The sequence below is a fragment of the Mesorhizobium sp. WSM4849 genome (assembly GCF_055811385.1).
Window position 1 is genome coordinate 56209 of sequence record NZ_JBVVPW010000008.1, and the last position, 54946, is coordinate 111154.

Here is a 54946-nt window from a genome sequence, read left to right on the forward strand (position 1 = left end):
AAATGATCAATTGGTGTTACTGTCTGTAACAAAACTAAAAGAGGTTTGGGCGGGATTGTGATTCGGGTCGGTAGACCAGAGCGACATTCAATATCGGAAAAATGGCTCCGCGGTGCCGCAAGGCCGCCGCTCCTGACACCGGTTTCCTCGATGCGCAGCTTCTGGGGACTGATGCGGGCCTACTGGTTCTCGGACCGCTGGGTGGAGGCCTGGACGCTGACGCTGGTCATCGCGCTGTTTACCGCGCTCTCCAGCAAAGCCGGCGTCTGGTTCGCCGAAGCATCCGGGGAACTGGTCAACTCGATCGCCTTTTACCACGATGCCGCGAACACCACGCCGCTCGCATCGCTGCTCACCAATGCCGGCATGCTCATCCTTCTGGTCGTGCTCAAGGACGCGGGCTTTACCGGCATCCGCACCTTTGTTTCCGCAACGCTGCATCGCAAATGGCGCGGTTGGCTGGACAGCCGTTTCAACGAAGCGCTTCTCGACACCAATCACACGCACTTCCATGCCCAGCATGGTTCCTCCGGCACTGCTGCTCCCGACAACATCGACCAGCGCGTCCAGGAATCGATCAAGGACATGACCGGCGGAGCCATCGGCCTCGCCATGGGGGTCATGGCTGTCGCCACATCGCTTTATTTCGTCGGCCGGAAACTGCTTGAAACCTCGGCGGAGGTGAAAGGGCTGGAGTTCCTCGGCAGCTATGGCAGCGCGGTCCTGGCTTTCCTGGCGGTCGCCATATACGTGCCGCTGAACACCTGGATCGCGGTGAAGCTCGGCAGACTGCTGGAGCGGCTCAACATCCGGATGCAGCAGTCCGAAGGCAGTTATCGCGGCGAGTTGACGACGTTCCTGCGTCGCAGTTTCCACGTCGCCGCCTCACAGGGCGAGAATGTGCAAAAGACGATGCACGACCGGCTTTATGTCGACATCGACCGCACCTGGGCAAGGCTGAACATCGTCAACACCAGCTACCGTTCTTTCGAGCTGGTCTACAATTTCATCGGCGCCAAGATTGTCGCCTACGGACCGGGCCTCGTGCCCTACATCCACAACCGTTTCGATCTCAAGGGCTACATAACCGGCTCCGAGATGGTCAACTCGCTGATCAGTCAGTGTTCGTGGTTCATCCACGTCATGCCTTCCATTGCGGCTCTGCGGGCCAACAGCCAACGCGTGACCGAACTCGCCAACGCGATCGAAAATGTCCAGCACCCGCAGGAATTCTACAGTCTCACCGGCTGCTCCGATTTCCGCTATGATCGCCAGAACCCGGTTTTCGGCTTGACCATCCAGAAGCTCGAGCTGACCCATCAGGGCGAGGACGCCACGCCGTTCCTGAGTGCTGCGAATTTGCGCTTCCGACGCGGTGAGTGGACGTTCCTGAAGGGCGAATCGGGTTGCGGCAAGACATCGCTGATCAAGGCAATCAACGGTCTGTGGCCCTATGGCCGCGGTACCATCGTCTTCCCGGAAGGGGTCGAAAGTTTCTATGCCGCACAGGAGGTCAAGCTGCAGCAGGTCTCGCTGAAGCAACTGGTCTGCCTGCCCGGCTCAGAGCGCGATTACACCGACACACAGGTTGCATCGGCTTTGCACAGAGCGGGCCTTGGCGATTTTATCGAACACATGGCCGATGAAAGCCGCGAGGGCATGAACTGGGATCAGGTGCTTTCGGGCGGCCAGAAACAGAAGCTGGTTGTCGCTCGTATCGTGCTGCAGCAGCCCGGGCTGCTGTTCCTCGACGAAGCGACCGGCGCGCTCGACCCCGAAGGGAAGATCGCCTTCCATCAAGCGATCAAGGACAATTGTCCAGACGTCACGGTGATCTCGATCATGCACGAGGCCGTGCCGCCAAGGTCGCTTTCAGGCGCCGAATTCTACCACAGCATCGTTGCCATCGCGGACGGCGTCGCGACCAAAAAGCCGCTGGCGCCGAGCCTGCCGGTCGAGCTCACCACCATCCTCGAGCACCCAAGGCCGGTCGAGGAAAGATGGCTGCGCTTCCCTCGCCGCATGAGGCAGAAATAGCGGCGACACAACATCGCTGCCCAGTGTCGGCGGCTGTTCCGTCCGGGCGAAAGCAAAACGTCAGACGCGCTCGCCGTCCTTCACCCGGTAGGTCGGCTTGTACATGGTGACGAGTTCTTCCGCTGCGGTCGGATGCACGGCCATCGTGCGATCGAAATCATCCTTGGTCAGCCCCGCCTTCAGCGGAATGCCGAGAAGCTGCGCCATCTCGCCGGCATCCGGCCCAAGGATATGGGCGCCGAGCACTTTTTTCGAGGCGCCGTCGACCACCAGCTTCATCAGCATTTTTTCGTCGCGGCCCGACAGCGTGTGCCGCATCGGCCGGAAGGTGGCGCGGTAGATCTCAATATCGGAAAAACGTTTTATCGCCTCGTCTTCCGACAGGCCGACCGTGCCGATCTCGGGCTGCGAAAAGACCGCGGTGGCGATTGTATCATGGTCGGGCGCGGTCGGGTTGCCCTTGAAGGCGGTCTCGATGAAGCACATCGCCTCGTGGATCGCCACCGGCGTCAATTGCATGCGGTTGGTGACGTCGCCGATCGCCCAGATGTTGTCGATGTTGGTGCGCGAATATTGGTCGACATTGATAGCGCCGGTCTTGGTCATCTCGATGCCGACGCCCTCAAGACCCATGTTTTCGGTGTTGGGAAGACGCCCGATGGCGAGCATGACCTGATCGACCGTCAGTATCTTGCCGCCGGTGACGACAGCATCGAGGCGACCGTCCGGGCGCTTCCTGATCCATTCGGATACGGCATGGCAGAGGATTTTTATCCCCTTCTTTTCCATCGTCTCGTGCAGCATGCGCCTGAGATCCATGTCGAAGCGCGAGAGAATCTCCTTGCCGCGATAGACCAGCGTTGTGTCGACGCCGAGGCCGTGAAAGATGTTGGCGAATTCGACGGCAATATAGCCGCCGCCCTCGATCATGATCGCGTTCGGTAATTCCTTGAGGTCGAAGGCCTCGTTGGAAAAGATGCAGTGCTCGTGGCCGGGCAGAGCCGGGTGCGGCGCTGGGCGGCCGCCGGTGGCGATGAGAATCTGGTCGGCGGTGACGGTGCGGTCGTCGCCGAGAAGATGCACCACATGCGGATCGACCAGCATGGCGCGCGACTGAAACGTCTCGCCGCCGGCACCTTGGACATTCTTCCTGTAGATGGCTTCCAGCCGGCTGATCTCGCGATCCTTGTTGGCAACCAATGTCTGCCAATCGAAGCTCGCCTGCGGCACGGTCCAGCCATAACCTGCGGCGTCGGCAAAATGTTCGGGAAATTGCGAGGCATAGACATAGAGCTTCTTCGGCACGCAGCCGCGAATGACGCAGGTGCCGCCAAAACGGTATTCCTCGGCAATGCCGACGCGCTTGCCGAGTGCCGCCGCCATGCGCGCCGCCCTCACCCCGCCGGAGCCGCCGCCGATGACGAAAAGATCGTAGTCGTAACCGGCCATGGTGCGGCTCCTTGCCCTTCAAAATGTTTGAGACAGGTAGGCTGCAAACCACCGAAAGAAAAGCCCGGACCACCACGCTGCGCATGCTGTCGGACGCGCAACGGACGCCGGGCTTTCCGGTCCAGCAGCGATAACGCCGCCGGGAAATATGCTCAGTTCTTCGGTGCTTCCGGCTCCGTACCAGCCGCAGGAGCCGCGGCGTTCGCCGGTGCGGCCGGCGCGGCGGCCTTCGCTGCCGCGGCCAGCGTTTCGCCGACCTGCTGGGCGAGATCGCGAGCGACGCCGTTCTGCCAGATGTCGGCCGCCTTGAGTAGGTCACGTGTCACGGCCGGGCCGCTGTCGAGCAGCTTCTTGCCGGAATCGGAATTGTAGAAAGCGGCGATTTCGGTAAGCTCTTTTTCGGAAAATACCTTGGCGTAGGCCATGGCTGCTTCCTTCTCCAGATCGGCGCGGCGCGAGGCCAGCGCCAGAGCCTTTTCGCTAACCGTTCTGCCGATCAGCTCCTGCATGTCCGGGTTCTTTTGGATAAGCTGCTGCTGAAGCGCGGCGGCGGCTTGCGGCAGGATGTTGTCGAACGGGTCCGTCGCGTGGATCGCCGCGACGGCGGCGCGGGCCGCCTTCAGATGCCCGTCGGTGACGTCCTGCGAGAACGCCGGCGATGAAAACGCAAAGACGGCTGAAGCTGCCAGAATGGCAGAAAAACGGCGAACCCGGTTATGCAACGTCATGATCGATAGAACTCCCTGGTTTTCGGGCGGCATGGACGGTTTGGATGCCGTCGCCGGCTATGATGGCCGCTGATGCCAGCCCGATGAAAAGACCATGCTCGACCACGCCCGGAATGGCATGGAGAGCATTCGAAAGCGCTCTTGTATCCGGAATGCGGCCAAAAGATGCATCGAGGATAAAGTGGCCGCCGTCTGTAACAAAAGGCTGCCCCCCCGTCATCCTCAATGTGACGGGACCGGAAAGGCCGAGCCTTTCGGCCGCCGCGGCGACCGCGATTTCCGTGGCACGCAGGCCGAACGGGTTGACCTCGATGGGCAGTGGAAAACGGCCGAGCGTCTCGACCATCTTCGAACGGTCGGCAATGACGATCATCCGAGCGGAAGCCGCCGCTACGATCTTTTCGCGTAGCAGCGCACCGCCGCCGCCCTTGATCAATGTCAGCGCCGGATCGATCTCGTCGGCGCCATCGATGGTAAGGTCGAGTTCGGGCGTTTTTTCCAGCGTCGACAGCGGCACGCCAAGCTCGCCGCAAAGGATGGCGGTGCGCTCCGAGGTCGGCACGCCGATAATGGTGAGGCCGGTGGCGACCTTTTCGGCGAGCAGCCGGACGAACTCTTCGGCCGTCGAGCCGGTGCCGATGCCGAGCCGCATGCCGTCGCTCACATGGGCGAGCGCTGCCCGTGCGGCTTCGACCTTCAATTGTCTCGCATCCATGTCGCGCCCCAAAATTTGTATCGGCGCTCCTAGCATCTTTGCCCGTCCGGTCAAAGACTTTGCCCTGTGGATTGACCAAGCACTGCTTGCCTGGATGGGCTGAAGCGGCTATCGCCTGCCGGCAGCGCAATCGTCACAGGACAGGCCATGACCCGACCGATCATCGTGTTCGACCTCGACGGGACGCTGATCGATACAGCGCCAGACCTGCTCGACAGCCTCAACCACAGCCTTGCCGCCAGCGAACTGGTAGCCGTCGACGAGGCCGGCTTCAAGCGTTTCGTCGGCCATGGCGGGCGGGTGATGATCGAGCGCGCGCATGCCGCGCAGCAAAGATCGCTGGCAGTGGAGGAACACGACCGATTGCTAAAGCTGTTCCTTGATCACTACACCGACAACATCCCGGGCAAATCGCGCCCCTACCCCGGCGTCGTCGAGACGATCGCCCGATTCGAAGCAGCCGGCTATCTCCTGGCCGTCTGCACGAACAAGTACGAAGCCAACTCGGTGGCGCTGATCGAGGCGCTCGGCCTGGCGAAGCATTTCGCGGCGATTTGCGGTCAGGACACGTTTTCGTTCCGCAAGCCCGACCCGCGCCATCTGACCGAAACCATCGTGCTGGCCGGCGGCGATCCGCACCGCGCGCTGATGGTGGGTGATTCGCAGACCGACATCGATACGGCGAAAGCCGCGGGCATTCCCGTGGTGGCGGTCGATTTCGGCTACACCGACCGCCATGTGCGCGAATTCGAACCATCGGCGGTGATCTCGCATTTCGATGCGCTGACGCTTGGTCTGGCCGAACGCCTGATTGCCGCTGCGGGGCACTGAACGACGGCGACCGGGTCGCTCCCGGCGGAGTTGCATTCGGTCTTCGTCGGAACGCCCGGACATCGCCTTGACTTCCCCGGCCGGCCTCCCTTATATCGCGGCGCGCTTGGCCTTCGGGCAACGAGCGGGCGATTAGCTCAGCGGGAGAGCACACCCTTCACACGGGTGGGGTCGCAGGTTCAATCCCTGCATCGCCCACCAATACCCGCTTCCGGTACAAAGCTACCATCCGCTTCGCAGCCGCCTACGCTTCGAACTTCCGCCTCATGGCCAGGTTTGCCATGACCCGGTTCATGCGATTCGCCAGGCAGCTGGGTACACATCACTAAGCGCTGTCTACCCTTGGAATCGCTCGAGCTGCACATTGAACGCGGCCGGGAGAAAGTTGACGGACGATAAAATCGTCCTAGGTGAACTGCTATCTCAGTGGCCCGCGAACTGACGAGGGGAATCGCCGTCGACCTCCTGCTCCGACCAGATGAAACTGCGCAATTGCAAATGCGTCCGGCTTCCGCGAACATTGCTGGACCCCATCAAGGGCCCGTAGCGGCCGACCCGAAACTGAGCCCTGGCTTCCCAGCCCGCTGTCACGGCGGCCTCGGGGATGACCCTGGATCCAGCCAGCGACCTTAAAGTCAAAAGGGAGGAATAACCGATGAACCTGACAAAACACCTTGCCGGTGTGGTGATCGCGTCGACCTGTCTGTGTGTGCCGGCGCTGGCGCAGACCAAGTTGACCATGTGGTATCACGGCGCCGGCAATGAGGTGGAGTCGCGAATCCTCAACCAGATCATCTCCGACTTCAACACCAGCCAGTCCGACTGGACGGTGACCATCGAGAGCTTCCCCGAGAAGAGCTACAACGATTCCGTTGCGGCGGCGGCCCTGGCGGGCAACCTGCCCGATATCCTGGATGTGGACGGGCCCGTCATGCCCAATTGGGCCTGGGCCGGCTATCTGCAGCCGCTGCCGATCGACGAGAGCGAGTTCGCCGACTTCCTGCCCGGCACCAAAGGCGTGTGGGATGGCAAGCTCTATTCGGTCGGTCTGTGGGAGGCGGCGGTGGCGCTTTTTGCACGCCAATCGACGCTGGATGAATTGGGCTTGCGCACCCCGACCCTCGACAAGCCCTGGTCGAGAGAGGAATTCATGGCCGCGCTCGATGCCGCCAAGGCCTCCGGCAAATATGAATTCGCCCTTGATCTCGGCATGAACGACCAGGCCGAGTGGTACTCCTATGCCTTCTCGCCGTTCCTGCAGAGCTTCGGCGGCGACATTGTCGACCGTTCGACCTACAAGACCGCGGAAGGCGCGCTGAACGGCGAGGCTGCGCAGGCCTTTGGCAAGTGGTGGCAATCATTATTCACCGGAGGCTATGCGCCGGGCACCAGTGAGGACCCGGCCGATCAGCAGACCGGTTTCATCGGCGGCAAGTTCGCCTTCCAGTGGAACGGCAATTGGCGCGCGGTGGCAACGATGGAAGCCGTGGATGACGTTGTCTTCCTTCCAGCCCCCGATTTCGGCGCCGGCAACAAGATCGGCGCGGGATCCTGGCAATTCGGCCTCTCGGCCAAGTCCAAGCATCCGGAAGGCTCTGCCGAGTTCATCAAGTTCGCCGCGCAGGACAAGTACCTGGCCGCCTTCTCCGACGGCATCGGCCTGATCCCGCCGACGCCCTCGGCGGCGCAGATGACGAAGAACTACAAGGATGGCGGCCCGCTCGCGGTGTTCTTCGACCTCTCCAAAGCACAAGCTCTGGTGCGCCCGGTCACCCCGGGCTACGTGGTCCAGGCCAAGGTCTTCACCAAGTCATTGGCCGATATCGCCAATGGTGCCGACGTGGCCGACACGCTTGACGCGGCGGTCGACGAGATCGACGCCGACATCGAAAGCAATGGTGGCTACGGCCACCGCTAGATCTGTCGCGCCGGGGTCCTCGCCAGCCGCGGACTCCACCCTCTTTGGCTTGCTGGGCGGATACGGCAAATGGCGTCGAAACTAACCCTGTCGAACCGGGCGGGCTGGACATTCGCCCTGCCGGGCTTCGCACTCATCTTTACATTCATCGTCCTGCCGTTTTTCTTCGCGATCGGTCTGTCATTGACAAATCAGCGGCTGCTGTCGCCGAACCCCACCCAGTTCGTCGGGGTGGAAAACTATCAGCAGCTCCTGGGCCTTGCGGTGGTGACCCTTGAGCCAGAGCGCAACGATGCTGGCGAAATGATCCGAAACGAGGCCGGCGAAATCCAGTATCCGCGCCTGCGTGCGATCACCCGTAGCGACGACTATCCTCAGTATCGCGGCATGCGCGAGTGGTTTCGCTGGCAGTCCGGCGAGAACGTCATGATCGTCATCGCCAGCGACGTTGTGTTCATGAAGGCGCTGGTAAACACCGTCCTGTTCGTCCTGGTCGTGGCGCCGGTGCAGGGCAGCCTCGCGCTGATGCTTGCTTTGCTGATCAACCACAAGGTCAGGGGCATCAACCTGTTCCGGACCATCTACTTCATGCCGGTGGTGGTCTCCATCGTCGTGGTCTCGCTCCTTTGGCGGTTCATCTATGACGGCCAGAACGGGCTGTTGAACAGCATCCTCCAGGCCCTCACCTTCGGCCTCTTCCCGCCCGTCGACTGGCTCGGCAATCCCTCGACCGCGCTGCCCGCAGTCATGGCCATGTCGATCTGGCAGGCCGTCGGCTTCCATATGGTCATCTGGCTGGCCGGGTTGCAGACGATCAGCCCGACGCTCTACGAGGCCGCCGCCATCGAGGGGGCTTCGATATGGCAGACCTTCCGCTATGTCACCTGGCCGGGCCTGCGCAACACCGCCGTGCTTGTCCTTGTCGTGATCACCATGCAGGGCTTCGCGCTTTTCGCCCAGGTCGACGTGATGACCAATGGCGGTCCGCTCGACAGCACCCAGACCCTCGTCTTCCAGGCGGTCGAGCGCGGCTACGGCAAGCAGGACATCTCCGGCGGCTCGACCATCTCGGTCATCCTGTTCGCGATCGTGCTGGCGATCTCACTCACTCAGCGCTGGCTGACACGGGAGCGTTAATATGGCCTTCAATCCTGACAATTACGGCCTGAGGCTGTTCGTCCGCTATCTGGTGCTGTGCCTGATTGCCTTGATCTTCATCTTTCCGCTCGTGTTCATGATCAACTCGAGCTTCAAGCCCGACAGTCAGCTCCTCGCGGACACCTCCAGCCTGCGTGCTTTCCTGCCCGTCGGGGACATCAGCCTCAACAACTATTTCGGAGCGTTCCGGCGGGCGCCTGTCGGCCTGTTCGTCCTAAACTCGGTTCTGGTCACCGGGGCGACCGTCCTTCTCTCATTGTTGATCTGTTCGCTGGCCGCATTCTCCTTCGCTTTCCTGCGGTGGAAGGGGCGCGACGTGGTGCTCTCGATCGTCATCGCCACGCTGATCATCCCTTTCGAGACCATCGCTATCCCGCTCCTGCTCCTGGTCTCGAAACTGCCCTGGATCGGGCTTGATGGGCTGCACTGGGGCTGGCTCAACACCTACAGGGTACAGATCATCCCCTGGATCGCCGATGGGCTGACGATCTTCCTGTTCGTGCAGTATTTCAAAGGACTGCCGGGCGAGCTGATCGAGGCAAGCCGGGTGGAGGGCGCGAGCTGGTGGCAGGTCTACTGTCGCGTTGTCATGCCGCTTTCAGGGCCGGTTCTGGCGACTGCCGCCATCCTGAAGTTCCTCGTGATGTACAACCAATATCTCTGGCCGCTCATCGTCGTGCAGCAGGAAAACTACCGCCCGGTCATGGTCGGTCTCGGCTACTTCTTTCAACTCAACGTCGCCTGGGGCGAAGTCATGGCCTATCTCACCCTTATCACCGTCCCGGTGCTGATCTTCTATCTCTTCCTGCAGCGCGCCTTCATCGCATCGATCGCCTCGACCGGTGTGAAGGGCTGAATGCATGGTTCTCGCGCTCAAACGCCAGTGGATCTGGGACGACTGGTACGCCCATGACGGCAAGCGCGGGCACGGCTATTTCCTCAAGGCCGACCAATCGATCGGTGATCCCGGATTGCCGCACATGAACCAGGGAGCCATTGCTTATGGCTGAGGTCTCGCTCAAGGCCGTCAAGAAATCCTATGGTCGCGTCGACGTCATCAAAGGCGTCGATATCCACATCAACGATGGCGAGTTCGTCGTCTTTGTCGGACCGTCAGGTTGCGGGAAGTCCACCTTGCTGCGGGTGATCGCCGGACTCGAGGACATAACCGAAGGCATCCTCGAGATCGGAGACCGGGTGGTCAACGAACTCCCACCCAAGGAACGCGGTGTTGCGATGGTGTTCCAGAACTATGCCATCTTTCCGCACATGACGGTGCGCGAGAATATCGCGTTCGGCCTTACGATCGCGGGCGCTTCCAAGCAGGAAAAGGAGCAGAAGGTGGCCGAGGCCGCACGCATCCTGCAAATGGAACATCTGCTCGACCGCCGCCCAAGTCAACTTTCGGGCGGCCAGCGCCAGCGAGTCGCTATCGGGCGCGCAATCACCCGGAAACCGTCCGTATTCCTGTTTGACGAGCCGCTCTCCAACCTCGATGCCGCGCTGCGCATGGACATGCGTATGGAAATCGGCCGGCTGCGCAGGCAACTGGGCACAACGATGATCTATGTCACCCATGACCAGGTCGAGGCGATGACGCTGGCTGACAGGATCGTCGTCCTCAAGGACGGTCAAGTCATGCAGATCGGAGCGCCGATGGAACTCTATCACGAGCCGGCCAACAGGTTCGTAGCCGGCTTTCTAGGAGCCCCGTCGATGAATTTCCTGAAGGTCGACGTCCTCGACCTCGATGGCGAAGCGGCAACGGTTGGCAATCAATCCCTGGAGCCGATCAGGGTAGCGACCAGAAGGCGCTCCTTCCGGAAAGACGGCAAGGCCATCCTGGGTATCCGTCCGCAGTACCTCCGGGCGGCTCAGCCTGGAGAAGGCATGCTGCATGGCGTCGTGGCACATACCGAGCGGTTGGGCAGCGAGACGGTCGTGGACCTGACACTTCGCGACGATCACGAGCTCATTGCCGCCTTCGATGAAGACAAGATCTTTGAACCGGGTGACGCCCTGGAGCTCACGTTCGACACGGCCTTAGCCCATCTCTTCCCCGACGAGGCGTGAGTTGCAGACGTGAGCAACGACAACGCGATGCGGCGGCGCGATTCGCGAGTGTCCATTCCAGAACCCCGGAACAAACCTGCATGGCCGCGAGTTTCTACTCCTTGAAGAGTGAGGGAAAGCCATGTCCAGACGTGTTTTGGCGACAGGTGTCGTAGTCCTCCTTCTCGGCGGACCGGCCCTTGCCGCAGACGGAACCCAGCTGCCGCCGCAGAATGCCAGGAAACTGTCGGAAATAATCGCCAAGGTCGAGCAGCGCGACGACTTTCGCTACGTCGACGAGGTCGGCTGGGACAGCGGCGCCTACACCGTCACCTATTACACGACCGACAAGGCGAAGGTCGAAATCACCTACGATCCGGTGACAGCCGAGCCGAAATAGATCGCGGCCACCCTTCCTCCAGGCGATACGTGCGGCCGGCTTTCTCTTAAAGGACCGGGAACAATTCCGGCAACCAGGTTACAGCGCAGCCTGGCGACGATCCCTCGGAAGCGGGCGGCGGCGTGGCTTCACCAAGAGCGGTGGCCTGCACGCTTTACGGCATCCCCTTGCGCCGATGCGCCTTTGATGGCTGACTGCGGCGTGATCATTGAGCCGCACGGGGGTGGGCATGGCGACGGCAAAGCATGTAGCGAAACGCGTTCTGATGATGCTCGCCGGCTATTTCGTTGCGGTGCTGGTCGGACTGTTTGCAGTAGTAACGATCTATGGTGCATTGAGTTCGCTGCCTGATGCACCGGCGTATTTCGATCTCATGGGGGTCTCCCCCATCGCGGCGCTGGTCGTGCCGCCGCTCGGCATGTTGATCTATTTCCTGACGATCATGCTGACCGGTCTGCAGACGCTGATCTTCGCGCTGATCGCCGAATTGTTTTCGCTGCGCAGTTTTTGGCTGCATATGGTCTTCGGCGCCGCAGCAGCGGCTGCCGGCTTCGTCCTGATCTGGCCGAGCGCGCCGGAGGACCTGAGCCCCGAGCGCTGGGCCGATATCGGCATCATCGCCGCCGCCGGCCTGGTTGCCGGACTGGCTTACTGGCTGATTGCCGGGCGCGAGGCCGGCTTCCGGCGCCCGCTCTCCCTACGCTAATGTATGTCGCGCAAAAGCATGCCCTCGAGCCTGACCCTGGGCCTGACCCGAGGGTGTGCAGCGGTTTTGCGATAACGACATGCATAAAGCGCGTCGCATGAGGCCGGTCAAACGCGACGCGCTTTAGAATCCTCAGCTTGCCGGCGAGCGCACCGCTTCCGTGCTGTCGAGTGCCTGCTGCAGCCGCGTGTCGCGGTCATAGATGTCGCTGAAATATTCGACTTTGCCGGACATATCAGGCCAGGCGGTGAAATAGGCGACATAGATCGGGATCGTGCGCGCCACCTTTTCGGTCGAATGTCCGTGCTTCAGCTTCTCCGCAATGTAGTCGACCGAGGTGCCGAGCACGGCCGCCGCCATACCGCGCGGATCCTGCAGACGAACGCAGCCATGGCTGAGCGCGCGCATGTCACGCTGGAAAAACGACTTTTGCGGCGTATCGTGCATGTAGATTGCGTGCTTGTTGGGGAACAGGATCTTCAGTTCGCCCAGCGCATTGGCCTCGCTCGGCAGCTGGCGCACGCCATAAGGTACTTTCGCGCCATAGGCACCCCAGTTGACCGAGGAGGAGGGAATGCGCTTGCCGCGCGCGTTGACCACTTCGTAGCCGGCGCGGTCGAGATAGCCGGGATCCCTGCGCAGCCGGGGCAGCATCTCGTTGACGAGGATCGATTGCGGCACGCCCCAATAGGGATGGAAGTCGACCTGCTCGACCTGATCGTAAAAGAAGGAAGTCTGGTTGGTGGTCTTGCCGATGACGGCGCGGGTCTTCAGCTTCTCCTCGCCATTTTCGATGTAGCTCGCCGTAAAGGCCGGCTGGTTGATGAAGACGCGCGGACTGCCGAGATCGGATGGCAGCCAGCGCAACTCTTCCAGCGCGACCTGCACCTTTTGAATCTTGTCGGCCTTGGACGTCCCGACCAGCGCCGCGACGGTGCGCGGACCGATGACGCTGTCGCCCTTCATGCCAGCCTTCTTCTGCACTGCCTTGATAACCGGCACCAGTTCCGGATCATAGACCTCGCTGGTGGCGAGCGTGGCCAATATCTCGCCATAGGCGCCGCCCATCTCGTCGTCTAGATTGCGCGCGATCTTCGCCAGAAGCTTCGGCAGTTCGGGGCTGGTCTGCCCAGGTTTCAGCAACAGCTTGGGGTCAACGACGATCTCGTCTTCGGCGCTGGCCTGAAGTGATTCCAGTTCGACGCGCAGCGCCTGGTATTCCGCATTCTGCGGATGCCGTGATTCGAGATAGGTGCGCACTTGCTGGGTGCGCACCAGCGTTTTCAGCACGCCTTCGATGTCGAGCGGCTTGGCCGGGAAATCATAGTAGCCGGTGATGCGATTGGGATCGACGCGGCCGCTTTGCGCGTCGTGGACATAGCGCAAGACGCGCGCCGACAGCGCCATCTCGAAGCGGACGAGTTCCTGCAGCCGCGCATCGGCCCCGCCGGTCGATGCGCCGGCGGCGGGCACTTCAACCGAATAGTCGGCCGGCGTCAGGCCATAGCTCGTCGCCTCGCCAAGCACCCGCACCGCATCCTGCGCGCGACCGTTTGGGCCGGTCCCGGTCACCCAGATGAAATCCGGATTGGCCGAGTAATAAGCGATCAACGCCTTGGCAATGTCAGGTTCCGCATAGAGCTCGTAGTCGCCGAGCCCGGCAATCGCTTCGCGAAAGGCGTCGCTGGTGAGCGACGGTACAAAGGCAGCGTCCTGTGGTGCCACCGGCTGTGGTGCTGCCATCAATGTCGCAAAATCGACACGCACCAGCCGGTCGGCCTTATAGGTATAGTAGGACGGGCTGTTGATCCTGCTGCCACCACCAGCGAATTCTCTCGGCCTCGGTCTGTGCCTCGGCGGCGGAGGGAAATCACCGTGGGGCGCGCGCCTGATACCACCGCCGAAAAGCCTCTCGAAAAGCCCTTGCGCGTCCGCCTGCGGCATGCCGAAGGCCAGCATTAACGTGACAACCGCAAGCGGCATCACGGCTGCATTGTTTCCGAGGAATTTCATGGATCACCCGCTCCGGCTGCAACCGGTTCCCGTTCCGCATCGCTTGACGGTCTCGCCCACCGCACGGCGGGATGTAAGACGCGACCACACCGATTCATACCGATTTCGTTAAGCTTCCATAAATTTCGGCTATCCTGTTGCAGAACAGTTTCACAACGCCGTGACAACTAAAGCGAATTGGGCCCGCTCCGGTTCCCGAAAATAGTGCATGGGTCAGGCGTTGGCGTCAGCTACTACCTGCAACAACGCGGCTGCGCGCACGATGTTCTGGAGCGAGGCCGTATCGGAGAGAGATGGCGAACGCAGCGCTGGGACTCCTTCCGGCTGAACTCGACGAACATACGCACCACGCTGCCCGGCGATTCCTACGACGGCGCCGATCCGGGGGGGCGATAACCCACCATGAATTCGTCGCCTATCTGGAAGGCTATGTTGACCGGCACCGATTGCCGGTGCGCACCGGAGTGGCGGTTGAGCAGCTGAATCGAGAGGACGGAGCCTACCGAGTCACGACTGATCACGAGACGCCGCTATCGCGGCGGCGACTCGTTCAACTGGCTCACTGTATCCGGCTTTGCCGACGTCCCGCGCCGGGAGCTCATCCTGGAAAACGGCACTGCCGCCGCGCCCGCTGCTCGGGGCAACCCACACGATCAGCCTGCGCTGAGCGCGCAAGGGGTGGTGCTGCTCGGCCGTTTCAGGGGCGTTGTAAACGGCAACCTCACCTTCGGCGACGAGGTCGGCGACCATATGCGCTTCGCAGACGAGGCGTACCAGGCGACCAGTGCGGCTCGTCGCCAGAAACACCCGACGTCCAGCATGCACCGGATCCTCCGCAATCTGGCCGCCCGACTGGCCACTCCCGACTACCAGCACTGCGCCGTCAGCGAGCTCGGCCGGGTCGCGATAGGCAGAGGAATCGACCTGGAGAACTGCCGTCGGCAAGTCGGACGACCAAGGCTCTCGAACGCGCCTGATCCGAGTTTCATTTCCCGAGGTCCTCAGGCGACCCGAAGCCCAAGGATCGCTTTCTTCGCCAATTCTCGACATTTGTAGTAAGTCTGCTCAACGTCCGGGTTGGTCAAAAGCAGCCAGTCATGGACAACCCATTCATTCGGCGCATCCCGCCCTTCCGTTAAGACCAGCTAACTTCCTTGGCGATATTTCGGCCGGCTCTTCGGCACGGCGCGACCCTGCCGCCCTCCCCCCAAACCACAACAAGGCCCGCGCGGGGCCTTGCCATGCCAACCCTTGTGTTCGGCGCGATCTTCCGTCAGTTACCCATCATCTGCTTGGCATTCTCGGCCGTAATCGCAATCGTGTCGACCGTCACCGTCGGCTCCACCGACGAAGCGCAGTCTAGCAGGATCGACTTCGCCATTTCGATCGCCTCCTTGCCGCCGGTCGGATAGGTGAAGGTCGCCGCCCAGTCGCCCTTGGCCACGGCCTCGATACCCCCGGCCGGGCCCGGCAGGCCGTCGGTGCCGATGATCTTGACTTCTTTACCAGCGCCCTTAGCGGCGAGCAGTGCGCCGGCCGCCATCATGTCGTTGCTGGCATAGAGCACCTTGATGTCGGGATGCGCCTGCAGCATGGCGGAGAAGGCGGTCTGCGCCTTGTCCGGCAGCCAGTCGGCGGCCTGCTCGGCCACTACCTGGATCTTCGAATTCTCCTTCACCCCGTCCTTGAAGCCGTTCAGCCGCTCGACGGCGGGCGTCGAGCTCGGCAGGCCTTCCAGAACCGCCGCCTCGCCGCCATCCGGCAGCAGGGTCTTGGCAGTGTATTTGCCGGCCTCCATGGCGATCTTGTAATTGTCGCCGCCGATAAAGGCCGTGTAGTCCTTGCCGGGATCGCCGACCGTCTTGCGGTCGAGTTCGATCACCGGGATGCCGGCATCCATGGCGCGCTTCACCGCGGGCGTCAGCGGTGCCGCCTCGAAGGGCGAGATCAGCAGAAGATCCACCTTCTGGGTGATGAAGTTGTCGACCTGCGAAGTCTGCGTGTTGACGTTGCCGGCGCCGTCGGCGATCTGCAACGTGAACTGCGGCACGGCCTTCACCGCCGCGGTCAGCTCGTCATTGACATGCTGGCGATAGGGCTCGGCATTGTTCGCCTGCGAAAAGCCGATGATGAACTGGCCGTCCTTGGCGCAGGCCTTGACCATCGGGTCGGCGGCATCTGCGGTGCCTGCCATGCACAGGCACGTACCGGTGAGTAGTCCAAGCTGCCAGGCACGCCTTGATCCTCGTTCTATGGTTCTCATGCTCACTCTCCTCCTCGTCGGACCGCAGCGGCCAGACCTTGGTTTCTAACGCCTTCCACTTGCCTGCCGCCTGGCTGCTACCTGCCCAAACCCTCGCGGCGGCGAACGAGGGATTGAAGCACTGCCGCCAGCACGATGATCGCGGCGGTCGCGAGCAACTGCATGGCTGGCGTGATGTTGTTGAGCTGAAGGATGTTGGCCAGCGCGCCGAGCATGATGGTGCCGGCCACGGTGCCGACCATCGAGCCTGCGCCGCCGAACAGGCTGGTGCCGCCGATGACCACGGCTGCGATTGCCGTCAGCTCATAGCCCATGCCGTCATTGGCGCTGCCGAAGTTGAACTGGCCGGCATGGACGATGCCAGCAAGTGCGGAGGCAAAGCCGGTGATGGCATAGACTGATATCTTGACCATCGAGACCGGCACGCCGGAAATGCGCGCGGCACGCTCGTTGCCGCCGACGGCAAAGACGTATCGACCGAAGCGCGTGGTATTCAGCACCACGGTGGCGATCGCGGCGAAGGCGATGAACACGATGGTGGCCACCGGCACGGTGTTGTTGAACAGACGCTCGCCCAGCACCGCGAAGACCGGCGGCGCCAGACCTGGCCCATCGCCATAGGAGATGTTGATGTACTGATTGCCCGAAACAACCAGCGCCAGGCCGCGCGCCGCCTGCAGGCCGGCCAGCGTGACGATGAACGGCTCCAGCCGGAAGCGGCTGGAGATGGTGCCCTGGATCATGCCGAAGGCGGTGCCCATCATCAGCACGGCAAGGATGGTGGGAATAAGCCCGAAGCCGCCGGAGATCATCATCGTCGCGGTGACGACGCTGGAAAGGCCAAGCACGGCGCCGACCGAAAGATCGATGCCCGCGGTTATGATGACGAAGGTCATGCCGATGGCGATGATGCCGGTCTCGGACACGGCGCGAACGATGTTGGCGATGTTGTCGGGCGCAAGGAACAGGATCTCGCCATGGCGCCTCGGCGAGAAGATGATGCCGCCGATCGCCACCAGCACCAGGCCGATCAGGCTCTGGAAGCGCACGATCAAAGCGAGCGGATCCCGATGCACGAGTGCTGCCGCCGCTACCGGTCGGCCTGCAACCGAAGTCGATTCTTCAGACATCAGGCCTCCCTGCCGTTTGCCGCGGCCAGCACCGTGTGCTCGTCGACGCTGCCGATGAATTCCGCCACATTGCGCCCCTGGCGCAGCACCACGATCCGGTCGCAAAGGCCGATCAGCTCCGGCATTTCGCTGGAGGCGACCAGAATGCCGAGGCCTTGGGCGGCCAGTTGCCTCAGCCGCGTATAGATCTCGCCCTTGGCGCCGACATCGACACCGCGCGTCGGTTCGTCGAGCAACAGCAGACGCGGATTGCTAAGGATTTCCTTGGCCAGCACCACCTTCTGCTGGTTGCCACCCGAAAGCGCGCCGACGGCGATGTCGGGATTCTTCGGCCTGATGTCGAACTGGCCGAAGGATTGTCTCACCGCGTCGGCCTGCCGGCGCGGCGACATCAGGCCGGCCGGCGAGATGCGGCGGATCACCGACATGACCAGATTGAGGCCGACCGCCATCCTCAGCATCAGGCCGCTGCCGCGACGGTCGTCCGTGACGAAGGCGATGCCGGCCGCGCGCGCCGCCCTGATCGAATTGAGCTTCACCGGACGGCCGCCGATGGCGACGTCGCCCTCCCAGTGGCCGGAGAGGCCGGTGCCGTAAAGCGCGCCGAGAAGCTCGGACCGCCCGGCCCCCATGATGCCGGCCAGCCCGACGATCTCGCCTTCATGCACGTCGAGCGAAAGCCCTTTCGGGGCCTGCCAGCCGGCACTGTCGCGCGCCAGCCGGAAGCTGGCGTCGCGCAGGCTGAGCAGCGCCTTGCCGGCGCTCCTGGCGCGCTTGGGGTAGAGTTCGTCCAGCGGCCGGCCGACCAGCAGCCGTACCAGCTCGGCCTGCGGCGCGTGCGGCTCGGTGATGCCGGCGACGCGCCCGTCGCGCATCACCGTCACCCGGTCGGCGATCTCGGTCACTTCCTCCAGGCGATGTGAGATATAGACGATGCCGACGCCGCTGGTGGCGAGCTTGCGCATGACCTCGAACAGCCTTTCGACCTCGCCCACCGTCAGGGCCGCTGTCGGCTCATCCATGATCAGCATCCGCGAGGCGTAGGACAGCGCCTTGACGATGGCCACGACCTGGCGCTGGCCGATCGAGAGATCGGCGACCAGTCGTGCCGGGTCGATGGCGAGTTCGATCGCTTCCAGCCGCCTGCGGGCCTCGCGGCGCATCGCCGGCGCGTCGAGGAAACCGCCCGGGCGCATCAGTTCGCGGCCGAGGAAGAGGTTCGACGCCACATCGAGCGTCGGGACGAGATCGAGCTCCTGGAAGATGGTCGCAATGCCGGCCGCCTGCGCTTCGCGCGGATTGCTGAAGCGCACCGGCTTGCCGTCGATCTCTATCGTGCCTTCGTCCGCCGCGTAGACGCCCGACAACAGGTTCATCAATGTCGACTTGCCGGCGCCGTTCTCACCGAGAAGGGCGTGGATTTCGCCTGCCTTGAGGTCGAAGTCGACGCCACGCAGCGCCTGGACGCCGCCGAAACGCTTGACTGCGCCGGTGACCGACAGAAGCGGCGCGCTCATCTTGGGCTCCCGCAAGATGCGCGGGCATGGAGCGTGGCGTGGAGCCGCACGGCGCGTGGCTCGGCGGCGGTAGATGCAATACGAGCGCTGAGCAAGGCGGCCGCCTGCCGGCCGATCTCGGCGCAAGGCTGGGCCACCAGCGTCAGCCGAGGCTCGAAACAGTCAGCCCATTCGAAGTCGTCGAAGCCGGCGAGTGAGAGATCGCCCGGTATCGCCAGGCCAATTTCGCGGATCGCGCGGACTGCTCCGATCGTCGTCATGTTGTTGCCGGTTACCAAGGCCGTGGGCGGCGAAGGCAACGAGAGTATGGCGTGGGTCGATGCCGTCGCGGCCGCAGTGTCGACGTTCCCGGCAGACAAATAGCGCGGCAGGCAGTCAAGTCCGTTAGCGGCCATGGCCGACCGGAATGCCTCAATGCGCTCGCGGGTCGTCGCCAGCCCCGGCTGGCCGGCGACGAAGCCGATGCGCTTGTGGCCGAAGGAGGCGACGTGATCGATAAGCGCCCGCATCGCCGAATGGTTCTCGACGCCGATCTGGTCGAAGCGCTCGTCGGCGAAGCGGTCGATCAAGACGCAAGGCAGCTTCTTCTCGGCCAGATAGTCGATCGCCCGCTGCGGCGCGCCCGATGGCGCCAGGATGACGCCGTCGACCCGCCGCTGATGGAAGGCTTGAACCACCGAAAGCTCGCGATCGGGGTCGTCCTGGGTGTCGGACAGGAAAACCATGAGGCCAAGACGCGCGCATTCGGCCTCGACCGCGCAGATGATGTCGGTGAAATAGGGATTGGAAATTGCCGAGATTGCCAGGCCGACGCTGTTAGTCGTCGAGACCTTGAGCGACCGCGCCAGTTCATTGGGCAGATAGCCCATCGCCGAAATCGCATCATTGATGAGCTTCGCCTTCTCGGGCGATACGAAACGGGTGCGGTTGACGACATGCGACACGGTCGAAACCGACACACCCGCGCGGCGCGCCACTTCAGCCATTGTCGGCATTGCTGCTCAAACGGAGTGCCCGCAAGCATTCCTCCCTATCTACGTTTCCCGTCCGCTCTGTTCTGATTTGGCGGATTTTGCGAGACCATAACCGCATCGAAACGTTTGCGCAATCGTTTCGATGCGGTTTTTCAGCATGCTGGACAACTTCGGTCAGCAGCCGTTTTTGCCAGTTGGACGGTCGGGGCGATCAAGGTCAGCATAAGGTCAAAAACCCGACAATCACGGCTGACAGCTTTGCGGACAGGAGCGGTCATTCAACTGATTGAATGACCGTGTTGACTGCTTTTAGCCGAAGTCAACGAAACCATGCAGGCATAGCAATTCGGATCTCTGATCGGGTTGGTGATGATCCAGGGCCGAATCTGGAGCGAGTCGCTCCAGGAGCCGGCCTGTCACGACGCCGAACACGGCTGCGACCTTTTATGCGACTGTGCAGCACGGCATGTCGATCCAGGCGCGCGACGGCGCATCGCGCGCCGCCCTTCTGGCGACGGTGTCTGGGGCCATGGCGGCGTGGAAGGTGATGGCCGGCACGGACGCGGCATGACAACCGCGACCGCTATGGCGGCTGGACTCCGGGTTGGGCCGGAAAAGCAAGATGTTCAGGTCAATGCAGCAGCGACGGTTCCCGGTGTTCGGCAACGAAACCGATCGCGCGCTCGACCACGCCCCTATCGGCGAGAATGCGGCGATGGCCGAGCCCATCGGCCCAGTAAAGCCTGATATGGTCGCCGGCGCCGGCATAGAGCCTTGCATGGTCGGCGGACACTTCGCGGTCGTCTGGCGCATGGATGACCAGCGTTGGCACCGGCGTGCTGGCAAGTTGGCGGTCGCCGGTGAATTCGTGCAGCGGTCGGCCGGCGATGCGTTCGACCCGGTCGGCCATAGCGGCCTGCGAGCGTGGGCCGACACTGAGCATGCGGCTGAAATCATTGAAAATCGCCGGCAGGGAGCTCGGCGCCGCGATCAGCACCAGCCGCTCGGCCGCCAGCGGCGGAATGTTCTTGACCGAACCGACAACGGCATTGGCGGCGACGGCACCGCCGAAGGAATGGCCGACGACCGCCACGAACGGACCGAACCATTCGCCGGTCAGCCGTGCGGCTTCGACAGCGCTGACCAGTGTCAGCCGGCGGCCCTGCGATTGGCCGTGGCCCGGCAGGTCGAGCGAGACAACCTTGTAACCGGCGTCACGATAGGCTTCGATCAGCGCGCGCATATATTCGGTGCGCGAACGCCAGCCATGGATGACGAGCACCGTGCCGGCGGCCCGCCTGCCCGGCTCTGGCCTGAATTCATGCACCATGACGCAGCCGTTTTTGGTCTTCAGCCGATGATGGCGCGCCTCGGCCATGAAGCCGGCGGCGCGGTCGACGGCGCGTCGCTCGCCGCCGCTGAGAACCTTGGCGTTCGGCGTGCGGCAGAACAGTTCGAACGCCAAGCGCCCTGTAAGGCGGGGAGCCACGTGTTCGGCGGCAGCAAACACGCCCCGGATGACCTTCAATCCAAATGATGCCATAGTGGCGATCCATCCATTCGTTCAAGCATGAACATAATAGTTCAAACATGAACATTAAACAAGAGCTACCCTGGGACAACCCGCGTTTTCGCAACTGGGTCGCGGTGGCGCGCGCCTGCCATGTGCTGGAGCGCACGCTGGCGGTGAAGCTCGCGCCGCTGGACCTGAAGCCGGCGCAACTCGACGTGCTGATGAACCTGTACCGCCATCCCGGCATGTCGCAGCACGATCTCGCCCGCCGGCTGCTGGTGGGCCGCTCCAACGTCACCATGCTTTTGCCGCAACTCGAGACACGCGGCCTGCTGCGCCGCGAAGGCGATCGGAAAGACAAGCGGGTGCTGCGGCTGACCTTGACCGAAGCCGGCACGGAACTGCTGATGCAGGCGCTGAAGGTCCATATGGCGCTGATCGAGAAAGCGATGAGCCAGTCGACGCCGGAGCAATGCGACATGATCGGCGAGCAGATGCGCAAGATTGCCGACGTGCTCAAGGAAGCGTGACCCGCTCACCACATCGACTTTTTCGCGCGCTCCGGCCATTCCCTGTCGTAAGCCTCGCCGTCGATGGCATTCCGGCTGGTGATTTCCAGGATTTTTCCGGGTGTCGGCAGCGACTTCGGGTCGACATGCCTCGCCGGGTTCCACAATTCCGACCGGACAATGGCGCGGGCGCACTGGAAATAGACCGAATCGACATCGATGACCGTGACCGAACGCGCCGGTCGGCCGTCGACGCTGAACGAGGCACACAGCGCGGCATCAGTGGTGATGTGGGCGCGGCCGCTGACGCGCAGCGTCGTGCCGCAGCCTGGGACCAGGAACAACAGGCCGACGCGCGGATCGCGAATGATGTTTCTTAGCGAATCAGCACGGTTGTTGCCGCGCCGGTCCGGCATCATCAGGGTTTTCGGATCGTGGATGCGGACGAAGCCGGCGAGATCGCCGCGCGGCGAGCAATCCAGCCCTTCCGGCCCGCTGGTCGCGAGCGCGGCAAAAGGCGAGGCCTCGATGAAGGCGGCGTACTCGGGGATCACATGGTCGAGTTCCTTGACCAGCGAAGTCTCGCCGGGCTGACCATAGAGCGCTTCGAGCTGTTCGACCGTGGTAATGACGGACATGTTTTCGTCTCCGAACCTTTGCCGGCGCTACTCCAAATCCGTGACGTTTTGACGACACCTGCTGCACGTCAGTTCGGCCGTCTGGAAACGGGTGTCGAACCAGCAATATTAAGGGCAAGCCGCGTTGATAGCACGATACTGATCGTGCTGCCGAACACGGAGAACCAAAAATGGATAAACCTCAAGGACGACGCGTCGCCATGGAACTTCTTGAAAATATGTTCGAGGCTGAAATGCGCTTCCTGCAATCAGGGTCGGAGAGCCTCGATATGCTTGCCAGCGCATTTCACGCGGAAGTTGTCGTGCATGAGCCGCAGTCCCTGCCCTATGCCGGTGACTGGAATGGCCTCGACGGCGTTGGCGCCCTTTTCCGCAAGATGCGGGAAATCTGGAGCGACGTGACCGTAGAGAACCTTCAGGCCGCCCAAAACGATGACATGGTATTCATGAGCTGCACACTTTCGCTGACGTCGCGGGCCAATGGTGCAACCATGAAACAGCCATTTGCCGAAGTCTTGCGCTTCAAGGATGACCGGCTGATCGAAGGCACGCCGTTTATTACGACACCAGCGAAATACTGGCGATCCTGCGTTGACCGAGCGTCCCGCGGAAACCATTCAACGATCGCGGCTTAGCCCCTTCTCTTCCAGCTCGGCGAGATAGGCGGCCCAGCGTGCGTCCTTCTCATGACCCAGCGTATGCAGGTAATTCCAGGTGAAGATGCCGGTATCATGAAAATCGTCGAAGGTGATGCGGACGGCATAGTTGCCGACCGGTTCGACATTCAGGATCGCAACGTTGCGCTTGCCGGGAACGGTCACGCGCTGTTCGGGCGAATGGCCCTGCACTTCGGCCGATGGCGAGGCCACCCGCAGCAGCTCCGCCGGCAGTTCGAATGGCTGATGGTCCGGGAATGTCACGGTAAGCAGCCTGCGGTCCTTCGAGACCCTGAGTTCCTTCGGCGCCGTCATGGTGATAAGTTCCGCATCATCTATCCTTTCCCTACGCCGCTTCGCGCAGCGGGAAAAGGCCGCTTCGAAACTTCCGACACGATCTGTCGGCGGCGCGATGTTGCCTAGGATCGAAACTTCTTATCTTGAATGGCAGGTTGGATCGTATCACATAGCCATATATAACGAAGCCGTTCGCAGCCACGGGAAACGCACCAGCATGGACATGATCGATCCTTTTGGTCGCACGATCAGCTATCTGCGCGTGTCGGTCACCGACCGCTGCGACTTCCGCTGTACCTATTGCATGGCCGAGGACATGGCGTTCCTTCCCAAGAAGGATCTGCTGTCGCTGGAAGAGCTCGACCGGCTATGCACGGTTTTCATCGAAAAGGGCGTCAGGAAACTGCGTCTTACCGGCGGCGAGCCGCTGGTGCGCAAGAACATCATGCATCTGGTGCGTCAGATTTCGCGTCATCTCGAGAGCGGCGCTCTGGAAGAACTGACGCTGACCACCAACGGCTCGCAGCTTTCGCGCTTTGCCGCTGAGCTCGCCGATTGCGGGGTCAAGCGCATCAACGTTTCACTGGACACGCTGGACCCGGAAAAATTCCGCCGGATCACCCGCTGGGGCAATCTCGACAAGGTCATGGACGGCATCGACGCTGCGCAGGCAGCGGGGCTGAAGGTGAAGCTCAATGCGGTGGCGCTGAAGGATTTCAACGACGCCGAGCTGCCCGAGATGCTGCGCTGGGCGCACGGCCGCGGCATGGAGTTGACGGTCATCGAAACCATGCCGATGGGCGAGATCGACGCCGACCGTACCGACCAGTATCTGCCGCTGTCGCTGCTGCGCGCAGCACTTGAGCGGCAGTTTACGCTGACCGATATCCCCTACAAGACCGGTGGTCCGGCCCGCTACGTCCACGTCGCCGAGACTGGTGGCAGGCTCGGCTTCATCACGCCGATGACGCATAATTTCTGCGAAAGCTGCAACCGCGTCCGGCTGACCTGCACCGGCACGCTCTATATGTGCCTCGGCCAGGAGGATGCCGCCGATCTGCGCACGCCGTTGCGTGCATCCGAAGGCAATGAACTGGTCGCCGACGCCATCGATGAAGCCATTGGCCGCAAGCCCAAGGGCCATGATTTCATCATCGACCGCCGTACCAACCGTCCCTCGGTGTCGCGGCACATGAGCGTCACCGGCGGCTGATCTTCTCGGTCACAACGCCGAAACACATCCTGCCGCTCTTGCGAGAAGGATGTAAGGGGCGGCCGAAAGGCTGTGGCCCAACCCTTTGACGTTGCTATCTTATGACCGGCTGCTACAGGCTTGATGCAAAGCCACAACCGGTAACGCCTTTGCTTCTTTCCCCAAATCTTCGCGGCGCGCTGTTCATGGTGGTGGCCATGATTGGTTTCACCCTCAACGATGCGATCACCAAAGTCTCGTCGGAATCCATGAACATGGCGCAGGTCATGCTGATCCGCGGCGCCTTCGCCTCGCTGTTCGTGGGCCTGCTTGCCTGGCAACGCGGTGCGCTTGCCCTGCCCGGCTCGATGCTGCAACCGATGGTTGCGGTGCGCGTCGCCGGCGAAGCCGGTGCTACCGTGTCGTTCCTCGTTGCCCTTGCCCATCTGCCGATTGCCAATGTCTCGGCCGTGCTGCAGGCGCTGCCGCTGGCAGTGACGATGGGCGCAGCACTTGTGTTCAATGAAGGCGTCGGCTGGCGGCGCTGGCTGGCAATCGCCATCGGCTTTGCCGGCGTGCTGATCATCGTGCGGCCCGGCTTCGAGGGGTTCAGCATCTATTCGCTGCTGGCGCTGGCCTGCGTCGGCTGTTGTGCGGTGCGTGACCTGGCCACCAAGCGGATACCGCAAGCCATTCCGACATTGCTGGTATCGACCACCACGGCACTCGCCATGACAATGCTCGGGGCGACGCTGCTTTTACCAATGGGCGGGTGGGCACCGATGACGGGTGAAAGCACGGCGTTCCTGGCATTGGCGGCAGTGCTCGTGGTCATCGGTTACCAGTTCATCATCATGGCGATGCGGGTGGGCGACATCTCGTTCATCGCGCCGTTCCGCTACACAGCCCTGCTCTGGTCGATCCTGCTTGGCCTGTTCATCTTCGGCGACGTCCCCGACCTGCCGATGATCCTCGGCGCCATCGTTATCGTCGGCTCCGGCCTCTACGCACTTTACCGCGAACGGATCGTCGGCCGGCGAAAGACAGCCGCCGAAAGCGCTGGACCTGATATGGCGCCGGACGGCATATAGGCTTGCCGTTCGCGGCGAGTGACCGCATGGACGATAGACGATGACTAAAGAGATTGCCGGCGTCATTCTGGCCGGTGGCCAGTCGCGGCGAATGGGCGGCGGCGACAAGGGCCTGCTTGCGCTTGGCCGCGGCAGCCTGCTGGACCATATCGTTGCGCGCTTTGCTCCGCAGGTCGGTCCGCTGGTGCTCAGCGCCAATGGCGACCCGGCACGGTTTGCCGGGGTTGGGCTTCCGGTGGTTGCCGATACGGTAAAAGGTTTTGCCGGACCGCTCGCCGGGATCCTGACCGGCCTCGAGTGGGCTGCCGCGAACACGACTTGCGAGGCCCTTGTCACGGCCGCGGGCGATACACCGTTCCTGCCCGAAAATCTGGTTGAACGGCTGGCCGCGGCGGTCGACGAACGTCCCGGCACTATCGCCGTCGCCTGTTCCGGCGGCAAACGGCATCCGACATTCGCGCTCTGGCCGTTGGAGCTCCGTGAGGCTCTGCGGCGTTTTCTGGTCGACGAGGACATCAGGCGGGTTTCCGCTTTCATCGACCGGCATGAATTTGTCGATGTGGAATTCCCGATGCTGACTTCGGGAGGCCATCTGCACGACCCTTTCTTCAACATCAATACGTCAGATGACCTTGTTCGGGCCGAACGTCTGTTGCAGAGGATGGAGCCATGATGAGACGCGTCTTCGGTGTCACCGGCTGGAAGAATTCCGGCAAGACGACACTGACCGAAAAGCTGGTCGCCGAACTCGTTCGGCGTGGCTGGAAGGTGTCGACGGTGAAACACGCCCATCATGATTTCGACATCGACAAGCCGGGAGCGGACAGCTTTCGCCACCGACAGGCCGGAGCCACGGAAGTCGCCATCGTGTCGGACAGGCGCTGGGCGCTGATGCACGAATTGCGCGACGAGGACGAGCCGACGCTGGACGCGATCCTGTCGCGGCTCGGCACCTCCGACATCGTGCTGGTCGAAGGCTACAAGCGCGAAGTGCACAACAAGATCGAGACGCGGCGGCTGGAGGCTAAGGACCGGGCACCGCTTTCGGCAACTGATCCGCATATCGTCGCCATCGCCGCCGACTTCGCCATAGCGGGCCAAAGCCTGCCTGTCTTCGATCTCGACGACACGAAATCGATAGCCGACTTCATCGAGCGCACGACAGGTTTGACGCGCTGAGCCACTGCCGACGGACATTCGGCCGCCCCCTATTTCCTCGTTGGTATGCCTGCCCCAACGTCAGCATTGTCTGGGAATGCGAAACCCCGCAAGCAACGGTTTTACAGTTGCTTTTTCTTGGGAAAGAATGGGAGTATCGCGCCAGCGGGCGGTCAAAAGAACCGCCCACAGAGCCGTTTGGAACGACGGCCGGGAACATACAGAGAGGACCATCATGCGTACTGCACTGCGTATAGCGCTCGCCGCTTCGGCCGCGCTGCTGACATTGGGCGTTGCCCAAGCTCAGGAGAAAACTTTGAGGATCGGCACGGAGGGAGCCTATCCGCCGTTCAACAACCTGACTGCCGATGGCCAGCTCGTGGGCTTCGACATCGATATCGCCAAGGCGCTTTGCGACGAGATGAAGGTGAAGTGCACTTTCGTCGCGCAGGATTGGGACGGCATCATCCCGGCGCTTCAGGCCGGCAAGTTCGACGCCATCGTCGCCTCGATGTCGATCACGCCGGAGCGTGCCGAGAAGGTCGACTTCACCAACAAATACTACAACACGCCGCCGGCGATCGCCGCGCCCAAGGACAGCGACATCAAGGGCGTGACCAAGGAAGATCTCGCCGGCAAGACGATCGGCGTGCAGGCGTCCACCACCCACTTCAACTATTCAACCAAGGCTTATACCGACAGTACAATCAAGCCGTACCCGACCGCGCAGGAATATCAGCTCGATCTCGCCAATGGCCGCGTTGATGCGGTCAACGACGATATCACTGTTCTCGAAGGCTGGCTTGCCACGCCGGACGGCGCCTGCTGCAAGCTGATCGGTGCGATCACGCCCGACATCGAGATCCATGGTCCGGGCGCCGGTATCGCCGTACGCAAGGGCGAGACCGAGTTGGTCAATCAGTTCAATAAGGCGATCGACGCCATCCGCGCCAACGGAAAGTACAAGGAAATCAACGACAAGTACTTCAAGTACGACGTCTACGGCGGCGAGTCCTAATCCTTCCGGATTGACAGCGAACGGCGGGACATCCCCGCCGTTTGCAAGGAGCGGCGCGGGAGGGGTGACGCGCCGCTCTCAAAAAAAGCCATAGAGGAGAACAGGCAGGCGGATGCAAAGCGTTTGGACGCTGCTCAGTTGGGGACCCGAAGGCTGGCTCGACGACATCGCCTATGGTGTTTTCATCACCGTTTCGCTTGCAGCCGCGACCCTGCCTGTCGGTCTGATGATCGGCTTCCTGGTTGCACTGGCCAAGCAATCTGACGAACCGTCACTGCGGCTGGCCGGCAATATCTACACCACGATCTTTCGTGGATTGCCCGAGCTGCTGACCCTGTTCATGATCTTTTACGGCGCGCAAATCGGCATCCAGCAATTGATGCGCCTATATGACCCGACCGCTGCGGTCGAAGTGAACGCATTTGTTTCCGGCATGATCGCGCTCGGCGTCGTCTTCTCGTCCTATGCCAGCGAGGTCTTCCTCTCCGCGTTCCGCGCCATTCCGAAGGGACAGTATGAGGGCGGCTATTCGGTTGGCCTGTCAGGCGGGCAGACGATGCGACTGGTGGTGCTGCCGCAGCTTATCCGTATTGCCCTGCCGGGTCTTGCCAATCTGTGGCTTATCCTGCTCAAGGATACAGCGCTGGTATCCGCCATCGGTCTTGCCGACATATTGCGGCAGGCAGGCGTCGCCGCTCGCGTCACCAAGCATGCATTCCTGTTTTTTGGGGTCGCTGCTCTTATCTATCTGCTCCTCGCCGTCATCTCGTCCTTCGGCATCAATGCCATTGAACGCAGGGTTGGCCGACAACAGGTGCAACGATGAGTGCGGCAGCAGCCGACGTGGCGACCAAGGTCGAAAAACCGCCAGCAATCCCGCGCGGCTGGTCCCGGCAACGTGTATTGGGATATGCGTTGGTCGGTCTCTGGATCGTGCTCGGCATCGGCATGATTGTATACTTGGTCGAGGCGTGGAATTCTGAACTCTTCCAAAAATACGCTCCGGGCTACATCTCTGGCCTTGGCGTGACGCTCACGCTTGTCGCCGTGTCGATCGTGTTGGGAGCCGTCCTTTCAGTTCCTGTCGCCTACGCGCGGATGTCCAGGAACCGGATCCTGTCCAGCGTTGCCTACGCTTATGTCTACTTCTTTCGCGGCACTCCGCTTTTGACACAAGTCTTTCTTATCTACTATGGAGTGGGTTCGTTTCGACCGGCACTTGAAGCTGTCGGCCTGTGGGGCTTTTTTCGTGAAGCCTGGTACTGCGCCATTTTCTCGTTCACCCTCAATACAGCGGCCTATCAGGCTGAGATCCTGCGCGGCGCTATCGAGAGCGTCCCCAGAGGTCAGTGGGAAGGCGCTGCCTCGCTTGGCCTGCACAAACTGCAAACACTGCGCAAGATCATCCTGCCACAGGCGCTGATCGTGGCGCTGCGTCCCTATGGCAACGAGATAATCCTGATGATCAAAGGCTCCGCCATCGTGGCCCTCATCACCGTCTATGATCTGATGGGCATTACGAAGCTCACCTATTCGCGCACTTTCGACTTCCAGTCCTATATCTGGGCGGCGATCATCTATCTGATCATTGTCGAGATGCTCCGCCACGCGGTCGAGTGGATAGAACGGCGCATTACCATACATCTGCACCGCTGACTCCCATAGCTTTGCCTGATCCGCTAAGAAGGCCGGAAACAGGCTTCTAAGGGATTCGCAAACATGGCATCGGTGGCATTTCTCGGTCTTGGCGTCATGGGCTATCCAATGGCCGGACATCTCAGTAACAAGGGCGGCCACGACGTCACCGTCTATAACCGCACCAAGGCAAAGGCCGAGCAATGGGTTGCCCAGCATGGCGGCAGTGTTGCCAACACGCCGGCTGAGGCGGCCGACGGCAAGGACTTTGTCTTTTCCTGTGTTGGCAATGATGACGACCTGCGCGCGGTGACGATTGGAGCCGAGGGTGCGTTCCAGTCGATGAAGAAAGGAGCCATCTTCATCGACAACACCACGGCCTCGGCTGAAGTCGCGCGCGAACTGGCTGAAAAGGCGCAAGTGCGCGGTTTCTCGTTCCTCGACGCACCGGTCTCCGGCGGTCAGGCAGGCGCCGAAAACGGCGTGCTGACCGTCATGGTCGGCGGCGAACAGAAAGCCTTCGACAAAGCAAAGCCCGTCATCGATGCTTATGCCCGCATGGTCGGGCTGATGGGTCCGGCCGGCTCGGGCCAGCTCACCAAGATGATCAACCAGATCTGCATCGCCGGTCTTGTCCAAGGACTGGCCGAGGGCATCCATTTCGGCAAGAAGGCCGGGCTCGACATCGAGAAAGTCATCGAGGTGATCTCCAAGGGAGCGGCCGGCTCATGGCAGATGGAGAACCGCCACAAGACGATGGATGCCGGCAAATATGATTTCGGCTTCGCCGTCGACTGGATGCGCAAGGATCTCGGCATCTGCCTGGCGGAGGCCGATCGCAATGGCGCCAAGCTGCCGGTGACGGCGCTTGTCGACCAGTTCTACAAGGATGTGCAGGGGATGGGCGGCAAACGCTGGGACACGTCCTCGCTGCTGGCGCGATTGGAAAAGTAGGTTTTGTCGTGGCCGAGCTTTCGCCTCAATCCAGCGCCGAGGAGATTGTCGCCCATCTGCGCTCGATCGGCTCGCAAGAGAACCGCCTTGGCATGCTGCGCTACGGCATCAAGATCGAACGTGCGCTCGGAATCTCGCATGGCGTGCAGCGGCAGATTGCCAAGAAAATCAAGCGCAACCATGAGCGTGCCTTCGAACTGTGGGAGTCGGGCATCATGGAAGCGCAGTTCATCGCTTCCGTCACAGCCGATCCGAAGCGGTTTTCTGCCGCGGATGCAAGACGATGGGCGGCGACTTTCGACTCGTGGGATATCGTCGACGGCGTCTCCGATCTCTTTGTCGATACGGATTGCTGGAAGGAACTGATAGAAGAGTTCGCGGCCGACGAACGGGAGTTCGTTCGACGAACGGCTTTTGCCATGATGGCCTGGTCGGTCGTCCACCGGAAGAAGGAGCCAGAGGCGACCTTCCTCGACTTCCTGTCGATCATCGAAGCGCACGCCGGCGATGGCCGTAACTTTGTGAAGAAGGCGGTGAACTGGGCGCTTCGCTCTATCGGCAAGCGATCGATGAAATTGCACGGCGCTGCCCTTGCCCTGGCACAGAAGCTGGCCGGATCGACCGACAAGACGGCGCGCTGGATCGGCAAGGACGCTGCAAGGGAGCTTTCCGATGCCAAAACGCTCGAGCGGCTCGCCAGGAAAGGCTGACCGGAGGCAAATCCGCTTTACTGAGGTGACGCGACCCACGCGCGCCGATTTCGAGAACCTGTTCGAGCAGCCTGGCGCACCAAAATACTGCTGGTGCATGGCCTGGCGCCACCTCGAAAACCGCGAACATGCGTCCAACGATGAGAGGAGACGGGCCATGATGGCACTCATCGAAGCCGGCACGCCGGTCGGCATTGTCGCTCATGCCGAAGGCAAGATGGTAGGCTGGTGCTCCGTGGCGCCACGCGAGACATATCGCAAGCTGTCGCGGGAGCAGGACGACAGGGAGGCGGGCGTATGGTCGATCGTCTGCTTCTATGTGCCGAGCGCATTGCGCAGCCGCGGGCTGGCAAGCGCACTGCTCGACGCGGCCATCGATCACGCCTTCGCCCGAGGGGCCAGGACGATCGAGGCCTATCCGGTCGACCAGGCATCGCCGAGTTACCGTTTCATGGGCTTTCGAGACATGTTCGTGGCCCGCGGATTCCACGAGATCGGCATGGCCGGTTCTCGCCGGCATGTGATGCGGCTCGAACGTTGACGCTGTCGGCGACGGCAGCTTTACTCCTGTCAAACGGAGAGCACACGATGAGCAATCGTCTCAAATCGACAGCGGCGCTGGCGGCCGTGCTGATTTCCATAATGGCGGGCAGCGCTTCCGCCGAAACCGCGCGCATATTCTGGAAGGACCTGCGCCCGGCAACCCAGCCCGCTGCCGAAAGTGTCGGATTGCCGATGATTGCGGCAAAAATGTCTGATCGTGGCGAGACGCTGTCTCTCAATTTGCAGGACAAGACCGTCCAACTGGCCGGGTATGCGCTGCCGCTCGATCGCGACGGCGATCTCGTCTACCAGTTCCTGCTGGTGCCGTGGACAGGTGCGTGCAGCCACATGCCGACGCCGCCGCCCAACCAGATCGTCCTTGTCACGCCCGCCCGCCCCTACAGGATGTCCGAAGCCTATCAGCCGGTATCTGTGACCGGCGCCCTGGAGCCGGGCATGGAGAAAAGTCAGCTTTTCATCCTCGACGGTGTCAGCGTGATCCAGTCGGGTTACACCGTACGCAAGGCGGAGGTGGCGGATGTCGATCTCGTGCCGGACACGATCACGCTGCCGGCAAACTCGCCCTGGACTTTCCTCAACAAAAAGAAGAACTAATAAAAAAATCCTCAGGCAGCGTTGGCGCCCGATTCCTTGTCCAGAACCATGTAGTCCAGCGGCATTTCGGTGGTGTACTTGATCTGCTCCATGGCAAACGACGACGAGACGTCGCGGATCTCTATCTTGGCGATCAGCCGCTTGTAGAAGGCGTCGTAAGCAGCGATATCGGGCACTACCACGCGCAGGAGATAGTCGACGTCACCGCTCATGCGGTAGAACTCGACCACTTCCGGAAATTCCTGGATGACCTCCGAAAAGCGCCGCAGCCACTCATGGCTGTGCGAATTGGTGCGGATCGACACGAACACAGTGACGCGCACATTGACCTTTTCATGATCGAGGATGGCGACGCGCCGCTTGATCACGCCTTCCTCCTCGAGCTTTTGGATGCGGCGCCAGCAGGGCGTGGTCGACAGTCCGACTTTCTTGGCGACATCGGCGACCGCAAGCGTCGCGTCCTCCTGCAAGAGGCGGAGGATTTTTCTGTCAAGGCGGTCCATTTCGGTGCTCCCACGGGGATAGACTAGGAATAGATTGGCTATAGTCCTTCTTATTTAGGCCATTCACAAGAAAGAAATTCTGCCAGATGGCGCAAAAGCGAGTGATTTCTTGCTTACGCTTCAGCCGAGGCGATAGCGGATTTCCGATCTCAGAAACGGCAGCAAATCCATTTCAAACCACGGATTGCGCTTCGACCAGCCGGTGTTGCGCCACGACGGATGCGGTAGCGGCAGCACCTTCGGGTTGCTGGGCACATCCCAGATGGTGCGCCAATCCTTCACGGTCTCCGTCAGCGAGGACCGGCGCGCGGCGCCCATGTGCCAGGATTGTGCATAGCTGCCGATCGTCAGCACCAGGTCGATATGCGGCATCAGCGCCATCAGCGGCGCACGCCAGGCCGGTGCACATTCGCGGCGCGGCGGCAGGTCGCCGCCCTTGGCATCCTGGCCGGGAAAGCAAAAGCCCATCGGCACGATGGCGAATTTTGTCGTGTCGTAGAATTCTTCGCTGCTGACGCCCAGCCAGTTCCGCAACCGATCGCCGGAGGCGTCGGTAAACGGCATGCCTGACATATGCACCTTGGTGCCCGGCGCCTGGCTGGCAATCAGTATGCGGGCGCTCGACGACGGCCTGAGCACCGGGCGCGGCTCGTGCGGCAACGGGCGGCCGATCGGGTTTTCGACGCAGATACGGCAGGCGCGTACCCTCGCCGCGAAGTTTTCCAGCTCTTCGCTCATTCTCGGGAACTCATTCTCAGGCGGCAGCGCTCGGCCGGCTGGAGATCGCCTGATGCCAGCGCAGCACGTTGGCACAGTCTTCCGGCACCTTGATACGCGCCGGCTTCATGAAGTCGATGGCAATCAGCCCGGTGATGTCGGCGATCGAATAGGCGTCGCCGGCGACGAACTCCCGGTTCGCCAACTCGTCGTCGAGGAGTTTCAGGAATCCGACGACTTTCGGCTTGTTGGCCTCGCCCCATTCGGGGATTTGTGGACTCTCCCATTCCTTCATCGCCGGATGGATGTGCCGGAACGCGGCAGTGACGCAACTGAGCAAGTTGAGCTCCATGCGTCTTTGCCACATCTCGACCAGCGCTTTGCCGAGCGCGCCGCGGCCGAACAAAGCCGGTTCCGGATGCAGTTCCTCAAAATAGCGGCAGATGGCGACGGATTCGGTGATGACGGTGCCGTCGTCGAGTTCGAGCACCGGCAGGCGCTGCAGCGGGTTGCGCGAACTGACCGGCTGCTTTCTGTGCTCCAGCGCGCCCATGTCGACGGGCACCAGAGGAACCTCAAGCCCCTTTTTTCGGCAAGGAAGACGCGAACCCGCCGTGGATTGGGCGCCCGGCCGCCGTCGAAGAGTTTCATTTCATTCCTCCTATCGGATCGGCCCAAAACCGGAATCGATTTCCGGAAAGCACGATGCGAATCAAGAATTCCAGCGCATGCCTTGTGCGTCCTAATGGACGCACGTCGCTCTGATCAGGTCTGTTGCAACAAACTATAGGGTTGACCATCACCGGAAGCGAAAAATTTCTCGCAAGGCATCGCCAATCGAAGCCAAAGTGCCGTGCTTCCTTTCGGTCACTTCGTGATCGTGGCTCTCGCGCCAATCGTGCGGCTCGTCGAAAGTGCCGGCCCAGATGCCGGCCTTGCCGGAGCGGGCAGCGGCTTCTTCGGTTTCGAAATCGCCATAGGCAACTGCCCAGCCGGCCTCGACCTGGGCGCGGTTGAGATTCTTGCCGCCGGCGTTGCAGTCGCCGAGCAGCCGGCCGTAGCGATCGCGCTGCCAGCCGGTGCAGGAGACGGGTTTGCCTGATATCAGACGCACCAGCGACTGCCGCGCCAGCTTGCCGCAGGGATAGCCGGCGCCGCCCTTGCGGCAGACCTGCGAATATTCGGGCGCGTCAATGCCGCGCATACGGATGCGCTCGATACCGAGCGTGATCGTATCGCCGTCATTGACGACGGCAGCACCCTCCGTCTTGCGCGTCTCGATCCGGTCAAGGCGCGCCGCCAGAAGGATCAGCAGACCGAGGACGACGACTGTCAGTGCGTAGTCCACCAGCCGGCGCCAAATGCTTCGCGGCCGCGGCGGCATATATCGCTGTCGCGGCCGCCGCGACCACGAACGGCTCATATGGCAAACCGTTGGTTAATCATTCGAACGTAGCTTAACAATTTGAAACCGCTGCCCGCATAAATTGAAGTCTCCATGCCCTCGCAACGCTCGACCACAGCGGACAAGTTTATTGTGGACCGCCGGAAACCCCATCGCAACAGCGATGTGGCGCGCGCGGTGCGCAAGACGCGCGACCGTCTTTCGCAGCAGGCCGGAAATCCTGATTTCGACCGCGAGCTGTTGAAACTCCACGCCGGTGCGATGATAGGCGGCGCGATCATAGTTCCGCTTCTCGTCCTGGCGACCGCCGCGACCGGTCTGTTTGCTGGCGTCGGTCAGGAAATTGGCGTCTGGGCCCTTTTTACACTCATCTGCTACACGATCGTCGTGTTCATGGCGAGGCGCGTCGACCGAACGGAAGCTGCCGAACTCAACCCGCTGCAAACGCACGGTGAATTCCTGATCGGCCATTTCCTTTGCGGCCTGGGCTGGGCCTGGTTCGCCTGGCTCGGTTGCGATGCTTGCCAGGTCGATCAGTTTCAGCTGACCAAGGCGGTGGTGCTGCTGCTTGCCATGGCGGCGACCGCGATTACGGCGTCATCGCTGCGCGGTGCGTTGCTGGCGACCTTCGCCGTTCCGGTGGCCGCCTATGCCTATGCCGGCGCCAGGCAGTGGATGCCGGTCGAACTGATCATGGCCGGGTTGCTGATCGTCTCGCTGCCCTTCTTCGCCTATGTGGCGCGCCAGCTCAACCGCTCGTCCTTGATGTTGCTCTCGTTCCGCTCCGAAAAGGATGCGCTGATCGCCGAATTGGACACCGCGAAATCGATGTCGGACGAAGCGCGGCGGCGGGCGGAGGACGCCAATCTGGCAAAGTCGCGGTTTTTGGCCTCGATGAGCCACGAGTTGCGGACGCCACTCAACGCCATTCTCGGTTTCTCCGAGGTGATGGCGAACGAGGTGCTCGGCCCGATGAGCAACCCGACCTATCGCGACTATGCTCGTGACGTCCACGATTCTGGCCAGCATCTGCTCGACCTGATCAACGAAATCCTCGACCTGTCGCGCATCGAAGCTGGCCGCTATCAGCTCAACGAAGAGCCGATGATGCTGCTGTCCGTCGTCGAGGATTGCTGTCACATGATGGAGCTGAAGGCGCGCAACAAGGATATCCGGATCGTCCAGGATTTCGAAAACGCCTTGCCGCGCCTGTTCGCCGACGAACGCGCGGTGCGACAGATCGCGCTCAATCTTTTGTCGAACGCCATCAAGTTCACCGGAACTGGCGGCGAGATCCGCGTGCGCGTCGGCTGGACGGCGGGCGGCGGCCAATACCTCTCCGTCAAGGACAACGGGCCTGGCATACCGGAAGACGAGATTCCGGTCGTGCTGTCCGCCTTCGGCCAGGGCTCGATCGCCATCAAGAGCGCCGAACAAGGCACCGGGCTTGGCCTGCCGATCGTCCAGAGCCTGCTCGCCATGCATGGCGGCGAGTTCGAGCTCCATTCCAAACTGCGCGAAGGCACCGAGGCAATCGCCATCTTCCCGTTGAGCCGGGTTATGGAGGAATTGCCGGCGCTGCCGACCAAAGCCGTTGCTGCGCGCCGGCGATAGACGCTTAGTGCATGTCGCGCAAAAGTGTGCAGCGGTTTTGCGATAACGACATGCGTAAAAACAACCTAAAGCGCGTCGCATGAGGCCGGTCAAAGGCGACGCGCTTTAGCGAACCGCCGCCGCCATGCCCGAGCTGGTGAGCGCAGCGGCTTTGACCAGGCCCGCGGCAAGTGCCGCCCCTGCCCCCTCGCCGTGGCTCACGCCGAGATCAAGCAGCGGCCGCAAGCCGAGCCGCTCGGCGGCCCGAGCATGTGCAGGCTCTGGCGACAGGCTGGCAAGCAGGCAATGGTCGAGCGCAGTGGGTTCGGCGGCATGCAGCGCCGCCGCAGCGGCCGTCGCCACCAAACCATCGAGCAGGACGGGGATCTTCTGCGTCCGGGCGGCGAGGATGGCGCCGGCAATCGCTGCGAACTCACGGCCGCCAACCCGGCGCAACGCTTCCAGCGGGTCCCTGAGACCTGTGCCGTGGAAGGCTAGCGCGGCATCGACCACTTCCGCCTTGCGCACCCGCATCGATGCATCGGCGCCCGATCCGGATCCGACCCAATCTGCGCCACTGCCGCCGAACAGTGCGGCAAACAAGGCCGCTGCGACGGTGGAATTGCCGACGCCGAGGTCGCCAAGGCAAAGCAGATCGGCGCCGCCGGCGATCGCCTCCATACCGAAGGCCATGGTGGCGGCACAGCCGCGCTCGTCGAGTGCCGCATCCTCGGTGATGTCGGCGGTTGGAATGTGCAGCGCAAGATCGAACACTTTCAGCCCGAGATTATTGGCGATGCAGATCTGGTTGATCGCCGCACCCCCGGCCGCGCAAAGCTCGACGGCGTTCGCCGTGGCGGCGACAGGCCGTGGCGAAATGCCCTGGCGAGCGACGCCGTGATTGCCGGCGAAGATCGCCACCAGAGGCCGGTTCACTGCCGGCGGCGCGCGGCCACTCCAGGCGGCCAGCCAAGCCGCGATGTCCTCGATGCGGCCGAGCGAACCCTTGGGTTTGTCGGCCTTGGCAAACAGCGCACGGACGCGGGCTTCGGCTGCCGTGTCGGCTCGCGGCAGGGTCGCCAGAAGATTACGAAAATCGTCGAAGGGCAGCGCGCTGGTCATGTCGTCGATGATGGTTCCCAGAGTTGGTGAGCGGCATAGCCGCCTTGCTCGGCCGGCACAACTGCCTGCATTGACGCGAAAGCGGCGGCTGGCGGCGCATTCCGGAGGACTTGCATTGGCCTTGCCGTTACACCATGTGGAGGCGAGACGAGGGATTCCTGACGGAAACCCTGAGAGAATAAAAATGACGGCCATCGAATCCCCATGCGTCCTGGTCTGTTCGATCGATATGAAAACCGGCTTCTGCTTCGGTTGCGGCCGTACGCGCGAGGAAATCGGCGCCTGGATCGAGATGACCCCTGAAGTCCGCCGCAGCGTCATGGCCGAGCTGCCGGCCCGGCTGGAAACGGTTGAGCGCAGACCGCGCCGCGAAACCCGCCGCACCCGCCTCGCGCGCGAACGCGACGCTCTCTCGTGAGCCACATATGAACCGGTTTTTCTGGGTTTTGATGATCCTGATCGGGCTAGGCGTTGTCCTGCTCATGCTTAACGATTCCGCCGGCAGCACATTCGGCGTCGAGAATTACGATTTCAGCCGGCTGATCTGGCTTGGCGCCCTGGTCGCGCTCATCGGCGCCGGCCTGCTCAGATCAGGCAGACCCTTGGGCGCGATGGCCCGCAACCTGGGCACTTGGGCCGTCATCGTGCTCGCACTGATCGCCGGCTACCAGTACCGTTATGAATTGCAGGATTTCGCCAGCCGGGTGACGGCCGGCCTTGTTCCCGGCAGTCCACTGGCGTTGGGCCTTGAGGACGGCCATGCCACGGTGACCCTGGACAAGGCCGGCAATGGCCATTTCGAAGCGCGCATCATGATCAACGGCACGCCGGTCCGGGCCGTAGTCGATACCGGCGCAACCAGCACCGTGCTGACCGCGCAGGACGCGCAAGCGGCCGGGTTCAATCCAGCCGCTCTCAATTTCACCATACCGGTTTCCACCGCCAACGGCATGGCACGCGCCGCCGCCGTGAGAACCGACGAATTGGCGATCGGCGGGATCGTACGCAAGGACATGCCGGTCATGATCGCCGCGCCCGGCATGCTCGGCCAAAGCCTGCTCGGCATGAATTTCATTGGCTCATTGTCCGGTTTCGACGTGCGCGGCGACCGCATGATCTTGCGCGATTGAACAGCCAGGCTGCTTCGGCGCCGCTCAGTGAGCATTGAGCATCTCGATCGCTTGATCAAACCGGCCGTCCCGCTCCGCCCAGCGCAGGAAGCCCACGCGCTCCACCAGGATCTCCTTGGGCGTCGGCTCCCGGCTAAGCAACGCCATCGTCTCGTCGATGAACGCATTGAGCGGCATATACTCGTCGCGCATTGACTGGCCGGGAGTGAGTTCGGTGCGAACCGCGGGCGGCGCAAGCTCGATCACTTCGACCCTGCCCCTGAGTTGCTGGCGCAACGATACCGTATAGGAATGGATCGCCGCCTTGCTGGCATTGTAGGTCGGCGTGCCACTCAGCGGCACGAAGGCCAGGCCTGACGAGACATTGACGATCACGGCATTTTGCCGAACCGCCAGATGGTCGATCAGCGCGTTGGTGAGGCGGATCGGCCCGAACAGGTTGGTGACGATCGTATCCTCCGCGTCACGCAGATCGCGGGCCCTGGTGAGATCCTCGCGGCGCATGATGCCGGCATTGTTGATGAGCACGTTGAGCGCCGGGTGCTCGGCGACTACGTGCTTGGTAAATGCCATAATTGCTTCCGGATCTTCGACATCGCCGACCATCGCGTACATGCCTTCACGCCCGGCGATCGTCTGCTCGAGCGCCTCCTTGCGCCGTCCCGCGACGATCACAGTGTTTCCAAGCGCATTGAAGCGTAGCGCCAGTTCCCGCCCGATCCCGGATCCGCCGCCGGTGATGAGGATCGTATTTCCGTTCATTTTCATCGTTCTGTGCTCCATCTATTCCAGCCAATCGGGGTCAAACGATCCCGCCGTTTGCGAATACCGTCTGCCCGTGATCAAGGCACCGTCCCCGCTGCAGAGGGCCGCGATTGCGTCGGCAATGTCGGAAGACTCGCCGATGCGCTGATGTGGCGTGCGCGGCGAAGCCGGCGATCTGCTCCGGCGTCTTCCTGTCAGTGAACAGGGTGGTGTTGACGACGCCCGGCGCCATCGCGGTCACGGAGATCATGCGCCTGCGAAGAGCCATGGCGACATTCGCCAGCACGGCGCGTCTCGGTATTTCGCTCTGTCCAGACATATGAATTCCCTTCCTTGTCGAGGGGCGTGTTCGGTTGGAACATTTCCTACAGGCGATGCGGTCGACGGCTTGCCAACGCATGCGCAAAACTTGCTCGATCCTGCAGCCCACGTGATGTTTGTCCGCCCGTATGCTAGGATTGCCAACATCGCGCCGCTGCAGGAGACATTGCATGGACGTCCTCAAACATGCCGTTCACACCTATGCCGCCCGCCATGCAAACCGGGACGGCCTGGCGCTGACGCCAGTGCCGGGCCTGCGGATGATGTGCGTCGAGTCACCACATGGCGACTTGCATTCGGTCTATCGGCCGCTGGTTTGTCTGGTTCTGCAGGGTGCCAAGCTCATGACCGTGGGCAGGGAGCAGCAAGTTTTCTCCGCCGGGCAATCCGTGATCGTGAGCGCGGACATGCCGGTCGTCGGACGGATCGTGCAGGCAAGCCGGCGCGAGCCCTACCTGGCCGTCGCAGTCGAACTCGAGATGACGCTCCTGCGCGAGCTCGCGGCGCAGTTGGGCAGCGTGCGTGCGCAGCGCCCGTCAGAGACACGCACCTTGTTCGCGGAAGACACCAATGCCGCAATTCTGGATTGCGCAGTGCGGCTGATGCGCTTGCTGGACCGACCGGATGCTACGTCGCTCCTGCGCCCCGGAATTATGCACGAGCTGCATTATTGGCTCCTCTCCGGTCAGCATGGCGCGGCTCTGCGGTCGCTTGCGGATCCGGACAGCCACGCAAGCCGTCTCGCTGCGGCCATCGCGATTCTTAGAACCGAGTATCGATCGCGTATTCCCGTCGAGCGCTTGGCGGCGGCAGCTGCGATGAGCCTCACGGCCTTCCACAAGCACTTCAAGCACATGACATCGCTGACGCCGGGACAATACCAGAAGCGGCTTCGCCTAATCGAAGCACGCCGCCTCATGCTCGATGAAGGCTTTTCGGCAACCAGCGCTGGGTTCGAGGTGGGCTACGAGAGCATCTCGCAATTCACGCACGAATATCGCCGCACATTCCAGGCGCCGCCGAAGCGCGATGCTCTGCGCACTCGATCCATGTCGCACGCGATCAAAGAAGAAATGCAGGACGCCGAGCGGGCGAGCGCTGCTTAGCTTGACCAGGTTTGCCCGAGCTATCGACGGTCCTCTGGTTGCTGAACAGACCGCGGAAGACACGCAAGCGACCGCATGATCTTGCGCGATTGGACAGTCAGGCTGCTTCGGCGTCCGTCCCGCTAAAATCGACTGCAGCGAAAGCCGCCTTCAGCACATCCGGTCCGGCGCCGGCCCTTGTCGCATCGGTCGAAAGGATCTGCCGGTAGCGGCGCGCACCGGGCAGGCCGTGGAACAGGCCGACCATGTGACGGGTGACATGGCCAAGCCGCCCGCCCCGCTCGATGTGGCGTGCCGCATAATCCGCCATGGCATCGATCAGCGCGGCAACGTCGAACGCGTTGGGTTTGTCGCCGTAAAACGCCGCGTCGACGCCTGCCAGAATGCCCGGCGTATGATAGGCGGCGCGGCCGAGCATGGCGCCGTCGACATGATCAATGTGATCGAGCGCCTCTTCAAGGGATTGAATGCCGCCGTTGATGCCGATGAATTTGTTTGGATTTTTGGCCTTCAGCTGATACACCCTGTTGTAGTCGAGCGGCGGGATGTCGCGGTTTTCCCTAGGGCTCAGCCCTTCCAGCCACGCCTTGCGGGCATGCACCCACAGCGCGTCTGCGCCGGCCGCGAAAACCCCGTCCGCCAGTGCATCGAGCGCCGGCTCAGGATCCTGCTCGTCGACGCCGATGCGGCATTTGACGGTGACGGGGATGCCGACAGAAGCCTTCATCGCCGCGACGCAATCGGCGACCAGAACCGGTGCTTTCATCAGGCAGGCGCCGAACGTACCCGACTGGACGCGGTCGGACGGGCAGCCGACATTGAGGTTGATCTCGTCATAGCCGAAGGCTTCGCCGATGCGGGCCGCCTCGGCAAGCTTCTGCGGATCGGAGCCGCCGAGCTGCAACGCGACCGGATGTTCCGTACCATCGAAGCCGAGCAAGCGCTCGCGCTCGCCGTGGATGACCGCGTCGGCGACGACCATCTCGGTGTAGAGCAATGCCCGGCGCGTCAACTGGCGATGGAGGAACCGGCAATGCCGGTCCGTCCAATCCATCATAGGTGCAATGGCAAACCGCATGCTTAAGTAATTCATTTCATTCCACTTTTTCGCTCTCAATCCGTCCAATGCCCCATTGGACCGACGGATAAAGAAGTTCCCATATCATATCCAAAAACACGCTTAACAGCGACGGAAGCTTCTGAGAAGCAGCGCTTGAGCCCGGATTGGTCACCTGAATGTGCACGAAAGCGATGAAGGCCAGTCATCCGAAAGCTGACCACGCGGCCCGCTATCAAGGGGATTTAACCTGGCAAATCGCCGAGGCGTACTGCGGCGTCTGCGCCACTGCCGCATTTCCTGCGGTTTCCGCCGCGCAGGACGACTGATTGTTGCAGGCCCATGGCAAGGGCCGCACCTCACGGCGTGGGAACGGAGCTACACTTCATCCTGTCGGCGTCCCGACGAGCGCGAGAGGTGTTCAAAATGAAGTTTACCTCCTATTGGCATGATACGTCGAAAGCCTTTGCTGGGGCGACCCGCGAACCCCTCTCCGGCGATTTCGAAGTCGCCGTAATTGGGGCGGGCTTCACCGGTCTCAATGCCGCGCGCAAACTGGCCAAGTCTGGCGTGAAGGTCGCACTCATCGAGGCCGAGCATGTCGGATATGGTGCATCGGGGCGCAATGGCGGGCACCTCAACAGTGGTCACTTCGCCAGTTTTGGTGCGGCCAAAGCGCACTTTGGAGAGGCCAAGGCTCGTCGGTTCTGGCGCTCCTACGACGACTCGATCGACATGATCGAAGCCATCATTGCTGAAGAGGGCATCGACTGCAGCTTCCGCAGAGGAGGCAAGCTCAAGCTTGCATCCAAGCCATCGCATGTGAAGGGGCTGCAGGCCATGTGCGAGGAGCTTCGCCGCGAAGTAGGCCCCTCGGTGGAGTGGCTCTCACGTGGCGATGTCCGCAAGGAGCTGGGTTCGGAGGCCTTTCACGGCGCCGTGCTGTCACCCAAGTCGGCGATGATGCATATGGGCCAGTATGCCAATGGCATGGCGGACGCAGCCGCTCGCCATGGTGCGACGATCTGGGAGCACAATCCCGTCCAGTCCTGCATCCGGGTGTCAGATGGCTGGCGGATCACTTCGCCGACCGGCTCGCTCGCTGCCCGCCGGGTCATCCTTGCGACCGACGCCTATACAACCGAGAATTTTGACTACTATCGGCGACGGATGATGCCAATTGCATCTTTCATCGTCGTGACGCGCCCGCTTACCCCCGAGGAGGTCGCGGCAACCCTGCCGGGCAATCGGAACTACACGAACTCGCTCAACGTCGCCAACTACTTCCGACTCACCCCGGACAACAGACTCTTGTTCGGCGGGCGTGCGAAGTTCTCGGCTGCCTCTAACCAGAAGACAGACGTGCGTTCCGGAGAGCTTTTGCGCAAGCAGATGCTCGATGTGTTCCCGCAACTGGCCGATGTCGAAATCGACTATTGCTGGGGCGGTCTCGTCGGCTGCACTCAAGACCGCTATCCCCGCGCCGGCGCCGCCGATGGCCTGATCTACGGCATGGGCTATTCAGGACATGGCGCGCAGCTCTCGACGCTGATCGGAAGTGTGCTAGCGGACATTGCCATGGGCCGCACAGATACCAATCCAATCGGTGGCATGGACTGGAATGCCGTCCCGCTGCATACCGGCAAGCCGTGGTTCCTGCCAATGGTGGGCACCTATTATCGGCTGAAGGATATGCTTGCCTGATCCCGCCGAGAGGCCCCAAGTGGCCGACCGACACCGCCAATCTCGGCGCGCACTGAACTAGGATCTGGGAACCGGGACCAGGCCACCTGCTCGCAGGCATGCGGTCTAGCCTGCGACCTTGATGAGCGCCCGCTCCATGGCTGCAAGGAAGAGGTCGACATGCTCGGCCTGACAAACGAGCGGCGGGCGCACTTTTAGCGAATCCTCGTTGGCCCCTGTCGTGCTGACAAGGACGCCGTCGTCGCGCATTGCGTTCACGACATCCAGCGCCATTGCCCGCCGGCTTGCCGTCGGGGCACCCTCAGGCCCTATATCGATGCCAAAGAACAGACCGGCGTTGCGGATCGCAAGAATTCCGGGCTGCTGCTTCGCGAGTTTCTCCAGCCCGGCTCGGAGGCGCTGGCTCATGGCAAGCGCTTTCTGAGGGATCTGGTCGCGCTGCAGGATCGTCAGCACGGCGTCCGCGGTCGCTATGCCAACCGTATTTCCGGCGAACGTGTTCGAGTAGCGAGAGGTGGCGCCAAATTGCTCCATCGGTGCTTTGCGACCAACGACCGCGCCAATTGGAAATCCGTTGCCCATCGGCTTGCCGAGGGTAACGAGATCGGGAACGATCCTGTGCCGTTCAAAGCCCCACATATGAGCGCCGGTTCGCCCAAAACCCGGCTGAACTTCGTCGGCGATGACGAGACCACCTGCCTCTCGCACCGCCGCAACTCCACTGGCAATGAAGCCAGGAGGATCGACCCAAACGCCATCGCTGGAAAAAATACTGTCGATGAGCAGGGCCGCAACGCCGATGCCACGACGGTTCAGATCCACAATGGCCGCGCGTACTTGCGCCTCGAGAAAGTCCGCAGCTTGTGATTCCGGCACACCCGCCGGCCCCGGTAAGGAGACCATGCGCACGAATGGGCTGAGCTTGACGGCGTCGCCCAGGTTCGGGGAAACCGCGGCGACAGCCGCGCTGGTGCCGTGATAGGCGTAGCTCGAGACAATCACGCCTTCGTTGCCGCTCGCAAATCGCGCGATACGCAGGGCCAGATCGTTGGATTCACTTCCGGTGCAAGTAAAAACCACCCGGTCGAGTTCGCTTGGGAAAGTGTCGACCAGACGCTCGGCATAGTCGATAAGTTTTGGCTCGAGATAGCGCGTGTTGGCGCTTATCCGGCCCGCCTGTTCAGCCATTGCGGCGTTTACTTCTGGGTGGCAATGGCCGAGCGACGGCACGTTGTTGTAGAAATCAAGATAGGCACGCCCGTCAGGGTCGTAGAGCCACATGCCTTCGCCGCGAACGAAGTGCACGGGCCGGCGGTACTGGAGCCGATAGGAGGCCCCAAGTACTTCGTCACGGCGAGCAATTAGCTCGGACTCGCGCCTGGGAAGGTCGGATTCGCCGGGCCTGTAGCGATTAGGCATGAGATCTGTGGACATATGCTGCTGCCTATTTGAAAGAGTACCTTGATCAATTCGCGGTTCGTCTTTTGGCTACCGTGCCGGTCGAGCGAACCGAAATGCGTTACGGCTGAAACGACGGCATTGCCGCCAGGACGGCCGCCTCGCCCGATGCGACACCAAGAGGCGCCAGGATGGAAAGTCCGTGCTCGGCACGCGCGACATTCTTTTTGATGTACTGGGCGTCGGCCGGAAAAAGGTGGGATCGCCAGTAGTTGACCAAGATCAATGCGCTTTGTCGCGCCCGCATCAGTCCGACGAGCAGTTTTGTTTCCAGCGCCGAAAGTGGAATGACAGAGGCATAGCCGGCGATAAGATTTTCAGCCCCACCCAGAGGAAGGGTCGGATCCTTTACGACGTGACTTGCTGCGATCGCCAGATCCTGGATCCTGGGGCTCCAGCAGCCATCGCCGAAATCGATGAAACCCATTCCCTGGCCTGTCACCATCATATTGAATGGGCTGGGATCATTATGAGTTACCTGCCACGCCACGTCAGAGATTTGTGGCTCAACGAACCCCGCATACTCCGTCATCGCGACGCGTACGCTATCGGCAATGCTCCCGGATGGCAGGAATTGCTCCAGTTCCATCAACCTCGACCAGCAACCGACATGCCAAAGAACGGGACGGTGAGCCGCGGGCACACTGACCAGCTCAAGTGCTAGGTCCAGCCGGGCGAGAGCACTGCCGGTTCGAAAAAGCAGGTCGGGAGTTGGCGTCGCCTGGTGCAGCGGAATGCCCTCGATCCGGGTCTGCAAGTACCCGCATGTCCCCTCTTGCTCAAACATCAATCCGCCGCTGGTCGTGCGTAGCACTTCGGGTGCAACGAAGCCCGTGAACCTCTGCAATCCGGCCATGGCGGCGGTTTGAAAACGAAAGCTGTCGACCGCCTCCGCTGTTGTCGACGTCTTCAGGATCAACCGGCGGCCGTCCGACAGGTTGACCTCAACGGTGCGCTCAACCTCGGAGGACAATGTCGCGATCGATCCCGTCAATCCGTAGTGGCGCTTCAGCAGTGCCGCCGACATGTCCGGTTCGGAGGAGCCCAGCCGCATCGCCAGGCTTGCACCGGCAGCGCGAAAATAGGCTTCGGTTGAAGCTGCCGCGTAAGGCAGATGGTCGCGTCCTGCCGCCATAGAGCCATTGAGCTGACCAGCTTCTTCATCGGGGACCAGATCACCACAACCACCCAATTCGAAAATCCTCGCCTGTTGGGGACCGTTGTTCTTCATGCTTCGACAGATCGAGCGCTCCAGCGATGACGCCCCGCAGGTCTATTTCTCGCGGTGTTTGAGACGGCGCCGCTGGCAGCCGTCGAAATTGGGCGCAGTGCTCTGCGGGGCTCCGGCCTATCCTCGCCCCTCAGAGTCCGAAAACGCCTGGTAGCTGCGTCACATCGCGGATTTCGGTGTATTCGTAAAAGGGATTGGCCGGCTCGTGGCCGCGATTGACCCAGACCTTGCTCTTGATCCCCAGATCATAGGCGGACATCAGGTCGTGGCGGAAAGACGAGGACACATGCGTGATATCCTCCGGGCCGCAACCCAGCATGTCGAACATGTATTCGAACGCCTTGAAGTGCGGCTTGTAGGCACCCGCCTCTTCAGCGGTCAAGACGGCACGAAAGGGCGCACCGAGCTTTGCCACGTTCGACGGAATCTGGGCCACCATGGAGTTCGTCAGGGTGACCAACGGAATTTCCTTGGCCAGTTTAGCCAATCCCTCGGGTACGTCCGGATGCGGCCCCCAGGTGGGGATGCGGTTGTAGATCGTTTCGGCGTCTTCGGCACGGAATGCGACGCTGTTGCGGCGGCAGGTGCGTTCCAGTGCGTTGTGAACGACATCTGCATAAGGCTTCCAGTCCTGCAGCACCTCATCGAGGCGGTAGCCCTGGAAGTTTCTGATGAATTCGTCCATGTGCGGCCCATCCAGAAGATGACCGAACAGGACCCTGGCGGCTTCCGCCATTTGGAAATTGATGAGCGTGCCGTGGCAATCAAAAGTCACGTATTTCGGCCGGAAGCGATCCATGTCCTTGGTTCCTGTCAATCTGCTCTATCAGCCGAGCATAATCGCAGGCGTTTGGCAGAATGTGCCGCAATGCATGGTCATTCAGCAGAAGGCCCTCCGGTCGACCGCAAAACCAGCACGCCCTTTCGCAGTGCTGTCTCTTTCGCCCCGCCTGAGCCGATACGGGCGCAAAGGCGACCTTATTTTCTTAGTTTAGGTGTTCTCAAGCACCTGCCGCTTGAACGATCTCTCGGACTCTGCGGTCAGCCAATCGCGCAATGCGGAGAGGCCGGTTGAAACAATGATCGACTTCGGATGGATCAGGCCGTAGTCCGTCCCGTCGCGATCAAAGCCGAGTGGTGCTTCCAATCGCCCATTCGCGACGTCATCCGCTGCGATCGCTTGGGGTGCAAGAGCAACGCCAAGACCACCCAGGGCCGCTTCTGCCATCAGGAAATGATGATCCAGCAATTGGATCGTTCGAGGCCGCGGCGCATCCATGTGCGCGTCGAGCCACGCTTCCCAAGCACTCGGTCGCGTCCGTGATCCGAGCGCCACATAGTCGCCACTCTCGAACCGCTTGCGCAGGGATGGCAGCATTACCGGACCAACCCGCTCCGGCATCAGCCTGATGATGGTCCATTCCGGGTCCACCAGAAAATCGAGTCGGCGGATCGCAAGCGTCACCCGGTCACGCGCGAAGTCGAGCCCTCCGCCGCCGGTTGACAGATGCACCTCGACATCCGGGTATCGATCCTGAAACCCAGACAAGCGGGGGATCAGCCAGCGCATCGCCAGCGAGCGCTCGCAGGACAGGATGATCGGAATGGGCGTCGAGCTGGATCTGATTTCTGCCAAGACATCAGTGATTAAATGGAACGCCTTGCCGGTTGCCTCCGCCAGCTTCGCGCCATCGGAGGTCAGACGCACCCCGCGCCCGTCCGCTTCGAGCAAGCGCAGACCAAGATCGGCTGCCAGTTTGGAGACGCGACGGCTGACCGCACCATGCGTCAGAGCGAGTTCGGCAGCCGCAGCACGCACAGACCCCAGACGCGCCACTGTTTGGAAGGCGCGCAGGTCGTCGAGCGAAGGTACTTCAGAGCGCTTCATTGGTGACTTCATATCACCACAAATCGTCAGATCATATGGATAACCGGTTCTGACCGTTCTGCTATTCTCACCCAAATGAAGCAGAACACATCCCTCCTCGTCGGGATAATCGCCGATGACCTGACCAGTGCTACCGACGGCGCGGCGGCCTTTCTCGCGGGAGGCTATGCACCTATGATCAAGCGACAGGTCGACGGCGCGGAGAATGGAGCTATCGCTTCGATTGATACCAACAGCCGCGCCTCCGACATCTCGCAGGCACGAAAGGCTACGGCCGACGCCGTGTCGGCCCTCTCGAATGCCCGCCTTCTGTTCAAAACGATCGATTCGACCCTGCGCGGCCGTATCCGCGTGGAAGTCGCCGCCGCCTTTCGCGCAAGCGGCCGGAGCAGGCTTGTCATCGCTCCAGCCTTTCCCGAAGCGGGGCGGCTCACCATCGGCGGGATCCAGACGGTGAACGGCATTCCCGTGAGTCAAAGCGTCTACGGCCGTGACCCGGTCCATCCCCCAGGCACATCGCACATTGCCAATCTGGTCGACCCGTCCCTGGGGATACCGATCATTCTCGCCCCAGACAGTTCCGGCGATGCGGCGACGAAAGGGTCCATTCTGGTCCTCGACGCCGACAGCCAGGACGTACTGAACCGGCAAGTCGCCAGCATCCCCGATCCTGAGACTGTTCTTTGGGTGGGCTCTCCTGGTCTCGCCATCGCGCTGGCATTGCTGGTCCCTGCCGTGCGGGATGGACGCCCGGTAACGGGCAAAGCCGCCGGGCGGGTGGTGATCGTCGCAGGAAGCGCCAATCCGGTGACGCGCGTCCAATGCGAGACCTTGCGGGTACAAGGCGTTCCCGTCGTCACCGACCTGGCCGACGCTCCCGGCGACGACCGTGTGATTTGCCTTCGGGCACCACTGCAACGGCAGGAGAATGCCAGCGCGGTGACGACGAACCTCGCCGGACAAGCAGCCGCAGCGGTCGCCCGGCATGACTATGACGCGGTGATCGCCACCGGCGGCGAGACGATGGCGGCGATCCTCGACCGCCTCGGCATCAGCCGTTTCTGTCTCACCCGCGAGCTGGAGCCCGGCTTTCCGGTCGGCCGCGCCGAACGGGAGGACGGAACGTCGCTCACCATCGCCATGAAGGCGGGAGGGTTCGGCTCACCCTCGGCACTCCTTGATGCCGCCCGCGACCTGCTGGCCAAACCGCTTTCACGAAAGGCTCTAATCCATGACCGCCCATGACGCTCCTCTCGCCGTGACCATGGGTGATCCCTCCGGCATCGGCCCCGAGATCATCGCAAAAATGTATCTCCGTCGGCCGGACATGCGGCACTGGATCGTCGTCGGTGATCCGCTGGTGATGAACCACGCCCTTTGCGCGCTGGATACGGATGTGCGGGTCCGGCCGATCGCTTCCCTCGATGAGACCGTGCTCGAGGACGGAACCCTCAACGTGCTTTGCTCCTCGCAGCTTCGCGTCCTGCCACCGGTCAGCCAGGTTTCGGCCACCAGTGGACGCGCGGCGTTCGACGCCATCGTCCTCGCCATCCGACTGGCGCGGGACGGTCGCGTGGGCGGCATCGTTACGGCGCCGATCCACAAGGAAGCACTCGCCGCCGCCGGTCTGCACTATCCCGGCCACACCGAAATCCTGGCCGATCATGGCGGGGCTCCCAAGGTCGCCATGATGCTGGCGAACGAGGACATTCGCACGGTCCTCGTCACCATCCATTGTTCGTTGTCCGAGGCGATCCGCAAAGGCGATTTCGCGTCGCAGATGGACGCGATCCGGCTGGCCCATGCCGGTGCGCAGGCGCTCGGCATCGCCCATCCACGCGTCGCTGTCGCGGGCCTCAATCCGCATGCCGGCGAAGGCGGTCTCTTTGGAGACGAGGAAATCCGCATCATCCGGCCGGCGATCGAGGCGGCCCGTGCCGAAAGTATCGACGCATCCGGCCCGTGGCCCGGCGACACCGTGTTCATGCAGGCCCGCAAGGGCCGTTTCGACATCGTGGTCGCGCAGTATCACGACCAGGGCCTCATCCCGGTCAAATACATGGGCCTCGACCATGGCGTGAACATTACGCTGGGCCTGCCGTTCGTGCGCACCAGCCCCGATCACGGCACCGCCTTCGACATCGCGGGGTCCGGCGTTGCCAACCCCTCCAGCCTTGAGACCGCCTTCGACTACGCCCTTCGGCTCAAGGCTTCCCTCCAGAACCAGAAAGCCGGCACCCCATGACACCATTCGACTTTATCTTCATGCTGACGCGCAACGACCGCACCGTGGCCGACGCCGCCGTCCACGTCGAAACGGCGCTCCGCACCGGAATCCGCCACATCGGCTTCAAGGACATCGGCCTGCCGCTCGACGCGCTCGCCGACCTCGCCCGCCAGATCCGCGCGGGCGGAGCCAGTACATATCTCGAGGTCGTATCGCTCGATCGCGACAGCGAGGTCCGCTCGGTCAAGGCGGCGATCGACCTCGGCGTCGACTACCTGCTCGGTGGCACCCATGCCCAAGACGTGCTGCCGCTGCTGGAAGGAACGCTAATCCGCTACTATCCGTTTCCGGGCCGGGTTGTCGGGCACCCGAGCATTCTCGAAGGATCGCAGGCCGAGATCGTCAAAAGCGCTGTCGCGCTCGCCAGCCATACCGGGGTCGAGGGTCTCGACCTTCTCGCCTACCGCTCGGCAGGCAATGTGCCGTCTCTCATCGACGCTGTGTGCCGAGCTGTGCCCAAGCCCGTCATTGTCGCGGGATCGGTGGATCGCCCGGATCAGATCGAGACTATTCGCAAGAGTGGCGCAGCGGGATTTACCGTCGGTACCTCTGCGCTGGACGGCCGGTTCCCGGCAGAGGGCCCCGCACTGGAATTCCAGCTGCGAGCGATCTCGGCGTGCCTCGAAGGACATCAAGAGAGCATGGGAGGTGAGGAACGATCCTGGTAGACAGCAACGTTCGACTTTCGTTCTTCACTTGGCCAAAATCGCAGCTTCGAGCCGACTAGGCCGACCGGAAGATGGAGCCCTCGAGAACCGCTGGCCTCCAGCTTGCGCTATCCATTCCGACGGGACCCCTATTTCGGAACCTCAGAGGCAGCATCAGCGAGGCTTGGGATCATCCGCTTCGACCAGCCGCTCAAACGGACATTATTCAAAATTCAAATCGGCGCTTCAAATCTGTGACCTCCTCAGGGGCTGAGGCATTTTACGGTCGCGCTCCTTGCCACGGCCGGCCTTGTCGATTGCGGTCTTCATGTTGTCGTAGATACCGCGCCGCCGAATGCCACCGAACACGCGGAAGACGATTATGGAACTTCGTCAAGAGATTATGACATTGATTTTAAAGCGTCAAAAACGGCAGCGCCGCGGCTCTTGAAGACGATAAAATCGCCGTCACTTGCCGGATGCCGGCGATATTCGGCGCAAAATACCGAAATGCCGCTGCAGTCAGTGCATTCTGCGGCACCAGTCGCCGATACTGCTAGCGCTCATTGATTGCCGAGGCCCTATGTCCCCTATTATCCACCACATCAGCAGTGATGAAACGCTCCCCAAGTCAGCGGACGTCGTGGTGATCGGCGGCGGGATTGTCGGCGCCAGCGCGGCCTATTTCCTGGCGCGGCGCGGCCTGTCGGTGGCGCTTATCGAAAAGGGGTATGTCGGCTGCGAACAGTCAAGCCGGAACTGGGGCTGGTGCCGTCGGCAGAACCGCGATGCACGTGAATTGCCACTTGCCAATCTGGCGCTGCGGCTGTGGGAAGAGCTGACCGAAGAGATCGGGCACGACCTTGGCTTCCGCCGTTGCGGGCTCATCTATGCGACCGCGGATCCAAAGCAGCTCGCCGAATGGGACAAGTGGCGCGCCGTTGCGCGGCGGTTCGACGTCAAGACGCGGATGCTTACGGCCGACGAGGCCACTGCCGCCGTTCCTGCGGCTGGCGGCCGCAAATGGCTGGGCGGTGTCCACGCGGCAGACGATGGCAAGGCCGAGCCCTGGCTGGCCGCTCCTCGGATCGCCGAAGGCGCCCGCAAGCATGGCGCGACCATTCATCAGAACTGCGCGGCACGCGGCCTGGATATCACCAATGGGCAAGTGAGCGGCGTCGTCACCGAGAAAGGCCTTATCCGCACCAGTGCGGTGCTATGCGCCGCCGGCGCCTGGGCATCGGCTTTCCTGCGTATGCATGCGGTGTCGATGCCGCTGGCCAGCGTCCGTCAGACCGCCCTGCGGACCGGTCCGGCACCGGATTTCGGCGAGGCCGTCTTTACCCCCGACTTTGCCATGACGCGCCGGCTCGATGGCAGCTACACGATCGCCGTCAGCGGCCGGGCGACCCTGGAGATCACCCCGCAGGGCATCCGCTATGTCCGCCCGTTTCTGCCGATGTTCATGAAACGGCTGAAGGCGGTCGAGATCGGCATCGGCCGCTCGTTCTTCGAAGGTCCGGATTCAATGCGTCGCTGGCATCTCGACAAGCCGACCCCCTTCGAGCGCATCCGCGTCCTCGATCCGGCGCCCGACCAGCGGATGCTGGCGACCATCAAGACCCGGGTCAAAGCGATGTTCCCCAGCGTTGCCGATGCCGGCGTCGTGTCCACCTGGGGCGGGTATATCGATTCCACACCGGACGCGGTGCCGGTGATTTCCCCGGTGGACAGCATCGGCGGCATGTTCGTCGCCGCAGGCTGTTCCGGACACGGCTTCGGCGCCGGCCCCGGGTTGGGCCATCTGGCGGCGGATCTGGTCGCCGGTGGCGCGGCATGCGTCGATCCGACTCCGTTCCGCATGTCGCGCTTCACGGACAGATCGAAAATTGAAGTTGGCGACTTCTGATGCAATTGACCGCATGGCGACAGCAAGGAGCGCCGTGCGATCGCGGATCTGCATATCGGCTGGCCTAAGCGCGATCCGGACCGTTTGGTGAAGAGGATTCTCACGAGGGACCAGGTTGATGAACTGGTCAAGACATCCAGTTCCGCCAACTCAGCTTCCAGCAACTTGATGGAAACCACATGCCAAATCAAACCACGAGCGCTTCCGCCAGAAAGCTGGCTTTCATCCACACGGTTTCCAGCCTTGTTTTCCGAGTTCGAGGGCCTCGCCAAAGAACATTTGCCCGACTGGAAGCCGTTCGCGATCCTCGACGAGAGCCTCTTGAGAAATACCATTGAGCGCGGGTCGCTATCCGATCTGACGAAACGAAGGCTTGCTACCTACGTATGGTCGGCAGTCGACGCCGGGGCAGATGCGATTGTCGTCACATGCTCGACTCTCGGACCGGCAGTCGATGCCATTGCGCCGCTTTGTCCTGTGCCGCTGTTCCGTATTGATGAAGGCATGGCCAAAGCCGCTGTCGAGCATGGAAACCGCATAGGTGTCCTGGCGACCTTGTCCACAACGCTGGTGCCGACCGTGGATCTGCTGAAGCGCAAGGCATGCGAGGCGGGCAAGGATGTAGCGATCGACGATGTGCTTGTTGAGGGAGCGTTTCAACTCCTCGCCGGCGGGGACGTCGAAGCCCATGACGCGCAAATCCGCCTAGCTCTCGAAGAGCTGTCGAAGAAGGTCGATGTGGTCGTTTTTGCGCAGGCTTCGATGGCTCGTGCGGTGCGGGGCACGGCCCACAGTCTTCCAGTCCTGACCAGCCCCGTACTTGGGGTTGAAAACGTGAAACGGCGTTTGGAGCGGTGAGCGCGCAACTGGTGATAGATTTCGCTTCTTGAGCCGACATCCACACCTTCCTCGCTCATCGACCACGAGCACTTGGGATTCGAGTGGATTTCGCGCCCGAACACCACGTCCTGCTGGTTGCTGCCTGAGAGCTCGGCGACAGGCACAGCGAGCCGCGCAGTCTTCACTTTAACTGGTTAACGATCCGCCCGGCCCACTGACATAGATGGCGCCACCTGCGCCCCCTGCGCATGGCGAAGATGTCGCCTAGAAATAACCGAGGATGGACTTGACCTCGAGATACTCCAACATGCCCTCGAGGCCGTATTCGCGTCCGTTTCCCGATTGCTTGAAGCCACCAAATGGCGCGTGTGGATCCCACGCCGGGTAGTTGAGATGCACTTGACCGGCGCGAATCCGCGAGGCGACGGACTTGGCGACGTCCATATCCCTGCCCTGCACATGGGCCCCGAGGCCATAGACCGTATCGTTGGCGATGGTGACGGCCTCCTCGACTGTGTCGTAGGGGATGATGCACAGAACTGGCCCGAAGACCTCTTCCTGAGCGATGCGCATGCCCGTGCGCACGTCGGAAAAGATGGTCGGCTTCACATAGAGCCCGACATCTAGGCCGTCCGGACGGCCCAGTCCGCCGGTGAGAAGTTTTGCGCCTTCCGAAACGCCGACGCCGATCATTGTTTGGGTCCGGTCGAACTGAGCACGATTGGCGATTGCTCCGTGGGTGGTGGCCTCCGAAAGAGGATCGCCGACGACGATCTCATCCGCGGCCCGCTGGGCAATTGACTCGATCTCGGAAAGCAGCGCGCGCGGCACGATCATACGCGT

At 62.0% G+C, this 54946-nt stretch carries 56 protein-coding genes, 1 tRNA gene and 3 pseudogenes (1 of these 60 cut by a window edge); 35 read left to right on the top strand and 25 right to left on the bottom strand.

The window, feature by feature from the left end; genetic code table 11:
* Window positions 1-150: 150 nt before the first annotated feature.
* Window positions 151-2037, top strand: a complete 1887-nt coding sequence (locus AC0L3L_RS10580; protein ID WP_473637511.1) for an ABC transporter ATP-binding protein/permease — start codon at window positions 151-153, stop codon at window positions 2035-2037.
* 60 nt (window positions 2038-2097) lie between these two features.
* Here AC0L3L_RS10580 and gor read toward each other — a convergent pair whose 3' ends face one another.
* The 3 genes from gor to rpiA form a co-directional block, all read right to left on the bottom strand.
* Window positions 2098-3486 (bottom strand): glutathione-disulfide reductase, encoded by a 1389-nt coding sequence (gene gor, locus AC0L3L_RS10585; RefSeq protein WP_473487356.1) that lies wholly within the window; start codon window positions 3484-3486, stop codon window positions 2098-2100.
* 152 nt (window positions 3487-3638) lie between these two features.
* Window positions 3639-4214, bottom strand: coding sequence for a DUF2059 domain-containing protein (locus AC0L3L_RS10590; protein WP_473487357.1), 576 nt, complete (start codon window positions 4212-4214; stop codon window positions 3639-3641).
* Entirely contained in the window at window positions 4201-4929 is a 729-nt protein-coding gene (gene rpiA / locus AC0L3L_RS10595; protein WP_123151354.1) for a ribose-5-phosphate isomerase RpiA, read from the bottom strand. Before rpiA ends, AC0L3L_RS10590 begins: the two co-directional genes overlap by 14 nt.
* A 147-nt stretch (window positions 4930-5076) precedes the next feature.
* On the opposite strand from rpiA, the gene AC0L3L_RS10600 reads away from it, so the two are divergent.
* The 9 genes from AC0L3L_RS10600 (at window position 5077) to AC0L3L_RS10640 (ending at window position 11994) form a co-directional block, all read left to right on the top strand.
* Window positions 5077-5760, top strand: coding sequence for a phosphoglycolate phosphatase (locus AC0L3L_RS10600; protein WP_123151353.1), 684 nt, complete (start codon window positions 5077-5079; stop codon window positions 5758-5760).
* 126 nt (window positions 5761-5886) lie between these two features.
* A tRNA-Val gene (locus AC0L3L_RS10605) sits at window positions 5887-5961 on the top strand.
* Between the two features lie 454 nt (window positions 5962-6415).
* Complete coding sequence (locus AC0L3L_RS10610; RefSeq protein WP_473637512.1) at window positions 6416-7678, top strand: ABC transporter substrate-binding protein; 1263 nt, start codon at window positions 6416-6418, stop codon at window positions 7676-7678.
* A gap of 69 nt (window positions 7679-7747) precedes the next feature.
* Window positions 7748-8815, top strand: coding sequence for a carbohydrate ABC transporter permease (locus AC0L3L_RS10615; RefSeq protein ID WP_473637513.1), 1068 nt, complete (start codon window positions 7748-7750; stop codon window positions 8813-8815).
* A 1-nt stretch (window position 8816) separates the two neighbouring features.
* A complete protein-coding gene (locus AC0L3L_RS10620) occupies window positions 8817-9692 on the top strand; it encodes a carbohydrate ABC transporter permease (RefSeq protein WP_123151345.1) in 876 nt (291 codons plus the stop codon).
* 4 nt (window positions 9693-9696) lie between these two features.
* Entirely contained in the window at window positions 9697-9846 is a 150-nt protein-coding gene (locus AC0L3L_RS10625; protein WP_473487360.1) for a hypothetical protein, read from the top strand.
* Window positions 9839-10909 (top strand): ABC transporter ATP-binding protein, encoded by a 1071-nt coding sequence (locus tag AC0L3L_RS10630; protein ID WP_473637514.1) that lies wholly within the window; start codon window positions 9839-9841, stop codon window positions 10907-10909. Before AC0L3L_RS10625 ends, AC0L3L_RS10630 begins: the two co-directional genes overlap by 8 nt.
* 121 nt (window positions 10910-11030) lie before the next feature.
* On the top strand, window positions 11031-11288 hold the full coding sequence (locus tag AC0L3L_RS10635) for a PepSY domain-containing protein (RefSeq protein WP_473637515.1): 258 nt from the start codon (window positions 11031-11033) through the stop codon (window positions 11286-11288).
* 229 nt (window positions 11289-11517) lie between these two features.
* Window positions 11518-11994 (top strand): hypothetical protein, encoded by a 477-nt coding sequence (locus AC0L3L_RS10640; protein ID WP_473637516.1) that lies wholly within the window; start codon window positions 11518-11520, stop codon window positions 11992-11994.
* Between the two features lie 132 nt (window positions 11995-12126).
* Here the strand turns inward: AC0L3L_RS10640 and AC0L3L_RS10645 are convergent, their stop codons facing one another.
* The 6 genes from AC0L3L_RS10645 to AC0L3L_RS10670 form a co-directional block, all read right to left on the bottom strand.
* Window positions 12127-14007 carry a L,D-transpeptidase family protein gene (locus tag AC0L3L_RS10645; RefSeq protein WP_473637517.1) on the bottom strand — a complete coding sequence of 627 codons (1881 nt, stop codon included), beginning with the start codon at window positions 14005-14007 and terminating at the stop codon, window positions 12127-12129.
* Between the two features lie 507 nt (window positions 14008-14514).
* A complete protein-coding gene (locus AC0L3L_RS10650; protein WP_473637518.1) occupies window positions 14515-14952 on the bottom strand; it encodes a hypothetical protein in 438 nt (145 codons plus the stop codon).
* A gap of 328 nt (window positions 14953-15280) precedes the next feature.
* Window positions 15281-16270 (bottom strand): substrate-binding domain-containing protein, encoded by a 990-nt coding sequence (locus AC0L3L_RS10655; RefSeq protein ID WP_473637519.1) that lies wholly within the window; start codon window positions 16268-16270, stop codon window positions 15281-15283.
* Between the two features lie 77 nt (window positions 16271-16347).
* Window positions 16348-17400, bottom strand: coding sequence for an ABC transporter permease (locus AC0L3L_RS10660; protein WP_473637520.1), 1053 nt, complete (start codon window positions 17398-17400; stop codon window positions 16348-16350).
* Complete coding sequence (locus AC0L3L_RS10665) at window positions 17400-18917, bottom strand: sugar ABC transporter ATP-binding protein (protein ID WP_473637521.1); 1518 nt, start codon at window positions 18915-18917, stop codon at window positions 17400-17402. Before AC0L3L_RS10665 ends, AC0L3L_RS10660 begins: the two co-directional genes overlap by 1 nt.
* Entirely contained in the window at window positions 18914-19912 is a 999-nt protein-coding gene (locus AC0L3L_RS10670; protein ID WP_473637522.1) for a LacI family DNA-binding transcriptional regulator, read from the bottom strand. Before AC0L3L_RS10670 ends, AC0L3L_RS10665 begins: the two co-directional genes overlap by 4 nt.
* A 415-nt stretch (window positions 19913-20327) precedes the next feature.
* On the opposite strand from AC0L3L_RS10670, the pseudogene AC0L3L_RS10675 reads away from it, so the two are divergent.
* Window positions 20328-20462 (top strand): annotated as a pseudogene (locus AC0L3L_RS10675) (TetR/AcrR family transcriptional regulator); the annotation flags it as partial.
* 60 nt (window positions 20463-20522) lie between these two features.
* Here the strand turns inward: AC0L3L_RS10675 and AC0L3L_RS10680 are convergent.
* On the bottom strand, window positions 20523-21434 hold the full coding sequence (locus tag AC0L3L_RS10680) for an alpha/beta hydrolase (RefSeq protein ID WP_473526689.1): 912 nt from the start codon (window positions 21432-21434) through the stop codon (window positions 20523-20525).
* Window positions 21435-21481: 47 nt separating this feature from the next.
* On the opposite strand from AC0L3L_RS10680, the gene AC0L3L_RS10685 reads away from it, so the two are divergent.
* Window positions 21482-21934, top strand: a complete 453-nt coding sequence (locus AC0L3L_RS10685; RefSeq protein ID WP_473487366.1) for a MarR family winged helix-turn-helix transcriptional regulator — start codon at window positions 21482-21484, stop codon at window positions 21932-21934.
* 5 nt (window positions 21935-21939) lie between these two features.
* On the opposite strand, the gene AC0L3L_RS10690 is transcribed toward AC0L3L_RS10685, so the two are convergent.
* Window positions 21940-22551: a pyridoxamine 5'-phosphate oxidase family protein gene (locus tag AC0L3L_RS10690; RefSeq protein ID WP_473637523.1), complete on the bottom strand. Its 612-nt coding sequence runs from the start codon at window positions 22549-22551 to the stop codon at window positions 21940-21942.
* 170 nt (window positions 22552-22721) lie between these two features.
* On the opposite strand from AC0L3L_RS10690, the gene AC0L3L_RS10695 reads away from it, so the two are divergent.
* Window positions 22722-23186 (top strand): nuclear transport factor 2 family protein, encoded by a 465-nt coding sequence (locus AC0L3L_RS10695; RefSeq protein ID WP_473637524.1) that lies wholly within the window; start codon window positions 22722-22724, stop codon window positions 23184-23186.
* On the opposite strand, the gene AC0L3L_RS10700 is transcribed toward AC0L3L_RS10695, so the two are convergent.
* Window positions 23169-23522, bottom strand: a complete 354-nt coding sequence (locus AC0L3L_RS10700) for a gamma-butyrobetaine hydroxylase family protein (protein ID WP_473526692.1) — start codon at window positions 23520-23522, stop codon at window positions 23169-23171. The two genes, AC0L3L_RS10695 and AC0L3L_RS10700, sit on opposite strands and share 18 nt — an antisense overlap.
* Window positions 23523-23721: 199 nt before the next feature.
* Between AC0L3L_RS10700 and moaA the strand changes: the two genes are divergently transcribed.
* From moaA to AC0L3L_RS10755, 11 genes are all read left to right on the top strand, one after another.
* Window positions 23722-24717 carry a GTP 3',8-cyclase MoaA gene (gene moaA, locus AC0L3L_RS10705; protein ID WP_473637525.1) on the top strand — a complete coding sequence of 332 codons (996 nt, stop codon included), beginning with the start codon at window positions 23722-23724 and terminating at the stop codon, window positions 24715-24717.
* 149 nt (window positions 24718-24866) lie between these two features.
* Window positions 24867-25787, top strand: coding sequence for a DMT family transporter (locus AC0L3L_RS10710; RefSeq protein ID WP_473637526.1), 921 nt, complete (start codon window positions 24867-24869; stop codon window positions 25785-25787).
* Between the two features lie 40 nt (window positions 25788-25827).
* Window positions 25828-26460, top strand: a complete 633-nt coding sequence (gene mobA, locus AC0L3L_RS10715) for a molybdenum cofactor guanylyltransferase MobA (RefSeq protein WP_473637527.1) — start codon at window positions 25828-25830, stop codon at window positions 26458-26460.
* Window positions 26457-26966, top strand: coding sequence for a molybdopterin-guanine dinucleotide biosynthesis protein B (gene mobB, locus AC0L3L_RS10720; protein WP_473487371.1), 510 nt, complete (start codon window positions 26457-26459; stop codon window positions 26964-26966). The genes mobA and mobB overlap by 4 nt, the downstream gene beginning before the upstream one ends.
* Window positions 26967-27180: 214 nt before the next feature.
* Window positions 27181-27963: an ABC transporter substrate-binding protein gene (locus AC0L3L_RS10725; RefSeq protein ID WP_192359880.1), complete on the top strand. Its 783-nt coding sequence runs from the start codon at window positions 27181-27183 to the stop codon at window positions 27961-27963.
* A 112-nt stretch (window positions 27964-28075) separates the two neighbouring features.
* Window positions 28076-28789: an ABC transporter permease gene (locus AC0L3L_RS10730; protein ID WP_473487372.1), complete on the top strand. Its 714-nt coding sequence runs from the start codon at window positions 28076-28078 to the stop codon at window positions 28787-28789.
* Entirely contained in the window at window positions 28786-29619 is an 834-nt protein-coding gene (locus AC0L3L_RS10735) for an ABC transporter permease (RefSeq protein WP_473487373.1), read from the top strand. The genes AC0L3L_RS10730 and AC0L3L_RS10735 overlap by 4 nt, the downstream gene beginning before the upstream one ends.
* 63 nt (window positions 29620-29682) lie before the next feature.
* Window positions 29683-30552 carry an NAD(P)-dependent oxidoreductase gene (locus AC0L3L_RS10740; RefSeq protein ID WP_473637528.1) on the top strand — a complete coding sequence of 290 codons (870 nt, stop codon included), beginning with the start codon at window positions 29683-29685 and terminating at the stop codon, window positions 30550-30552.
* A gap of 8 nt (window positions 30553-30560) precedes the next feature.
* On the top strand, window positions 30561-31262 hold the full coding sequence (locus AC0L3L_RS10745; RefSeq protein WP_473637529.1) for a DNA alkylation repair protein: 702 nt from the start codon (window positions 30561-30563) through the stop codon (window positions 31260-31262).
* A 97-nt stretch (window positions 31263-31359) separates the two neighbouring features.
* Window positions 31360-31803, top strand: coding sequence for a GNAT family N-acetyltransferase (locus AC0L3L_RS10750; protein WP_473637647.1), 444 nt, complete (start codon window positions 31360-31362; stop codon window positions 31801-31803).
* 47 nt (window positions 31804-31850) lie between these two features.
* Window positions 31851-32420, top strand: coding sequence for a DUF3299 domain-containing protein (locus AC0L3L_RS10755; protein ID WP_473637530.1), 570 nt, complete (start codon window positions 31851-31853; stop codon window positions 32418-32420).
* A gap of 11 nt (window positions 32421-32431) precedes the next feature.
* On the opposite strand, the gene AC0L3L_RS10760 is transcribed toward AC0L3L_RS10755, so the two are convergent.
* From AC0L3L_RS10760 to AC0L3L_RS10775, 4 genes and pseudogenes are all read right to left on the bottom strand, one after another.
* On the bottom strand, window positions 32432-32923 hold the full coding sequence (locus AC0L3L_RS10760; protein WP_006333679.1) for an Lrp/AsnC family transcriptional regulator: 492 nt from the start codon (window positions 32921-32923) through the stop codon (window positions 32432-32434).
* A gap of 120 nt (window positions 32924-33043) precedes the next feature.
* Window positions 33044-33661 carry a uracil-DNA glycosylase family protein gene (locus tag AC0L3L_RS10765; protein WP_473637531.1) on the bottom strand — a complete coding sequence of 206 codons (618 nt, stop codon included), beginning with the start codon at window positions 33659-33661 and terminating at the stop codon, window positions 33044-33046.
* A 16-nt stretch (window positions 33662-33677) separates the two neighbouring features.
* Window positions 33678-34291: pseudogene (locus AC0L3L_RS10770) on the bottom strand (glutathione S-transferase).
* Between the two features lie 148 nt (window positions 34292-34439).
* A complete protein-coding gene (locus AC0L3L_RS10775) occupies window positions 34440-35063 on the bottom strand; it encodes a thermonuclease family protein (RefSeq protein ID WP_473637532.1) in 624 nt (207 codons plus the stop codon).
* 75 nt (window positions 35064-35138) lie between these two features.
* Here AC0L3L_RS10775 and AC0L3L_RS10780 point away from each other — a divergent pair, with 75 nt between their 5' ends.
* On the top strand, window positions 35139-36659 hold the full coding sequence (locus AC0L3L_RS10780) for a sensor histidine kinase (protein WP_473637533.1): 1521 nt from the start codon (window positions 35139-35141) through the stop codon (window positions 36657-36659).
* 105 nt (window positions 36660-36764) lie between these two features.
* On the opposite strand, the gene AC0L3L_RS10785 is transcribed toward AC0L3L_RS10780, so the two are convergent.
* Window positions 36765-37760: a nicotinate-nucleotide--dimethylbenzimidazole phosphoribosyltransferase gene (locus AC0L3L_RS10785; RefSeq protein WP_473637534.1), complete on the bottom strand. Its 996-nt coding sequence runs from the start codon at window positions 37758-37760 to the stop codon at window positions 36765-36767.
* 184 nt (window positions 37761-37944) lie between these two features.
* Here AC0L3L_RS10785 and AC0L3L_RS10790 point away from each other — a divergent pair, with 184 nt between their 5' ends.
* On the top strand, window positions 37945-38178 hold the full coding sequence (locus AC0L3L_RS10790; RefSeq protein ID WP_473637535.1) for a DUF1289 domain-containing protein: 234 nt from the start codon (window positions 37945-37947) through the stop codon (window positions 38176-38178).
* A 7-nt stretch (window positions 38179-38185) separates the two neighbouring features.
* On the top strand, window positions 38186-38890 hold the full coding sequence (locus tag AC0L3L_RS10795) for a TIGR02281 family clan AA aspartic protease (protein WP_473637536.1): 705 nt from the start codon (window positions 38186-38188) through the stop codon (window positions 38888-38890).
* Window positions 38891-38914: 24 nt separating this feature from the next.
* Here AC0L3L_RS10795 and AC0L3L_RS10800 read toward each other — a convergent pair whose 3' ends face one another.
* Together AC0L3L_RS10800 and AC0L3L_RS10805 are read right to left on the bottom strand one after the other, a co-directional pair.
* Window positions 38915-39658: an SDR family oxidoreductase gene (locus tag AC0L3L_RS10800; protein WP_473637537.1), complete on the bottom strand. Its 744-nt coding sequence runs from the start codon at window positions 39656-39658 to the stop codon at window positions 38915-38917.
* A 34-nt stretch (window positions 39659-39692) separates the two neighbouring features.
* Window positions 39693-39941: a hypothetical protein gene (locus tag AC0L3L_RS10805; RefSeq protein ID WP_473637538.1), complete on the bottom strand. Its 249-nt coding sequence runs from the start codon at window positions 39939-39941 to the stop codon at window positions 39693-39695.
* A gap of 205 nt (window positions 39942-40146) precedes the next feature.
* On the opposite strand from AC0L3L_RS10805, the gene AC0L3L_RS10810 reads away from it, so the two are divergent.
* On the top strand, window positions 40147-41082 hold the full coding sequence (locus tag AC0L3L_RS10810) for an AraC family transcriptional regulator (RefSeq protein ID WP_473637539.1): 936 nt from the start codon (window positions 40147-40149) through the stop codon (window positions 41080-41082).
* A 97-nt stretch (window positions 41083-41179) separates the two neighbouring features.
* Here AC0L3L_RS10810 and dusA read toward each other — a convergent pair whose 3' ends face one another.
* Window positions 41180-42175: a tRNA dihydrouridine(20/20a) synthase DusA gene (gene dusA, locus AC0L3L_RS10815; protein ID WP_473637540.1), complete on the bottom strand. Its 996-nt coding sequence runs from the start codon at window positions 42173-42175 to the stop codon at window positions 41180-41182.
* Window positions 42176-42318: 143 nt separating this feature from the next.
* On the opposite strand from dusA, the gene AC0L3L_RS10820 reads away from it, so the two are divergent.
* A complete protein-coding gene (locus tag AC0L3L_RS10820; RefSeq protein ID WP_473487388.1) occupies window positions 42319-42468 on the top strand; it encodes a hypothetical protein in 150 nt (49 codons plus the stop codon).
* Between the two features lie 97 nt (window positions 42469-42565).
* On the top strand, window positions 42566-43843 hold the full coding sequence (locus AC0L3L_RS10825; protein ID WP_473637648.1) for an NAD(P)/FAD-dependent oxidoreductase: 1278 nt from the start codon (window positions 42566-42568) through the stop codon (window positions 43841-43843).
* 105 nt (window positions 43844-43948) lie between these two features.
* Here AC0L3L_RS10825 and AC0L3L_RS10830 read toward each other — a convergent pair whose 3' ends face one another.
* The 4 genes from AC0L3L_RS10830 to AC0L3L_RS10845 all read right to left on the bottom strand — a co-directional run bounded on the left by AC0L3L_RS10830 (window position 43949) and on the right by AC0L3L_RS10845 (window position 48420).
* On the bottom strand, window positions 43949-45277 hold the full coding sequence (locus AC0L3L_RS10830; protein WP_473637541.1) for an aspartate aminotransferase family protein: 1329 nt from the start codon (window positions 45275-45277) through the stop codon (window positions 43949-43951).
* Between the two features lie 85 nt (window positions 45278-45362).
* Window positions 45363-46532 (bottom strand): phosphotransferase enzyme family protein, encoded by a 1170-nt coding sequence (locus AC0L3L_RS10835; RefSeq protein ID WP_473637542.1) that lies wholly within the window; start codon window positions 46530-46532, stop codon window positions 45363-45365.
* A gap of 130 nt (window positions 46533-46662) precedes the next feature.
* Window positions 46663-47331, bottom strand: coding sequence for a haloacid dehalogenase type II (locus AC0L3L_RS10840; RefSeq protein WP_473637543.1), 669 nt, complete (start codon window positions 47329-47331; stop codon window positions 46663-46665).
* Window positions 47332-47523: 192 nt separating this feature from the next.
* Window positions 47524-48420 (bottom strand): LysR family transcriptional regulator, encoded by an 897-nt coding sequence (locus AC0L3L_RS10845; protein WP_473637544.1) that lies wholly within the window; start codon window positions 48418-48420, stop codon window positions 47524-47526.
* Window positions 48421-48495: 75 nt separating this feature from the next.
* Here AC0L3L_RS10845 and AC0L3L_RS10850 point away from each other — a divergent pair, with 75 nt between their 5' ends.
* From AC0L3L_RS10850 to AC0L3L_RS10870, 5 genes and pseudogenes are all read left to right on the top strand, one after another.
* On the top strand, window positions 48496-49665 hold the full coding sequence (locus AC0L3L_RS10850) for a four-carbon acid sugar kinase family protein (RefSeq protein ID WP_473637545.1): 1170 nt from the start codon (window positions 48496-48498) through the stop codon (window positions 49663-49665).
* Window positions 49652-50665 (top strand): 4-hydroxythreonine-4-phosphate dehydrogenase PdxA, encoded by a 1014-nt coding sequence (pdxA, locus tag AC0L3L_RS10855; RefSeq protein ID WP_473637546.1) that lies wholly within the window; start codon window positions 49652-49654, stop codon window positions 50663-50665. Before AC0L3L_RS10850 ends, pdxA begins: the two co-directional genes overlap by 14 nt.
* A gap of 20 nt (window positions 50666-50685) precedes the next feature.
* The gene (locus tag AC0L3L_RS10860) at window positions 50686-51375 is read left to right on the top strand and encodes a 4-hydroxythreonine-4-phosphate dehydrogenase (RefSeq protein WP_473637547.1); all 690 of its coding nucleotides are present in this window, start codon (window positions 50686-50688) and stop codon (window positions 51373-51375) included.
* Between the two features lie 562 nt (window positions 51376-51937).
* Window positions 51938-53263 (top strand): NAD(P)/FAD-dependent oxidoreductase, encoded by a 1326-nt coding sequence (locus tag AC0L3L_RS10865; protein ID WP_473637649.1) that lies wholly within the window; start codon window positions 51938-51940, stop codon window positions 53261-53263.
* A gap of 179 nt (window positions 53264-53442) precedes the next feature.
* Window positions 53443-54121, top strand: a pseudogene (locus AC0L3L_RS10870) (aspartate/glutamate racemase family protein).
* A 246-nt stretch (window positions 54122-54367) separates the two neighbouring features.
* Here AC0L3L_RS10870 and AC0L3L_RS10875 read toward each other — a convergent pair.
* Window positions 54368-54946, bottom strand: the 3' portion of a protein-coding gene (locus tag AC0L3L_RS10875) for an aldehyde dehydrogenase family protein (RefSeq protein WP_473637548.1). It continues 876 nt past the right edge of the window; the window shows 579 of its 1455 coding nt (coding positions 877-1455); its start codon lies off the right edge, out of view; it ends in the stop codon at window positions 54368-54370.

Excerpts from the sequence above, each read along its gene's own strand:
- AC0L3L_RS10580 (WP_473637511.1), top strand. The coding sequence starts at position 151 with ATGCGCAGCTTCTGGGGACTGATGCGGGCCTACTGGTTCTCGGACCGC.
- gor (WP_473487356.1), bottom strand. The coding sequence starts at position 3,486 with ATGGCCGGTTACGACTACGATCTTTTCGTCATCGGCGGCGGCTCCGGC.
- AC0L3L_RS10590 (WP_473487357.1), bottom strand. The coding sequence starts at position 4,214 with ATGACGTTGCATAACCGGGTTCGCCGTTTTTCTGCCATTCTGGCAGCT.
- rpiA (WP_123151354.1), bottom strand. The coding sequence starts at position 4,929 with ATGGATGCGAGACAATTGAAGGTCGAAGCCGCACGGGCAGCGCTCGCC.
- AC0L3L_RS10600 (WP_123151353.1), top strand. The coding sequence starts at position 5,077 with ATGACCCGACCGATCATCGTGTTCGACCTCGACGGGACGCTGATCGAT.
- AC0L3L_RS10610 (WP_473637512.1), top strand. The coding sequence starts at position 6,416 with ATGAACCTGACAAAACACCTTGCCGGTGTGGTGATCGCGTCGACCTGT.
- AC0L3L_RS10615 (WP_473637513.1), top strand. The coding sequence starts at position 7,748 with ATGGCGTCGAAACTAACCCTGTCGAACCGGGCGGGCTGGACATTCGCC.
- AC0L3L_RS10620 (WP_123151345.1), top strand. The coding sequence starts at position 8,817 with ATGGCCTTCAATCCTGACAATTACGGCCTGAGGCTGTTCGTCCGCTAT.
- AC0L3L_RS10625 (WP_473487360.1), top strand. The coding sequence starts at position 9,697 with ATGGTTCTCGCGCTCAAACGCCAGTGGATCTGGGACGACTGGTACGCC.
- AC0L3L_RS10630 (WP_473637514.1), top strand. The coding sequence starts at position 9,839 with ATGGCTGAGGTCTCGCTCAAGGCCGTCAAGAAATCCTATGGTCGCGTC.
- AC0L3L_RS10635 (WP_473637515.1), top strand. The coding sequence starts at position 11,031 with ATGTCCAGACGTGTTTTGGCGACAGGTGTCGTAGTCCTCCTTCTCGGC.
- AC0L3L_RS10640 (WP_473637516.1), top strand. The coding sequence starts at position 11,518 with ATGGCGACGGCAAAGCATGTAGCGAAACGCGTTCTGATGATGCTCGCC.
- AC0L3L_RS10645 (WP_473637517.1), bottom strand. The coding sequence starts at position 14,007 with ATGAAATTCCTCGGAAACAATGCAGCCGTGATGCCGCTTGCGGTTGTC.
- AC0L3L_RS10655 (WP_473637519.1), bottom strand. The coding sequence starts at position 16,270 with ATGAGAACCATAGAACGAGGATCAAGGCGTGCCTGGCAGCTTGGACTA.
- AC0L3L_RS10660 (WP_473637520.1), bottom strand. The coding sequence starts at position 17,400 with ATGTCTGAAGAATCGACTTCGGTTGCAGGCCGACCGGTAGCGGCGGCA.
- AC0L3L_RS10665 (WP_473637521.1), bottom strand. The coding sequence starts at position 18,917 with ATGAGCGCGCCGCTTCTGTCGGTCACCGGCGCAGTCAAGCGTTTCGGC.
- AC0L3L_RS10670 (WP_473637522.1), bottom strand. The coding sequence starts at position 19,912 with ATGCCGACAATGGCTGAAGTGGCGCGCCGCGCGGGTGTGTCGGTTTCG.
- AC0L3L_RS10680 (WP_473526689.1), bottom strand. The coding sequence starts at position 21,434 with ATGGCATCATTTGGATTGAAGGTCATCCGGGGCGTGTTTGCTGCCGCC.
- AC0L3L_RS10685 (WP_473487366.1), top strand. The coding sequence starts at position 21,482 with ATGAACATTAAACAAGAGCTACCCTGGGACAACCCGCGTTTTCGCAAC.
- AC0L3L_RS10690 (WP_473637523.1), bottom strand. The coding sequence starts at position 22,551 with ATGTCCGTCATTACCACGGTCGAACAGCTCGAAGCGCTCTATGGTCAG.
- AC0L3L_RS10695 (WP_473637524.1), top strand. The coding sequence starts at position 22,722 with ATGGATAAACCTCAAGGACGACGCGTCGCCATGGAACTTCTTGAAAAT.
- AC0L3L_RS10700 (WP_473526692.1), bottom strand. The coding sequence starts at position 23,522 with ATGACGGCGCCGAAGGAACTCAGGGTCTCGAAGGACCGCAGGCTGCTT.
- moaA (WP_473637525.1), top strand. The coding sequence starts at position 23,722 with ATGGACATGATCGATCCTTTTGGTCGCACGATCAGCTATCTGCGCGTG.
- mobA (WP_473637527.1), top strand. The coding sequence starts at position 25,828 with ATGACTAAAGAGATTGCCGGCGTCATTCTGGCCGGTGGCCAGTCGCGG.
- mobB (WP_473487371.1), top strand. The coding sequence starts at position 26,457 with ATGATGAGACGCGTCTTCGGTGTCACCGGCTGGAAGAATTCCGGCAAG.
- AC0L3L_RS10725 (WP_192359880.1), top strand. The coding sequence starts at position 27,181 with ATGCGTACTGCACTGCGTATAGCGCTCGCCGCTTCGGCCGCGCTGCTG.
- AC0L3L_RS10730 (WP_473487372.1), top strand. The coding sequence starts at position 28,076 with ATGCAAAGCGTTTGGACGCTGCTCAGTTGGGGACCCGAAGGCTGGCTC.
- AC0L3L_RS10735 (WP_473487373.1), top strand. The coding sequence starts at position 28,786 with ATGAGTGCGGCAGCAGCCGACGTGGCGACCAAGGTCGAAAAACCGCCA.
- AC0L3L_RS10740 (WP_473637528.1), top strand. The coding sequence starts at position 29,683 with ATGGCATCGGTGGCATTTCTCGGTCTTGGCGTCATGGGCTATCCAATG.
- AC0L3L_RS10750 (WP_473637647.1), top strand. The coding sequence starts at position 31,360 with ATGGCCTGGCGCCACCTCGAAAACCGCGAACATGCGTCCAACGATGAG.
- AC0L3L_RS10755 (WP_473637530.1), top strand. The coding sequence starts at position 31,851 with ATGAGCAATCGTCTCAAATCGACAGCGGCGCTGGCGGCCGTGCTGATT.
- AC0L3L_RS10760 (WP_006333679.1), bottom strand. The coding sequence starts at position 32,923 with ATGGACCGCCTTGACAGAAAAATCCTCCGCCTCTTGCAGGAGGACGCG.
- AC0L3L_RS10765 (WP_473637531.1), bottom strand. The coding sequence starts at position 33,661 with ATGAGCGAAGAGCTGGAAAACTTCGCGGCGAGGGTACGCGCCTGCCGT.
- AC0L3L_RS10775 (WP_473637532.1), bottom strand. The coding sequence starts at position 35,063 with ATGAGCCGTTCGTGGTCGCGGCGGCCGCGACAGCGATATATGCCGCCG.
- AC0L3L_RS10780 (WP_473637533.1), top strand. The coding sequence starts at position 35,139 with ATGCCCTCGCAACGCTCGACCACAGCGGACAAGTTTATTGTGGACCGC.
- AC0L3L_RS10785 (WP_473637534.1), bottom strand. The coding sequence starts at position 37,760 with ATGACCAGCGCGCTGCCCTTCGACGATTTTCGTAATCTTCTGGCGACC.
- AC0L3L_RS10790 (WP_473637535.1), top strand. The coding sequence starts at position 37,945 with ATGACGGCCATCGAATCCCCATGCGTCCTGGTCTGTTCGATCGATATG.
- AC0L3L_RS10795 (WP_473637536.1), top strand. The coding sequence starts at position 38,186 with ATGAACCGGTTTTTCTGGGTTTTGATGATCCTGATCGGGCTAGGCGTT.
- AC0L3L_RS10800 (WP_473637537.1), bottom strand. The coding sequence starts at position 39,658 with ATGAAAATGAACGGAAATACGATCCTCATCACCGGCGGCGGATCCGGG.
- AC0L3L_RS10810 (WP_473637539.1), top strand. The coding sequence starts at position 40,147 with ATGGACGTCCTCAAACATGCCGTTCACACCTATGCCGCCCGCCATGCA.
- dusA (WP_473637540.1), bottom strand. The coding sequence starts at position 42,175 with ATGAATTACTTAAGCATGCGGTTTGCCATTGCACCTATGATGGATTGG.
- AC0L3L_RS10820 (WP_473487388.1), top strand. The coding sequence starts at position 42,319 with ATGTGCACGAAAGCGATGAAGGCCAGTCATCCGAAAGCTGACCACGCG.
- AC0L3L_RS10825 (WP_473637648.1), top strand. The coding sequence starts at position 42,566 with ATGAAGTTTACCTCCTATTGGCATGATACGTCGAAAGCCTTTGCTGGG.
- AC0L3L_RS10830 (WP_473637541.1), bottom strand. The coding sequence starts at position 45,277 with ATGTCCACAGATCTCATGCCTAATCGCTACAGGCCCGGCGAATCCGAC.
- AC0L3L_RS10835 (WP_473637542.1), bottom strand. The coding sequence starts at position 46,532 with ATGAAGAACAACGGTCCCCAACAGGCGAGGATTTTCGAATTGGGTGGT.
- AC0L3L_RS10840 (WP_473637543.1), bottom strand. The coding sequence starts at position 47,331 with ATGGATCGCTTCCGGCCGAAATACGTGACTTTTGATTGCCACGGCACG.
- AC0L3L_RS10845 (WP_473637544.1), bottom strand. The coding sequence starts at position 48,420 with ATGAAGCGCTCTGAAGTACCTTCGCTCGACGACCTGCGCGCCTTCCAA.
- AC0L3L_RS10850 (WP_473637545.1), top strand. The coding sequence starts at position 48,496 with ATGAAGCAGAACACATCCCTCCTCGTCGGGATAATCGCCGATGACCTG.
- pdxA (WP_473637546.1), top strand. The coding sequence starts at position 49,652 with ATGACCGCCCATGACGCTCCTCTCGCCGTGACCATGGGTGATCCCTCC.
- AC0L3L_RS10860 (WP_473637547.1), top strand. The coding sequence starts at position 50,686 with ATGCTGACGCGCAACGACCGCACCGTGGCCGACGCCGCCGTCCACGTC.
- AC0L3L_RS10865 (WP_473637649.1), top strand. The coding sequence starts at position 51,938 with ATGTCCCCTATTATCCACCACATCAGCAGTGATGAAACGCTCCCCAAG.